The sequence below is a fragment of the Kribbella sp. NPDC004875 genome (genome assembly GCF_042873375.1).
Classification (GTDB): domain Bacteria; phylum Actinomycetota; class Actinomycetes; order Propionibacteriales; family Kribbellaceae; genus Kribbella.
This window is the reverse complement of sequence record NZ_JBIALI010000002.1, coordinates 886,268-942,921: the sequence shown is the minus strand read 5'-3', so window position 1 is coordinate 942,921 and position 56,654 is coordinate 886,268. Positions and strand designations below refer to the sequence as shown.

Sequence of the window (56,654 nt, the reverse complement as noted above, 5' to 3'; positions counted from 1 at the left end):
TGGACGTCGATCGATTTCCCGCTGCATTTCTGGAACAGCGTGTGGATCACGTCGGTGACGGTGATCGGTGTACTGATCTTCGCGACGCTCAGCGGGTACGCGTTCGCGAAACTGGATTTTCCGTTCCGGAACACGTTGTTCGTGCTGCTCCTGACCACGCTGATGATGCCGTCGACGGCGCTGATCATCCCGCTGTACCTCGAGCTCAAGTCGTTCGGTCTGCTCGACAGCCAGGCCGGACTGCTGGTGCTCTACATCTCCGGTTCGGCGCCGTTCGCGATGTTCCTGATGCGCGCGTTCTTCCAGACGCTGCCGGACGAGCTGATCGAGGCGGCCCGGGTCGACGGCGGCAGCGAGCTGACGATCTTCCGGCGCGTGATCCTGCCGCTCACCCGGCCGGGGATCGCGACCGTGGTGATCTTCCAGTTCCTCTCCACCTGGAACGAGTTCCTGATCGCCAACACGGTGCTGCGCAGCACCGACGCACTTCCCCTGCAGCCGGTGCTGTTCACGCTGATGGGTCAGTACTCCACGAACTGGCCGGCGCTGACCGCCGGTCTCACGCTGTCCGTCGTACCGGTCGTGATCGTCTACGTCCGGATGCAGCGGCAGTTCGTCGCCGGGATGATGCTCGGCGCGGTGAAGAACTAGCACGAAACTAGCCGAAAGAGGGCGTATGCCGATCAAGAACGTCGTGGTCAACTGCACGGATGTCCAGCGCTCGGTCGAGTTCTACACGCGGTCCCTCGAGCTCCAGGTGATCGGTACGGCGACCGCGGAGCGCGCCGTCCTCGACGCGGTGACCGCGACGGTCGAGTTACGGGCCGTGGGCAACGGCCGGGACCGGAGCACCTGGTCGCCGGACGACCTGCAGCGCGGGTTCCGGCACCTCGGTTTCAAGGTCGACCGGCTGGACGAGCGGGCCGGCGTACTGAAGGCCGCCGGTGTGGAGTTCAAGCTCGATCCGCTGGACGCCGAGGGGAAGGTCCGGATCTGTTTCTTCTACGACCCCGACGGCACGCTGCTCGAGATGATCCAGGGCGACCTGCAGTACGCCGAGATTCTCGACGCCGACGCAGTGGCGCGGGAGCGCGCTCTCGGCGTACCCGAGCGGCCGCGGTTCGACCACGTCGCGGTGACGATCGAGGACCGGCCCGCGACGACCGCGTTGTACGACCGGTACGGGTTCTCGTTCATCGGGACGATCGAGCAACCGCACGACGCCCGCGGATTCCACATCGGCTACCTCAAGGGCGGCGACACCGTGCTGGAGGTGTTCACCTACGACATGGACACCTCGGCGCGCGCACCGCAGCTCGACGTCGCCGGGTTCGGGTACGCCGAACTCGCCGGTGACGCACCGGATCTGCCGGCCGTCACCTCACCTGATGGGACGAAGGTGCACGTCGACCCCGACGGGTTTCCGTTCGCCGTAGGCTCCGGCGCATGATCAAGCGCACTCTCGGAAACACCGGCCTGACCGTCTCCCCCGTCTGCGCCGGCGGCAGCGGCCTCGGCAGCATGCCCGCGGTCTTCGGGTACGACGTACCGCGCGAGCAGGCCGTCGACGTCGTACTGCGTCTCTTCGACAGCCCGGTGTCCTGGATCGACACGTCCAACGGGTACAGCGACGGCGAGAGCGAGCGCCGGATCGGCCAGGCGATCCGCGAGTACGGCGGACTGCCCGACGGGTTCCTGGTCGCGACGAAGGTCGACGCGAAGGGCGGAGAGTACTCGGGCGCCCGGGTCCGCGCGAGTATCGCCGAGAGCAAGGAGCGACTCGGGCTCGACGACCTCCCGCTGGTCTACCTGCACGACCCGGAGGCGTGGGACTTCGAGTCGATGCGGGACGCGGTGGACACCCTGATGCAGCTGCGGGCCGACGGCGAGATCGGGCACGTCGGACTCGCCGGCGGCGACACCCGGGAGCTGTCCCGGTATCTCGACCTCGGCGGTTTCGAGGTCCTGCTCGTGCACAACCGCTGGAGCCTCGTCGATCGCTCGGCGGCGGGCATCTTCGAGCGCGCCCGGGCCGAGGGCATCGCGGTGGTGAACGCGGCGATCTACGGCGGCGGGATTCTGGCGAACCCTTCCGGCGCCACGAAGTACGCCTACCGCGAGGCGCCGGCGGCGCTGCTCGAGGCCGTCGCGGAGATGGACAAGGCCTGCCGGGAGTACGGCGTGGACCTCGCGACCGCCGCGCTGCGGTTCTCGGTCGACGACCCGGGCATCGCCGGGACGGTCGTCGGCTTCAGCAAGCCCGCCCGCATCGAGGCGCTCACGACGGCGTTGGAGGTGGACCTCCCGGGTGAATTGCTTAACCGGTTAGGTAGCCTGTTGCCGTCGCGGCAGTACTGGGTCGAGAAGGAGACGACGTGACGAACGGCTTCCCACGGGAGTTCATCTGGGGTGCGGCGACCGCGTCGTACCAGGTCGAGGGCGCGGTCGCGGCGGACGGGCGCGGCCCGAGCATCTGGGACACCTTCGCGCACACTCCGGGCCGGATCGCGGACGGCACCAACGGTGACGTGGCCGACGACCACTACCACCGGTTCGCCGAGGACATCCGGCTGCTGGCCGATCTCGGTCTTCAGGCGTACCGGTTCTCGATCGCGTGGCCGCGGATCGTTCCGGCCGGTTCGGGCGCGGTCAACCCGGCCGGCCTCGATTTCTACCGGCAGTTGGCCGAGGCGTGTCTGGCGAACGGCGTCACGCCGTACGCGACGCTCTATCACTGGGACCTGCCGCAGCCGCTCGAGGACGCCGGCGGGTGGCTGGTTCGCGACACCGCGGAGCGATTCCGTGACTACGCGGCGATCACGCACGACGGTCTGTCGGACGTGATCAAGCACTGGATGACGCTGAACGAACCGTGGTGCTCGGCGTTCCTCGGGTACGGCAACGGAGAGCACGCGCCCGGGCGGACCGAGGGCGCGGACGCGTTGAAGGCTGTGCACCACCTGCTGCTCGGCCACGGGCTCGCTCTCGACGCGATCCGCTCCGAGGGCGGGACGTACGGGATCGCGCTCAACCCCGCGCCGATCCACGCCGCGACCGACTCCCCCGCCGACCGCGACGCGGCGCGCCGGATCGACGGGCTGCGGAACCGGATGTTCCTCGACCCGCTGCTGTCCGGGCGGTACCCGGCGGACGTGCTGGAGGACACCGGGACCACCGAGTGGTTCGCCACGCAGGAGCGTGATCTCCCGTTGATCGCCGCGCCGCTGGACTTCATCGGCGTCAACTACTACTGCCCGACCACGGTCGCCGCGCCGGAAGGGCCGATCTCGTCGCCGGTGGCGTCCACCCAGCCGGGCAGCGAGAACGTCGTGACCGTCGACACCGGTCTGCCGAAGACCCAGATGGGCTGGCCGATCGAGGCGGCCGGACTGCGGGACATCCTGGTGACGATCAACAAGATGGCGCCGGACCTGCCGTTGTACGTGACCGAGAACGGGTCGGCGTACCCGGACGAACTCGTCGACGGCGCGGTCGAGGACGACGACCGCCTGGACTACCTGCGGCAGCACATCGCCGTCTGCGAGGACCTGGTCTCGGAGGGCTTTCCGCTCAAGGGGTACTTCGCCTGGTCCCTGCTCGACAACTACGAGTGGGCCTGGGGCTATAGCCGCCGCTTCGGCCTCGTGTACGTCGACTACGCCACGCAGCAGCGCACGCCCAAGAAGAGCGCCCAGTGGTTGCAGGCGTTCCTGGGCTAGCCCCCAGCAAGCGTTTGAGGGGTTCACCCATCAACTTGCCCCTTCACCCGCCGCATGCCGGGGGCGAAGGGGCAAGCGGAAGGGCGAACCCTCGAAATGGCTCGGGGCGGAGGCGAGGGTGACGTGGCTGGGTGACGGGTGACGGGGGCGCTGGTTAGGCGCGCGCGTTCTGGTGGGGTGTGAGCTGACTGTGCAGGACGAGTGAGGCGGCTCCCAGGGCTGCCGCGCTCGGGCCGAGCTTCGAGAGCTCGACGCGGGTCGGGTGCATGGCGCGGACGAAGGAGAGCCGGTTGAGCTCCTGCGCCGCGACCCGGACGTAGATGTCGCCGGCCTCGCTGAACCCGGGGCCGGCCAGGATGATCTGGTCGAGGTCGAGCAGATTGGTGATCGAGAGCAGGGCCTTCGCCAAGTACAGCGCGGACTCCTCGATCAGCTCGACGCACCGCGCGTCGCCGGCCGCGGCGAGCCGGGCGATCCGTGCGAAGTCCGACCGCACCGACGTCCGGCGGCCGCGCAGGCCGAGCTCGGTGGCGAGCGAGTCGTTCTGCTCCGCACGGGCCACGACCGCGGCGGGTGCGGCGAGCATCTCCAGGCAGCCCTGACCGCCGCACCAGCACATCGGCCCGTTCACGTCGAGCACCATGTGCCCGATCTCGCCGACGTTCGACGACGAACCGCGGTACACGTCGCCGTTCGTCATCAGTCCGAGGCCGAAGCCGGCCGCCATGTAGACGGTCGCGAAGTCGTTGGCGGACGGGATCCGGCCGGCCCAGAACTCCCCGATCGCCGCGCAGGTCGAGTCGTTCTCCACCACGATCGGGTGATCGATCGCGTCCTTCAGCGTGTCCCGCACGGCGAACGGCTCCCACGCGTACTTCTGGGAGTCCGTCCGCAGCAGCCGCGTCCCGCCGCGCCCCTGGCGGCCGGCCAGCGCGACCCCGACACCGGCCAGCGTCGACGGCTCGATCCCGGCGCGGACGATCAGATCCTCGAGCTCGGCGGTGATCCGCTGCACGGCGGTCGCCGGCGCGTCCTTCCCGATCCCGCGCGAGGACACCTGCTCGATCACCCGGCCACTCATGTCGGTCACGACGTACGTCGTGCTCGGGGTGTCGACCGCGATACCGACCGCGTGCCGGGCGCGCGGATTGAACTGGAGCAGCGTGGCGCGTTTCCCGCCGGTCGGGTCGCCGTACCCGGTCTCGATGATCAGGCCGTCGGCGAGCAGCCGCTTGACCACCCGGGAGATCGACGCGCCGGTCAGGCCGGACCGGTCGGCGAGGTCGACGCGGGTGACCGTGCCGCTGGAGCGGATCAGGTCCAGGATCGCGCTGTGCGTCTCCTGCGCGGTCGCACCTCTCAGAATCTTCGCCACGTCACCCTCCTCGGGCGCACTTTAGTACACAACGTAAGGAAGTGGCAGTGGTTGACCTCAATCATTGTTGAGGTTCTAGCGTTGCCGACTGTGAAAGCCATCAGACTGCACAGCTTCGGCCCGGCGGAGAACCTCGTCCTCGAGGACGTCGCCGTACCCTCCCCCACCGCCGGCACGGTCCTGATCGAGGTCGAGGCGGCCGGGGTGCATCTCGTCGACACGATGATCCGGGCCGGCTCCGCCGGCGGTAGCCCGATCCCGGTCCCGGACCTGCCGACCATCCCGGGCCGCGAGGTCGCCGGCCGGGTGTCCGCGGCCGGTCCGGACGCGGACCCGGCGTGGATCGGCAAGCGGGTCGTCGTCCATCTCGGCATGGTCCCAGGAGGGTACGCCGAACGCGCGGTGGCGAAGGCCGACTCGCTCTACGAACTCCCCGACCACGTCGACGCCGCCCAGGCCGTCGCCGCGATCGGCACCGGCCGCACGACCGCCGGGATCCTCCAGCAGGCCCGCCTCACCCTGGACGACGTCGTCCTGGTCACGGCCGCCGCGGGCGGGATCGGCAGCTACCTGATCCAGTCCGCCCGGAACGTCGGCGCGATCGCCATCGGCGTGGCCGGCGGGCCGGAGAAGGTCGAGCTCGTCCGCTCACTCGGCGCGCAGTACGCCGTCGACTATCGCGACCCTGAGTGGGCAGCCAAGCTGAAGGCCGAGCTGGGCGACCGTGAGATCACCGTCCTCCTCGACGGCGTCGGCGGCGCCAACGGCCGGCAGGCCTTCGACCTGCTCGGCACCGGCGGCCGGGTCTTCATGTTCGGCTGGTCCGGTGGTGGCCCCATCCAGTTCACCCACGAGGACCTGATGAACCGAGGCCTGACCGCGGGATGGGCCATCGGGGCGAAGCTCGCGCGCCAACTCCGCACGCTCGAAAGAGCGGCGCTGGAAGAGACGATCGAAGGTCGGTGGACGGCCCTGACCACCACGTTCCCACTGGCGGACGCAGCCGCCGCGCACCAGGCGCTGGAGACCCGGGCCACCACCGGCAAGGTCGTGCTACTTACCTAGGTGTCCGCGGGCGTGGACCGCGCGCTGATGGTCAGGAACTGCGCGGCGCGTACATGATCACGACGACGCCGACGAGGCAGATGGCGGCGCCGAGCAGGTCGTAGCGATCGGGTCTGAAGTGGTCGACGAGCATCCCCCAGGCGAGTGAGCCGGCCACGAAGATCCCGCCGTACGCGGCCAGGATGCGCCCGAAGTTGGGGTCCGGCTGGAACGTGGCGACGAACCCGTAGGCGCCGAGGGCAACGATCCCACCGGCGATCCAGAGCACTCCCCGGTGCTCCCGCCACCCCTGCCACACCAACCAAGCACCCCCGATCTCGGCCAGCGCCGCCACCGCGAACAAGCCGACCGACCGCAGGACCGTCACCGGCCGCGCCCGATCTCGGTGAACGGGAGCGGGCAGGCGGGGTCGCCCGCACAGGTCTCCAGGTCGTCGCAGCCGGCGGCGATCCCGGCGCGCAAGGTCTCGGCGATGACCGTCAGGTCCGCGATCTTGGCTTCCACGGCCACCAGTTTCTCCCGAGCCCTCGCCTGCAACCCGGCTCCCTCGCCGCGCCCATGCCGATGCCTGGCGGTATCGAGAAGATCCGACACCTCGGTGAGCGTGAAGCCGAGGCGTTGGGCCGCCTTGATCACGCGCAAGGTGGTGACTGTCTCCGGCGGGTACATCCGGTGACCGCCGAGGCTCCGGTCCGGCTCGTCGAGCAGTCCGCGCCGCTCGTAGTACCGCAGGGTCTGGAGGTTGACACCGGCCGCCGCCGCGACCTCGCTCGATCTCATCGCGGGAGGCGGTTGGTCAGGCCGTCGAGTACGGCGGTGTGGGTCGTCGGGACCGCGACTCGGAGGCGTAGGTCGCCGGTGTGCTCGCTGAGGGTGAAGGTGAAGAAGGAGCAGCATTCGGTTTCGCGGGCGGTCAGGTTGGCGACCGTCGCGCGGGAGTCGGGGCCGAGCGTGAGGTCGAGCGTCTGCGGGTCCACGCGCTCTGCGCGGCGCAGGTGGTCGGCGAACAGCCGGTCGAACTCGGCGACCCGGAACGGGCGGTCCGCGGTGGGTAAGGTGCACGCCTGCGGAGCCCAGATCTCGTCCATGTGTCGACGGTAAACCTGTACCCGGGTACCGGATGCAACTACTGCGGCTGATCCATCCACGTCAGGTTGAAGTCGACGGCGCCGAAGCTGACCCGGTCCCCGGGACGGACCCGAACGGTGGTGGTGATGCGCAGGTCGTTCACGCAGGTGCCGTTCATCGAACCCAGGTCGCGAAGCATCCAGCCGTCGCCGACGTGCCGGAGCTCGGCGTGGAAGCGCGACACCGAGATGTCGGGCAGCCGGAGCGTCGCCCCAGGGCCGCGACCGATCCGCACGGTGGGTGAACCCGGCGCCGGCAACCCGAGACTGGGCGTCGGCGGCACCGGCGTCCGCGGCGCTCCGGACAGCCGATCCACCAGCTTCCGCACCCGCGAGCGCACATCCCGGGTCCACCGGGCGACGCGGGATTCGGCGGGTGGAAGGTCCCGGACGGCGTCGGCGAGTTCGCCGCGGCTCTGCGCGCGCAGCACGAAGTTCATCCGCCGGATGAACGTGTCGTGCGACAGCCGCCCCGAGCCGGCACCGTCGCGCAGTACGGCGAGCGCACGGTCCCGCTCTGCGTCCGACGGACGCGTCTCGACCGGCACCGTGCTCATCCCAGCATTGTCCGTGGGAGGCCGGTTCACTGTCCACCACTCTGTCCACCACTGGTCTATGACAGTGCCGGTACGGGGCGGGCACGCCAGGTGACGATCCTGGTGACTGTCCCCGGCGTGGGACAGAATGACGGAATGCGACTGCCTGTCATGCCGCCGGTCAAGCCGATGCTCGCCAAGCCGGTGAAGGAGATCCCGCGCGGCACGATGAGCTACGAGCCGAAGTGGGACGGGTTCCGGTCGATCATCTTCCGCGACGGCGACGAGGTGGAGATCGGCAGCCGGAACGAGAAGCCGATGACCCGGTACTTCCCCGAACTGGTCGAGGCGGTGAAGGCGAATCTCCCGGCGCGCTGCGCGATCGACGGCGAGATCATCGTGATCGGCGAGTCCGGCGACCGTCTCGACTTCGAGGCCCTGCAGCAGCGGATCCACCCCGCGGCGAGCCGGGTGAACATGCTGTCCGAGAAGACGCCGGCGCGGTTCGTGGCGTTCGACCTGCTGGCACTCGGGGACGACGACTACACCGAGCGCCCGTTCGCCGAGCGCCGTACGGCGTTGCTGGACGCGCTCGCCGACGTCAAGGAGCCGATCCACGTCACGCCCGCGACCGCTGACCACGAGATCGCGGCACAGTGGTTCGAGCAGTTCGAGGGCGCCGGTCTCGACGGGCTGATCGCGAAGCCGCTGGACGGCCTGTACGTCCCGGACAAGCGGACGATGTTCAAGATCAAGCCGGAGCGTACGGCGGATTGCGTCGTCGCCGGGTACCGCCTGCACAAGAGCGGCCCGGACCGGATCGGCTCGCTGCTGCTCGGCCTCTACAACGGCGACGGCACGCTGGCGAGCGTCGGTGTGATCGGCGCGTTCCCGATGGAGCGCCGCAAGGAGCTGTTCGAGGAGCTGCAGCCGCTCGTCACCACCTTCGACGACCACCCGTGGGCGTGGGCGAAGCAGGAGGAAGGCGTCCGGACACCGCGCAACGCCGAGGGCAGCCGCTGGCAGGCCGGCAAGGATCTCTCGTTCACACCGCTGCGCCCGGAACTCGTCGTCGAGGTGCGGTACGACCACATGGAAGGCATCCGCTTCCGGCACACCGCGCAGTTCGTCCGCTGGCGTCCGGATCGTACGCCGGAGTCCTGCACGTACGAGCAACTGGAGGAACCGGTGAAGTTCGACCTGGCCGACGTCCTGTCCAGCGCCCAACGCTGATGCTGTATCCCCTCTACAACCGTCGCCTCCGACGTCAGCTCCGCGGACTGCCCAAGCCCGCCCACGTCGCGATCGCGATGGACGGCAACCGCCGCTGGGCGCGCGGCGAGGGGTACGACGACGTGCGCATCGGTCACCGTTTCGGCGCCAAGCACCTCGAACAGTTCCTGCAGTGGAACGCCGACGCCGGTGTCACCTGCGTGACGGCCTGGGTCGCGTCGGCCGACAACCTGCGCAAGCGGGACTCGTCCGAGGTCGACTACCTGATGGAGCTCACCGAGAGCGTCCTCGCGGACCACGTACGCCGGGACCACCGCTGGCGGTTGCACGTCGCGGGACAGCTGGACTTGTTGCCCGATTCAACGGCTCGCGCGCTCAAGGAAGCGGTCGACCTGAGCCGTGACCGGGACGCCGGCGACCTGACGCTGGCGATCGGCTACTCCGGACGACTCGAGGTCCTGGACGCCGTACGCGCGGTGCTGGACGAGGCGGCGGCGGACGGGCGGTCCCTCGAGGACATCGCGGACGAACTGGACGAGGAGACGATCAGCCGGCACCTGTACGTGCCCGGACTGCCCGACCCCGACCTGGTGATCCGGACCAGCGGCGAACTACGGATGTCGGACTTCCTGTTGTGGCAGGCAACCCGATCCGACATCGAGTTCTGCGACCTGTACTGGCCCGCGTTCCGGGAGGTCGACCTGCTCCGGGCGCTGCGCACCTACGGGCGCCGGAGACTGGAACGATCCAGGTGATTATTTCGGGTGCTTCCGGTGCACTATGGAGGCATACCGACTGGTAAGGAACCGGAGGTTGCGATGTACGACGTCGTACTGCTCGTCGAACAGGAACTGTCCGAGCCCGACGCGAAACGCGTCGTCGAACTCCACCACGACATGCCTGAGCCGGTCACGTACCACGTGCTGGTGCCCTGCCACAACGCCGAGGCCGGTGTCGAGGCCTCGATCAGCGCGCTCGGTACCGCGGATCTCTACGGGCCCGGGCTCGTCGGCCAGCGTGAGGACCTCGCCGAGGCGCAGAAGGCGATCGACAGTGAGGCCAAGGGCTGCAGCGGCCGCAGCGTGCAACGGCTGCGCGACCTCGGGCAGAACGCCGAGGGCGGCATCTCACACGAGCGGCCGATCGAGGCCCTGGTGGCGACCGTGCGGCACGTCCAGGGCCGGGAGGTCATCATCCTGACCAGGCCGCACATCGTGGCGGAGTTCTTCCACCTGGACTGGACCACTTCGGCCCGCCGGCACCTCGGCGTACCGATCCTGCACCTGCTGGAGCACGACCCGGAGAAGACCGCCGCCACCTAATGGGACAGTAGGGCGGCGTAGGTGATGCCGCCGGCCAGACTCGCGATCAGCAACGACAGCGTGGTCCTGATCGCGCGCTCGCCGGTCTCACCGTAGTGCCGACCGTCCTCGGAGTGGTACGCCGCCTTGAAGCCGGCGTACCCCGCCGCGAGAACGAGTCCCAGCTTGATCATCAGACACCTGCCGCTGTGCCGGACACGGCTCCCGATTCCGCGAACTGCGTGTGGTACAGATCAGCGTACTCGCCACCGGCGGCGAGCAACTGGTCGTGCGTGCCGCGCTCCACGATGTTGCCGTGGTCAACCACCAGGATCTGGTCGGCGTTCCGCACCGTCGACAACCGGTGTGCGATCACCAGCGACGTCCGGCCCTCCAGCGCGGTGTCGAGCGCTCGCTGGACCGCGGCCTCGGACTCCGAGTCCAGGTGCGCGGTCGCCTCGTCGAGTACGACGATCTTCGGCGCCTTCAGCAACAATCGCGCGATCGCGAGTCGTTGCCGCTCGCCACCGGACAGCCGGTGCCCGCGGTCCCCGACAACCGTGTCCAGCCCGTCCGGCAGCGCGGAGACCAGCGCCCAGATCTGCGCTGCCTCGAGTGCCGCGATCATCTCGTCCTCGGTCGCGCCGGGCTTGGCGTACAGCAGGTTCGCCCGGATCGTGTCGTGGAACATGTGCGCGTCCTGTGTCACGTACCCGATCGTGTCGTGCAACGACTGCAGCGTCACGTCGCGGACGTCCTCCCCGCCGACCCGGACCGCTCCTCCCGTGACGTCGTACAGCCGGGCGACGAGGTTGGTGATCGTCGTCTTGCCGGCGCCTGACGGACCGACCAGGGCAACCATCTGACCGGCCTGTACGGCGAAGCTCACGTCCTCGAGCACCTGCGCCGACACGCGCTTGTCCAGCACGGCGACCGACTCCAGACTCGCGAGCGACACCTGCTCGGCGGTCGGGTACGAGAACGCGACGTGCTCGAACTCGACGCTCGCCGCGTTCTCCGGCAGGTCGCGCGCATCCGGCTTGTCCTTGATCATCGGCTCCAGGTCGAGCACCTCGAAGACCCGCTCGAAGGACACCAGCGCGGTCATCACGTCGACGCGGACGTTGGACAGCGCGGTCAGTGGCCCGTACAGCCGCCCGAGGAGGGCGACCAGAGCGAGTAGCGTCCCGACCGTCAATGTCTCGCGGACGGCCAGGTTGCCGCCCACGCCGTACACGAGGGCTGTCGCCAGCGCGGCGACGAGGGTGAGCGCGGTGAAGAACACCCGGCCGAGCATCGCGATCCGGATGCCCAGGTCACGGACGCGGCCGGCCCGCTCGCCGAAGGTCTCGCTCTCCTGCGCGGGGTGCCCGAACAGGGTGACGAGCAGGGCGCCGCCGACGCTGAACCGCTCGGTCATCGCGGTCGACATCTCGGCGTTCAGGTTCATCTGCTCGCGGGTCATCGCGGCCAGCCGGCGGCCGAGCACGCGCGCCGGGATCAGGAAGATCGGCAGCATCAGGATCGCGACCACGGTCAGCTGCCAGCTCAATGCGAGCATCGCGCCGACCACCAGGATCAGGCTGATGATGTTCGAGACCACCCCCGACAGCGTGGAGGTGAAGGCCTGCTGCGCGCCGATCACATCGTTGTTCAGCCGTGAGACCAGCGCGCCGGTCTGCGTCCGGGTGAAGAACGCCACCGGCATCCGCTGGACGTGCGCGAACACCTTCGTTCGCAGGTCGAAGATCAGCCCTTCACCGATCCGCGCCGAGAACCAGCGCTGCACCAGGCCGAGGATCGCCTCGAAGACCGCGAGCAGCGCGACCACCAGCGCGAGCGCGGTGACCAGGCCGGCGTTCCCCTTGGAGATCCCGTCGTCGACGATCTTCTTGAACAGCAGCGGCGACGCGATCACCAGGAACGCGGACACGATCACCAGCAGCAGGAACGCCGTGATCTGCCAGCGGAACGGCCGCGCGAACCGGACGATCCGGCGCAGCGTGCCCTTGGCCAGTTTCTGGCCGACCACGGACGAGTCCTGGCGCCGCCAGGCCATCGCGCCCATCCCGCCGCGCATCATCGGTGAAGACATTCAGCTCCCTCTCGTTACCCCGATCTTCTCAACATTCCCGGGACCAGGACGCTTCCCGCAACTTTTGGTTGCACATCCCGCGGTCCTGGTCTACAGTCATGAGCAACCAAAGGTTGCGAAAGGATGAGGGTCATGAGCAGGAGCATCGAGCGGGAGATTCGGATCGAGGCCACCCCGGACGTGGTGTACCAGGTAGTCAGCTCGCCGGAGCACCTGCGCGAGTGGTGGCCGGACGACGCCGACCTCGACGCCGTACCCGGGGCGACCGGATCGATCACGTTCCGGCAGGACGAGGGGGCGACGGTCGTGCCGGTCACCGTGATCGAGGCCGAGCCGCCGCACCGGTTCGCCTTCCGCTGGGACTACGACGGCGAGACCGCGACCCCGCAGAACTCGGTGCTCGTGACCTTCGACCTGGTTCCGGTCGACGGCGGCACGCTGCTCCGGTTCGCCGAGACCGGGTACGACGAGGCCGCCAAGTCCGACGCCGTACTCGAGGACCACACCAGCGGCTGGGACTACTTCCTCCCCCGCATCGCGCCGTACGTCGACCGGCTGGTGCACCGGCCGTGATCGACGACGAGATCTGGTCGGCGATCGGCGATCCCACCCGGCGGCGGATGCTCGACCTGCTGCTGGCGAACGGCGGGGGCACCGCGACCAGTCTCAGCGACCAGTTGCCGGTCACCCGGCAGGCGGTCGCGAAACACCTCGGCGTTCTCGACCGGGCCGGACTCGTGCACTCCACACCGTCCGGACGCGAACGCCGGTACACCGTGGACGAGGACCAACTCGCCCACGCGATCGACCAGCTGGCCGCCGTCGGTCAGACCTGGGACCGGCGACTGCAGCGGATCAAGCGGATCGCCGAGTCAATCCAACGACAGCAAGACTCCTGAAAGGAAGCATCCTATGTACGACATCCTGCACCGCGTCGGCGTCATCGCCTCCCCCGCGGACGTCTACGCGGCACTCACCACGATCGACGGCCTGGCCGGCTGGTGGACCGAGAACACCACCGGCGACCCCGAGGTCGACGGCGTGACGAAGTACCGCTTCGCCGCCGCGAACGACGAGGGCTTCGACATGAAAGTCCTCGAGACCAAGCCCGGCGAACTGGTCCGGTGGGAGGTGATCGACGGGCCGCCGGAGTGGATCGGTACGCACATCAGCTTCGAGCTCTCGCAGACCGATCAGTGGGCGATCGTGCTGTTCAAGCACGAGGGCTGGAAGGAGCCGGTCGAGTTCATGCACCACTGCAGCACCAAGTGGGCGACCTTCCTGCTGAGCCTGAAGAAGTACGTCGAGACCGGCAAGGGTGACCCGTCACCGAACGACGTGGTGATCGACAACTGGCCGTAGACGCCGCGACGAGCGCAATGAGGCGTGCGGCGGACCCCCTCCCCGGTGTCCGCCGCACGCCGGCCGTCAGTTGTAGCAGGGCTTGGCAAAGTTGGCGTAGACCCCCACGTACGGGGAGTCGGCGGAATAGCTCAGCGGTGCGGGGGTGGTGTAGATCGTCCGGTGTTCCTCGTCCCGGAACACCGCGTGGAGACCGCTGGACTGGTTGTTGATCCAGGAACCGAAGATGTATGGGATCGCATACTCCCGGCACTTGGACATGTAATGCATCGTGCCGCTGTAGTTCTTACCGGTGAAGGTGCACAGGCTCAGGTAGGGGCAGCGGTAGTAGGTGCCCCCGGTCACCGTCAGATCGCGGACCCGCGCCTCGCCGGGCAACGGAAGGATTGTCCCGCCGCCGTCCCACGCGACCTTGTTGGCGGCCACCTGCCGGCCGCCAGTGGCCGCGATCTCGCGATCGACGGCGTCCTGCAGCGTGCGGGCCTGCGCCGCGGACAGCCCCGCGGTCCGCGCCTGGTCGGCGAACAGCCCCTCTGATCCAACCGCGTGGGCTGGGCCGCCCGCGGCGTACGCCAGGCCCACGACCCCCATCAGCGTCGCCATGATCATGCACAGTGTTCGCATAGTTGAAGTTCTCTCTCGTCGGAGAAATGACGATCCGATCCTCACCGGGCAACGGCCCGGCGGTCCGCGGCTGGCGAGAACTCGCCACCGCTGGACCTGCCGCACCTGGCCGGGCATGATGCACCTCGATGCGTGCAAGTGACGAGACAGGGGCGTCGCACGACGCGCTGATCGCTGCGCTGGCCGATGCCTTCGACCGATCGGCGCACTGCACGCGTGCCGGATCCGCGCCGCCCAGCAGGCTCGTCAGGGGCTCACGGAGCTTCCTGTGGGACACCATCAGCCGGCTGCGCGCCCAGGCCAGGCACGAGATCCTGAGCCTCGACGACACCGCGTACCTGATCGCCCGCGGCGTACCGGACTCCATTCAGCAACGCGGTCCGGCCACTCTGCGGGACGCGTTGGACCGCGGCGTCGACGTCCGGCAGGTGACGTCGCGGGCCGGCCTGCTCGCCGATCGCGAGCTCGGCGCCATCGTGTACCGGGCCGGCGGCAAGGCGCGGGTGGTGCCCCGGATACCGACCAAACTGTCGGTTCTGGACCGGCGGGTCGTCGTCCGCGCCATCGACTCCACGGTTCTCGCCGACGGATTCCAGATCATGTATGACCCCGCGCTGGTCGCCAGACTCGTCGGGATCCATCGCGAGCTGTGGCAGACGGGAACCGAGCCGGAGACGGACGCGGACGACCTACCGCCGCATCTCAGGGCCCTGTTGCCCGCGCTCGCGTCCGGGCAGCCGGACAGCATCGCCGCCCGCTACCTGGGCATCTCGGCGCGCAGCTACAGCCGACGCGTCGGCGAACTCCTCACGAACCTGGGCGTCCAGACCCGGTTCCAGGCAGGTGCCGAGGCCGCCCGGCGAGGCTGGCTGTAACTCCCCGTCATCCCTGACCGAAGGCGGCCAGGAGTTCTTTCAGGCGGCGCTCCTGGGCTTCGCGTTCGGCCTTGAGCTGGTCGTCGTACGAGCGGTCCGCGGCACCGAGGAGCAATGCCTTGGTCTCGCGGATCGCTCCCGGCAACGGGCCGAGCAGCGCGTCGGTCAGGTCCTTGACCGTCGCCTCCAACTCCGCCTCGGGTACGACGATGTTCGCGAGGCCGAGCTCCTTCGCCTCGGGGGCCTCCACCCAGCGGGTCGTCGTACAGATCTCCAGCGCCCGGGAGTAACCGATGAGCTCGACCAGCGGCTTCGTGCCGCCGAGGTCCGGGACCAAACCGAGGGACGGCTCGCGCATGCTGAAGCGGGCGTCCGGCGTGACGACCCGCAGGTCGCACGCCAGGGCGAGCTGGAAGCCGGCGCCGACCGCGTGACCCTGGACCGCCGCGACGCTCACGATCTCCGGCCGCCGCAGCCAGGAGAAGCCGGACTGGAAGTGTGCGATCAGCTCAAGGACCTCGTCGGTCGGCTTGGCGCCCAGATTGAGCAGCGGCTCCTCACCCAGGTCGTTCTCTCCCATGATGAGCCGCCGGTCGAGTCCGGCCGAGAAGGACGGCCCCTCCCCCGACACCACGACCACGCGGACGTCGGACGGCAACGACGTACCGAAGTCCGCCAAGGCGCTCCACATCGCGGGCGTCTGGGCGTTGCGCACCTCGGGCCGATCCAGCACCACCCGGGCCACGGGCCCGTCCACACTCAGTCGCAGACCAGTCATGGGACGGATATTACTCAGAAGTAATCAGGCGAGCGAGACCAGGTCGGCGTACTCGTTGGTCCAGAGGTCCTCGACGCCGTCTGGGAGCAGGACGACGCGCTCCGGCTCGAGTGCCTCGACCGCGCCCTCGTCGTGCGTGACCAGGACGATGGCGCCGGCGTACGAGCGGATCGCGTTCAGCACCTCGGCGCGGGACGCGGGGTCCAGGTTGTTGGTCGGCTCGTCGAGCAGCAGCACGTTCGCCGCGGACACCACGAGCGTCGCGAGCGCGAGCCGGGTCTTCTCACCGCCGGACAGCACCCGGGCCGGCTTGTCCGCGTCGTCACCGGTGAACAGGAACGAGCCGAGGACGCTGCGGGCCTGGGTCTCGTTCAGGTCCGGGGCGGCGGACTTCATGTTCTCCAGCACCGTCCGGTTCACGTCCAGAGTCTCGTGCTCCTGGGCGTAGTACCCGAGCTTGAGGCCATGACCGTCGATGATCTCGCCGGTGTCGGCCTTCTCGATCCCGCCGAGGATCCGCAGCAGCGTGGTCTTCCCGGCACCGTTCAGACCGAGGACGACGACCCGCGAGCCCTTGTCGATCGCCAGGTCCACGTCGGTGAAGATCTCCAGCGAGCCGTACGACTTCGACAGCTCGCGGGCCATCAGCGGCGTCTTGCCGCACGGCGCCGGCGTCGGGAACGCGATCTTCGCGACCCGGTCGGCCTGGCGGGTCTCCTCCAGCGACGACATCAGCTGCTCGGCGCGCCGCAGCATCTGCTGCGCGGCGGTCGCCTTCGTCGCCTTCGCGCGCATCTTGTTCGCCTGGTCGACCAGTTGGCTGGCCTTCTTCTCCGCGTTCGCCCGCTCGCGCTTGCGGCGGCGCTCGTCAGTCTCGCGCTGGGTCAGGTACGCCTTCCAGCCGACGTTGTAGATGTCGATCTCGGCCCGGTTCGCGTCCAGGTGGAAGACCCGGGTGACGGTCTCCTCGAGCAGGTTCACGTCGTGGCTGATCATGATCACGCCACCGGCGTACGACTTCAGGAAGTCGCGCAGCCAGATGATCGAGTCGGCGTCCAGGTGGTTGGTCGGCTCGTCGAGCAGCAGCGTTTCGGCCTGCGCGAAGAGGATCCGGGCCAGCTCGACCCGGCGGCGCTGACCACCCGACAGCGTCGCGAGGGGCTGACCGAGGACGCGGTCCGGGAGGCCGAGGTTGGCCGCGATCCGCGCCGCTTCCGACTCGGCGGCGTACCCGCCGGCGGCGTGCAGGTCCGCCTCGGCGCGCTCGTACCGCCGCATGCCCTTCGCGCGGGTCTTCTCGTCCGCGCTGGCCATCGACTTCTCCGCGCTGCGCAGGCGCCGTACGACGTCGTCGAGGCCGCGGGCGGACAGGATCCGGTCCCGGGCGAGTACGTCGAGGTCGCCGGTGCGCGGGTCCTGCGGGAGATAGCCGATCTCGCCCGACGTCGACACCGAGCCGCTGGCCGGCAGGCCCTCACCGGCAAGAATCTTGGTCAGCGTGGTCTTACCGGCACCGTTGCGGCCGACCAGCCCGACCTTGTCGCCCGGACCGACCCGGAACGACGCGGGCGCGAGCAGCTGACGGGCACCGACGCGAACCTCGAGATTGGAAACAGTGATCATCGGGGGTCGCAGGCGTCCTCACACTCGGAAACGGGCTGAACAGGCGGTGTCACGGCACGCCGGAATCCCCGCTCTCAGCGTCTAGTGTATGTGCCGTGAAATTCAACCCGGATGCGGATCTCGACACCAGCGGTATCGAGGACACCCGCGGCAGTGGCGGCGGACGCGGCGGCGGCCTGCCGGGCGGGATGATCCCGGTCGGCGGCGGCATCGGCGGCATCATCTTGCTGGTCGTGATCCTGCTGCTCTCGGGCGGGCTGCCAGGCGGAGGTGGCAGCGACGAGCCCGCGACGCAGAACACCGCGGCCGGCAACCTGGGCTCCTGCAAGAAGGGCACCGACCTGCAGTCGAACTCGAACTGCCGGTTCGTCTTCTACCAGAACTCGATCGAGGGCTTCTGGGCGGCCGAGCTCCCCCGGCGCGGGAAGAAGTACACCCGCGCGGCGATGCGGGTCTTCGACGGCTCGGTGAACACCGGCTGCGGCCCGGCGACCAGCGCGGTCGGCCCGTTCTACTGCCCGCCGGACATGCGGGTGTACCTGGAGCTCGGGTTCTTCGACACCCTGCAGACGGACCTCGGCGCCCGGGGCGGCGAGTTCGCCGAGGCATATGTCATCGCGCACGAGTACGGGCACCACATCCAGAACCTGTACGGCATCCTCGACCGGATCAAGACCCGCAACGGCCCGACGTCCGACTCGGTCCGCTCCGAACTCCAGGCGGACTGCCTGGCCGGTATCTGGACCAACCACGCCACCACGGTCCCGGGGAAGAACGGCAAACCACTCATCACCGAGCTCAGCGAAGACGACATCGCCCGCGGCCTCGACGCGGCCGCCGCCGTCGGCGACGACCGCATCCAGCAGAAGACCCAGGGCCAAGTCAACCCCGAGAGCTTCAGCCACGGCACCGCCGAGCAACGCATGCGCTGGTTCAAGCGCGGCATGGACTCGGGCGACATGACCGCCTGCGACACCTGGTCCGCCAACCCCCTCTAACGCGCCAGCCGCGCACCCGCAGCGTTGCCCCCTCACCCGCAGCGTTGCCCCCTCAGATTCTCAGGGGGCAACCCTCCGACTCAGCCGGCAACCCTTCAACCCCGGGGCGCAACCCTCCAACTCGAGGGGTGCCCCGTCACCTCCAGAGTTGCCCCCTCAGATTCTCAAGGGGCAACCCTCCAACTCAGCCGGCAACCCTTCAACCCCGGGGCGCAACCCTCCAACTCGAGGGATGCCCCCTCACTCGCAGGGTTGCCCCCTCAGATTCTCGAGGGGCAACCCTCCAGCTCGGGGGATGCCCCTTGAGTTGGAGGGTTGTCGGGTAGGGGGTCAGGCGACCTGGGCGGGGCGGTGGTAGCCGGGGAGGAGTTCGTCGACCAGGGCGTCGGTTTCGGACTCGGGGCCGCGGGGGCCGCCGTGCTTCGTGAGGGCGGCGTACATCTGGGTGGCCACGTTGGTGACGTCCGACGTGGTGCCGAAGTGGGACGCCAGGCGGAGGGTGGCTCGCCAGAGTTCCTCCGAGGCCGGCGAGAAGCTCAGGCCGGTCTGGAGGGCCGTGCGGGCCAGGTTGCCGTCATTGTGGCTGAGGGACGCCTCGGCGAGCCGCAGCGCGGCGTCGACGACGGCCTCCGCCATCCGGCGCTCGATGCCGGACGCGGCGAGCCACGAGTACCGGCCCCCAGGCAGGTTCGACCACGCGGGCCCGTGGACCAGGCTGAGCGCTGTCGACAGCGCGCCGCGCGGGTCCTCCATCATCGACGCCTGCTTGGCGAGCGTCCGGAACACGTCCCAGTCGACCCGGACGACGCTGCGGTTCAGCATCCAGCGGCCCGACTCGTCGGCGTACATCGCGTCGACGCCGACCCAGCGGCGGGTGTGCTCCAGCGCGGAGTCCCGCAGTTCCTCGCTGATGCCCCGCGGCCAGATCGCACCGGCGAGCACGTTCGGGTGTACGCCGTAGTCCTGGCTGGCGAGGAACGCGATGATCTCTGTCGACAGCGCCACCCGGCCCTCGTCGATCGCGCCACGCGCGTCCACCTCGACCGGACCGAGCAGGTCGACCTCGACCGGCGCGGGCTGACTCAGGTCCGTCGCCGAGAACTCGTACGCCGGCATGTCCTGCTCGGACCGCCGCTTGTCCCGCGCATCGGTCTCGGCCGCGTCGAACAGCGCGACCAGATCCGCGAACTGCTCGGGGTTGACGCTGTGCGCGTCGACCTCGAGACCGAGCAGCCGGCAGACCGCCTGGTTCTTCTCGTCCACGACGAACCGCCACGGCGAGTTCAGCACGTCGCCGACCACGACCACCGCGATGCTGCGCTTGGTGTCCGCGGCCAGCCGGTTCAGCTGGTCCTGCTCCTCCGGGGACGGCGGCGCGGACACGAAGATGATCTCCGCACCCCACAGCGCCGCATCCGGATGCGTCATCCGCGCCTCGGCCACCGAGCCGATGTTCCGCCGCTGGCAGGCCTGGACCTGCGCCTCGGTACGCCGGGCCACCTCGCCCATCGCGTCGTCCAGGCGGACCCAGTAGCTCAACCGCGTCGGCGCCAGCGACGACAGGTCGTCGCCGAACCCGACCATGCTGATGTGCGCACCCTCCGACCACAGGTTGGTCGCCAGCTCGACGGCCAGCGAACCGACCACATCGCGGGACGCGTTGCCGACGCCGCCGAACGCGACGATCCCGTTCGCGGTGTCGAGGTCGATCAGCACGGTCGCGCCGTCCGCGTTCTGCCCGACCGTCACCAGCGTCGGGTACGGCGCCGGCGCGTTCACCTCGCCACTCGGACCGTACGCGCGGCGCAGCGTCCAGCGGGTGCCTTCGGCAATCGCCTGCCACGGCCCGGGCGGGGCGGGCTGCGCCTCGTACGGGTCGAGGACCAGCGTCAGCGCCCGCTCGGTCACCAGCGCTGCGACGACCTTCGGCATAGGGCGCCGCAACTGCGTCATGTCAGCACCGAGCTTGCGGAGCGAGTTGTCGACGAACTGCGCGGTCGGCACGTCCGAGGCAAGCCGCAGGCCGACCTCGGTCTGCCGGTGACCAGCAGCCTTCGGGCCCGGGCCTTGCGCCCAGCCGCGGCGCCGCTTCAGCGCCAGCGCCAGACCTGCCGCGAGCAGCGTCGCACCGAACCCGTAGATGCCCGCGTCCTTCAGGCTGAAGCCGCCCTCGTCGACCGCGACCGGCACCGGATCCGGCAGCTGGGTGCCGCCACCGACAGGCTCGCCGTGCTCGTTCTGGCCGGTACCCGGCGCGTGCGGCTCGACCGTCACGCGCGGCTCCCCCGGCTTGACGTTCTTCGCGCCCGGGTCGTTCGTCGCGCTGCCGATGACGACCGACGAACCGCGCTCGATGCTCTTCTCGGAGTACCGCCCCGGAGCAGTCGGCTTCGCCGCGGTCTTCGTCTCGGTCGTGGTCTTCGTGGAGGGCCGCGCGACGGTCCGGTTCTCGACGGTCGTCTTCGGGGTGACCGTGGTCTTCGTGGTGTGGTCTTCGATGCTGACCCGCACCGTGTGCACACCCGGACCCTTGGCGTCCCCCGGCAGCCGAACCTGCCAGCCCGGCAGGATCAGGTCCGGGTTGGTCAGCCGGCGCCCGTCGGGCTGCAGCTTGTTCTTGTTGAGGTCGTAGATCTCCTTGTACCGCCGTCCTTCGCCCAGGTACCGCTCCGCGATGTCCCAGAGGCAGTCGTAGTTCCGGCCCTGCGGCGGACGGACCTCGGTGTACTTGACGACCTGACCCTTGTGGTCGTGGTTCGTCCGGACTCCGGTGGTCGTCTTGCCCTGACCCGTGAGCACCTTGCTTGCCGGCTCGGTCTGGCGGAACTGCGACGCGGAAGTCTGTTCGTTGCCGTCCCGCGTGGTCACGGCGGTCGGCGCGGCCGGACCGCTGGTGGTCACCGCGCTCGCGACCGGCAGGCTGACGCCCGCCCCGGCGGCGATCAGTACGACGGTGCCGATCAGGCGCCGCGCCAGCGCCTGCGAGCCGCCGCCGAGTGGCACCCGTGGGGACAGCCCGTGCCCCTTGATCTCGGCGACCGCCTCCGCGATCAGGCAGATCACGAAGTGCAGCCAGGCGACCCAGATGAAGAACGCGATGATGCCGAGGACGGTCTCGATGCTCAGCTCGCTGAACAGTACGTCGCGGCTCGGGATCTTGTCCGGCCACGGCGTACCGAAGAACCGCAGCAGCACGTACGGCACCCCGCCGACTATCGCGAGAATCGCGAGCAGCGCGACGAACCCCTTCAGCCGGTCCGCACCCGGCGACCCCGACCCCCGCTGCGGCAACCGCGCCGCCCGCACCGGCTCATTCGTCCTTACCATCGCTCCTCCATACCCCCACCGTCAGCCACACCCTCGACTGCTGCACCACTGATCAGGTCATCCACCGATGGCCTCGACTTCCTGCACCGGCAGCCGCTGGACCGCCGACACGTCCGCCGTGCCGATCGAATGCCAACCGTCGGCGTCCTTGCCGACCCAGTAGGACACGTCCCACGTGATCGTCAGTTTCACCGTGTACATGCCGTCCGGCTGGCTGGCGCTGGACCGCGTATACGTGTGTTTGCACGTGTTGATCTGGTGAAAGGGATCTTGTGACTCGTCGTACCCGTCGGGTTCGTCAACGGGCGTCATCCCTGTCTTACAGGTGAACGGCGGCGTACCGTCCCCGGGATCGATCTTCAACTCGACGACCATGCCGCGCATCGTCAGGTTGTGTCCCGGGCTGTAATAGCTGCTCTGCGTACCGTCGAGTTCGTACGCCATCGAACTCTCGGCGGTGAGCGAGAAGAACGCCGGAATGTTCACCCGCGGCGTGAAGGTCGGCTTCACCACCAGCGCCGGCGGCGGGTAGTTCGTCTGGAAGTAGTACCAGAACGGCTCCATGTAGTCCGGGAACGGGCACTGGTTCTCCTCGGCCGGTCCGACCGGCACGTAAGCGCGCTCCAGGTGTGCTTCAGGGCCACCGTTGTAGGTGTCGAGCTTGTAGCCGGTGATAGTCACCCGGAGCACCCACTTCTTGCCGTCCGGGGCCTTCGGCAACCGGATCCCCTTCGGGATCGGGAAGTCCCGGCAGGGCACGAACGGCCGGCCGGCCAGTCTCGCCCGCCAGGTGGGCGGCGGGTTGTTGCCACCCATGTAGGCCGCGCCGGAACTGCAGTACGAGCCGAACCCGACAGAGTTCACATACATGCTGCAGACGCTGTTGCCGGTCTGGATGGTGTCGGCCGAGGCTGTTGTCGCGGGGCCGATCGTGAGTAATGCGAGAACTGCGCTCAGGACGAGCAGTGTGCGGCCTACTCGGTTGTGCATCCTCACTCCCCAGACTCGTCTTCCCGCAGATTATCTTCGGCCAGGGGCATCATGCCCGTTGCCGAGTGCCTCGTCACCTCTTCGCAACCTGAAATCTCTCGTTCCGATCTAGGCCGGATAGTGCACGCTCGCACAGTTCACGCCGGCCGCCGAGGCCAGCCGGTACGGCAGCCAGCCGATGCCCGACATCACCATCTCGATCACCTCGGGCGAGCCCTTCGGCGTCACGACCGTCCACCTCTTGCCCTTCGGATCCCAGTACTGCGTGGTCTGTGAGCGGCACGTCCGCACCGCGACCGTGGTGTCGCTGGTCTTCTGCACGCCGACGACGACCACGCTGCCCGGCGGGCGCATGACCCAGCCGTTGCGCTTGGCGTCCTGGATGCCCTCGGCCACGTCGGCGTAGAAGAACGCCGGAAACCGCTTCTTCAGGATCGTGTCGTCGCGCGACACGAGCGCCTGGAAGTAGAGCGGATACATCGTCACGAGGCCTTGGACGGCGGGGTTGGAGGCGTAGTTCCCGGCTTTGACGATCACCTGGCCTTTGGGGGCCGTCGTGGGCTTGGCGGTGGTGGCGGGCACGGTCGGCGCGCTGGTGGTTTTCGGTGGCGTGGGCGGGGTGTCCGCCGAGGTCGTCGTACCGGAGCCGCCGCCGACTGGCTGCGGGAGGCCGCCGTCGTTGGAGTTCTTACCGCAGGCGCTCAGCAGAGCTACGCCGATCAGCACGAGGGCCGGGAGGGCAATCCTACGCACGAAAAACAGTCCTCCAGGGGTCTAGCGCGTGCTCGTCGGCGCGCTCGAGGTGGGGCCTGACGGGCTGTCCGTCGGCGTGGTGGGTGACGACGGGTCCGGGCTGGGGGTCACGTTCGGCTTGCAGGTACGGGGGAACGGGAACGGCGACAGGGTCCAGGTCGGGGTAGGTGAGCCGACCGTCCAGGTCGGGCACGGAAGGTCGATAGTCGGCGGGTTCGCGATGGAGGTCGGTGCGCCGGGGCCCTGCGGGGTCGAGTTCACGACGATCGGGGGGATCGTCGGGCTGTCGTCGGCCTTGTCGACACCTTGTTCGGCGTGGGCTTCGCCGGTGCCGACGGCTTTGAGGGAGTTCTTGCCGATCAGGCCGAGGAAGGTGGTCTTGTTGTTGATGTCGACCTGGATCGCGACCTCTTTGTCGGTCAGCGTGGTCGGGCCGCAGGACGTCACGGCCGGGTCGTTCGACTGCACCTGGCCGCAGAACGTGGAGATCGCGGCGGCGGCCTTAGTGGTGTCGATCTTCGCCTCGGCGACGTTGAGCTGGATCGCGGCGGCGCCGACGCGGGCGGCCTCCTGGGCGTAGCCGACCGCGCGGGAGCGGGCGCCGAGCTGGCGGCCGCCGTCGATCACCAGGCCGGCCAGGGTGAAGATCATCACCGCGAGGATCGCCACCGCCGGGCTCAACGCACCCCGGGCGAACAACCGGTGGTTGCCAGGCGCATCGATCCGCAAGAACTCCACAACCCGCGACCGCTGCCGCTCCGCGGCAGCTCCCGCGACGGTGGGATTGACGGGAGCCGCGGCGACGGAGTCGGCGGGGGCGGGTGGAGGGACGACAGATGCCACCGGCGCGGAAACCGCAGGCGCACCCGGGGCGGACTCCGCGGGGGCGGGTGGAGGGACGACAGATGCCACCGGCGCGGAAACCGCAGGCGCACCCGACGCGGACTCCGCGGGGGCGGGGTCAGGAGCCTTCACCGCGCACCCCCCGGTACGGGTCGAGGGAGGAGGTGAAGCGTTTGGTGATCTTCGTGTCGCCGCCGAGGCCGAGGAGGCCGAGGTCGCGGTAGTTGATCGTGCAGGTGACCTCGACCGACAGCGGCTGGCCGGCCACGAAGCCGGTGGTGATGGAGCCGGCCGCGGACTCCTTGCAGGACTTGACCCCCTGCGCCATCGTGCCGCTGACCGCCTGGTCGACGCGCGTCTGCGCCTCGGGCAACGAACGCGCCTGGCTGGCGCTCCGGGCACCGTCGCGGGCCGCGCTCTCCAGCAGCGACGAGGTCTGGAAGTACCGCCCGCAGGCGAGCAGGAACATGAACAGCGCGAGCAGCACCGGGGCAAGGATCACCATCTCCAGCGCCATCGTGCCGCACTGCTCACGGATCCCCAGCTTCCGCTTCATCCTCACACTCACTTGTCGGCTTGGAACTGTTCGATCGGGCCGGTGGCGGTCCGGGTCACCTTGAGCTTCAGGCCGGGCACCAGCGAGACGGTGTCACCGGTCACCGTGAACGAGACCATGCCTTCCGGGCTGTTGTACGACGGGAACGGGACGCTGGTGTTCTGCAGCGTCGTCCCGCCGAGCTGCTGCGCGTACGACTGGATGTCCGAACGGACCTTCTCCCCCACGGCCGTGGTGTAGACCGGCGGCTGCACGAGCCGCAGCCGGGACACGCCCTCCTGCGCCGCGTTCAGCGCGACGGAACGCCCGTACAGCCAGAGGGCGGTCTGGATGGAGACGAAGATCAACGCCAGGATCGCCGGGGCGAGGATCGCCAGCTCCAGCGTGCTGACTCCTCGCTCCGACCGTCTCCGCGCCGATCTTCGCGGCGTACGCCGCCGGGCCACGGTGGACGTCAGCCCTGGTCGATCTCGGCGGTGCGCTTGCTGATCACGCGCTTCACGACCACGCCGATCGCGAGAGCGGCGGCGACCAGGATCGCCGAGATGATCGCCCACTCGAGTGCGGAGGCGCCCAGGTCGGTCTGCCCCGCACGTGCACGGGCGCGCTGGGTCTGTGCCCGCGCCACCGCGTAGCCGGCCATGGCCCGCCAGAACATCAACTCCGAGATCATCCGCATGCCTTCCGAATCGTGAGGCCGAAGCAGGCCTCAGTATGCCGTGTCAGACGGACGATTCCGCCTTCTGGATCCCTTGCCCTGATCACCGTTCGGTCTAACTTCCCAGGATCGCCACACCGGCAGGGAAGGCCAGGAACAGAAAGAACGCCGCGATCATGACGAGCTGCGCGACCAGCATGGACTGAGAGCGCTCACCCGCCTTGCCTTCCACGTCGGCCAGCTCCTTGCGGCGCAGCGACGCCGCCCGGGCCAGCAGTGAGGCGCGGATCTTCGCGCCCTCGTCGCCCGCGAGCGCCAGCGCGGACGCCAGGTCGCGGAGTTCGTCGACGCCCAGGTCCTCGCCGAGCCGGGCCATCGCGTCCCACGGCGTGATGCCGATCAGCCGCGCGTTCGCCAGCGCCTGCCGGATCCGGGCCATCGCCCAGTGTTCACCGATGGTGGACGCGGTCATCAGGGCCTCTGGCAGACCGCGGCCGCCGGCCAGGTTCATCGCGACCAGGTCCAGGAACGACCCGACGACGTGGCGGAAGTCCCGCCGCCGCTTCTCGGCCTCCTGGCGCAGCGCAAGGTCCGGCAGGAAGAACGCCAGCGCCATGAACGCCAGCGTCACGATCGCCGGCGCCGCACCGGGCGCGGTGAGACCGATCGCGGAGAACAGGAACAGCACGATCGGGATGAAGATCAGCGCGCCGAGCGCGAAGAACACCTTGGTGGCGAGCATCGCGGCGAACGGCTGGTTCATCACCGCCAGGTCGCGGCGCAACTTGCCGAACGCCCAGCCGCGCGCGTTCGCCTCCATCTCGAGCCGCCGGCCCAGCGTCTCCCGGGCCCGGTCGACACCGCCCAGCACCCGTTCGCCCGCCGCGCTGGTCGTCGCGCCACCGGCGTACCCGCCGCGGCCCGCGTCGATGCGCGCGATCGTGGACAGCACGTTCGCCCGGGGCTTGATGAAGATCCGGACCGCGAAGTAGGCGCCGAGCCCGGCGATCCCACCGGTGAGGAAGGCCCACGTCATCCGCTCACCACCTCCATCCGCTCGTCGCCCGACCGGTTGACCCGCCGGTCGTGGTTGACGCCGATCAGGAATCGCTCCGGTACCTCGATCTTCGCGAGCCGCCGCAGCCAGAGCAGTCCGAGCGCGTACAGCCCGATCACGACCGCCAACACCACTTGCCCGATGAAGCTCGTGTACGGCTGCATGTACGTCGGGTTGAACAGCACCAGTCCCGCCGCCATCACCAGCGTGATCGCGACCACCACCTGCACACTGCGCCGGGTCGAGCGGCGTTCCGCGGCGACCTTCCGCCGTACGTCGAGTTCCTCGCGGGCCGAGTCGGCCAGCGCGCTGAGCACCTCGCGCAGACCCGGACCACGGAGCCGGGCGTTCAGCACCAGGGCCGCGACGATCAGGTCCGCGGAGGGGTCGTTCAGGTCGTCGGCGAACCGCATCAGGGCCGACGGCAACGGTTCACGGATCCGCAGCCGGTCGACCAGCAGGTTCAGGCCGGGCTTGATCGCCGGGGCCGCGTTCACCGCGGTCGCCGGGATCGCCTGCTCCAGACCGACCGCGCCGGCGATCGTGTCCCGCAGCGCCTCGGTCCAGGTGGCCAGCGCCTCCAGCCGGTCGATCGCGCGACGCTCCTCGCCGGTGCCCCCGAAGAAGCGGTCCGCCATCGCGGCCAGCAGGCCGAGCGCGACCGCCAGTACCAGCCAGCGGGTCACCACCAGCACGATCAGACCGACCGCGATCCCGACGCCGAGCCGGATCAGGTTCTTCCGGTTCTCGGCGCTGCGGTTGCGGAACAGTGACGGTGTCTCGTCCTTGCGCTCGGTGCCGCGGATCGCGACGATCAGCAGCAGTACCGCGCCGCCGACGACCGCGCCGCAGATCAGCGCCCCCAGAGTCCTGTCGTTCATCGCCTCACGCCCAGGTCCCGTGCACGAGCGGCTGGTACCCGAAGTGCTCGAGCTCGTCCATGCACGCGATCGGCGCGTGCGCCGCGGCATGCCCGTCCGGTCCGGGGGCGAACACCTCGCCGGACAGCACCCGGCCGTCCCATCCGGTGACCTCGCGGATGCTCTCGACGTACCGGCTGAGGCCGCCGCCGTGCTGGTAGTCGTTGTGCTTGCGGATGAACACGACGAAGTCGAGCGCACCCGCGATCAGCATCTGGGTGGCGTCCATCGGCAGCCGCTCCAACGACTGGATGGCATAGGTGCTGATCCGGTTGAACACCTCCATCGAGCTGTTCGAGTGGATCGTCGACAGCGAGCCGTCGTTGCCCTGGCTCATCGCGTTCAGCATCGTCACGATCTCGTCACCGAGTACCTCACCGACGATCACCCGGCTCGGGTTCATCCGGAGCGAGCGGCGGACCAGGTCGGCCATCGTGACCTCGCCGACGCCTTCGGAGTTCGGCAGCCGCTCCTCGAACGCGACCACGTTCGGGTGCAGGTCCTTGAACTCGCCGAGCCCCAGCTCCAGCGAGCGCTCGACCGTGATCAGCCGCTCGTGCGGCTGGATCTCGTTGGCCAGCGCCCGCAGCAGGGTGGTCTTCCCGGAGTTCGTCGCGCCCGCGATCATGATGTTCTTCCGGGCCGCGACCGCCGCCCGCAGGAACGAGCCGACGTCGTCGGAGATGGTGCCGTTGGCCACCAGGTCGCGGAGGAAGACCTTGCCCAATCGGGCACGCCGGATCGAGACCGCCGGCCGCGAGGTCACGCCCATCACCGCGGACAACCGCGAGCCGTCCGGCAGCCGCAGGTCGAGCTGCGGGTTGGCCGAGTCGAACGGGCGGCTGGTCAGACCGGCGTGCGCGGCCAGTACCTGGATCAGCTCGACGAGTTCGTCATCGCTCTCGGCGACCGGGCCGGGGGTCTCCTCGCGACCGTCGCCGTACTGCACGAAGACCTGGTCGCAGCCGTTGATGTCGATGTTCTCGACCTCGGGATCGTCGATCAGCGGCTGCAGCCGGCCGACACCGAACAGCGCCGAGTGGATCGCGCCGGCGATCTGCGCGTCGTCGTCCGGGGTCGGCGGCGTCCGGCCCTCGGCCAGCTCGTACCGCGCGTGGTCCTCGAGCACCTGCACGATCAGCGACCGCGCGTACTCCCGCTCGTCCTCCGCGCTCATCGGAGGTACGCCGTTCACCTGGTCGCGCCGGCGCTGCTCGTTCAGCCGCTCGGCGACCTGGACGCGCAGCTTGCGGACCAGCTCCTGGTCCGCGCTCACCGGTAATCACCTGGCGGGAACGCCGCGTTGGCCATGTCGAAGTCCTGCGGCGGCGGGCTGGCGACCAGGGACGCCATCTCCGCGGTGATGTCGGTCGCCGTCCGGATCAGCGGCGTCTTGTCGAGCCGGCCGTGACCACGCCCGTCGAAGAACGCCGCACCGGCCGGGTCGTAGGCCAGGTGCCACCGGTGCCGCACCGGCACGGACATCGCGTCCAGCACGGTCCACACCTGCTTGACGCCGTCCCGGCGCTTCGGGTCGGCCACCACGACCACACCGAGCTGCGCGTCGACGTGGTGCACCAGTGTGGACAGCCGCTCCCGCAGATGCGCGACGGACGAGCCGGTCGCCGTACACACGAGGACGACGAGGCGTGCGGACTGGATGACCGGCAGCTGCGGCGACGACGCACCGATGCGCCCGCAGTCGGCCAGTACGTCGCCGTTGTGCATCTGGTTGAACGAGATGCCGAGCGGATGCCACAGACCGCCCATGCCACCCACCTGCTCGGGCGAACGAACACCGAGCAGTACGTCGAGTCCGCCGTCCAACTGCTGACTGTGCGCGTGGATCACCTCGTCGCCGAGACCCTTGCGGCTCGCGGCGGCCAGACTGACCAGCCCGCGGTCGGAGTTGAGCGCCGCGCCACCCGGACCGGTCATCCGGATCGCGACATCGCTACCGGCCGGGTCGCACTCGGCCAGCAGCACCTGCCGCGGCCAGAGGGCACCGAACACGAGGCTGGCCGTCGTCACTCCCGGCGAGCCCTTCGCGCTCGCCAACGCCACCAGTGCCATCAACGCCCTCCGGAGTTCCGGGAGACCTCGGGCTTGGTGGCCGGGGACAGCTTCGCCAGCATCAGCGACTTGGACGCCGCGGCCGCACCGACCAGCGTGACCTTGTCGTCCGGGATCAGGATCGTCACGTTCAGCGAGCTGTTGGCGCTGGTCTTGGAGTCCGTGATCGCGCCCGCGCTCGAGGTCACCTCGGCCGCCGTGACCAGTGTCGACGCACCGCCCTCCTGGTTGGCGGTGGGGACCCGGATCACCGACACGATGTCCCCCACGTTCAGCCCGTCCGACGGCGCGCGACCGGCCTCCAGGCTGACACCCACCAGCGCACCGCCGGTCGGGACCGGCGGGTTGGAGTCGCTGGTGAAGTTCTTCGGGGTGACGAACTGGTCCTTGTAGAGCCAGGTCGTCGTGTAGTGACCGATGTACTTGTCGGCCTCCGACCACGGGATCAGACCACCGGTCGCCCCGGCGAGGTCGCCGCGGGACAGGTCTTTGCGCTCGAGCTTGTGCCCGGGTTCGAGGTCACCGGAGACCGCGACGAAGTCCGAGCGGCTGCCACTGTTCAGCGCGATCAGCGCGGAGCCGGCGGCGCCGAGGAGGATCAGGATCACTGCGAGCGCGGCGAGCGCGGGGCGCCGTTCCCGGCTGCTGGGGAGGCGGGCCTGGCCACCACCCGTCGATCGGCCCGCTGCCCGGGACCCTTGGGACGAAGTACGCGTGGAGGACGAGAGACTCACCCGCATACCGTAATGGCAGCGTAGGACCACACGTGGCGGCAGGCCGGTGCCGTTACCTGGCCGCGACCCGCTTGCGTTCCAGGGTGGTCAGCAGCTCGTTGAAGGCGCCCGGACCCCCGTACAACTGGTCTAGATAGGTGTACAGCGCACGGAGTGCGTAGCCGACCTGCTGCTGCCATCCGCTCTGTGCCTCCAGCCAGGTTGTCAGGGCCCGTCCGTCCACCAAAGTGACCGCCGCGTTCACCGGCTGGACCAGCCGCTCGCCGCGCGGATCGGGCACCGGCTGATTCCCCCGGACCTCACGTACGGCGTCCGCCAGCGCGGTCCGCTCGGCCCCGGTGAAGACGTAGTCGAACCCGATCCCGCCGTGGATCTGATCCAGATAGGTACAGAGCGCGAGGAACAGCTCCACACCGTCGTACTCCGGTCCGTCGTTCGCGACATGCCGTAACCGCGCGACCATGCTGCGCGCTTCGGAGACACTCCACTGTGAGGAACCGAGCCGGTCGACCATGGCGTCGATCCTAGGGGCCACTCGGGCGTAAATCGTTAACAGTTCGCGTGCTTCGAGTAGCTGGCGAGTAACCATTTGTTTGCTAGATTCCAGAATTAGTAGGACGTCCTGGTGACAACTGGTGATCACCTGGACACACGGGAGGGGGCTGAGTCGCTTGGTCACACCCACGTCGCCGCCCACCGCGGCCGACCGTGCCCGCTGGGCCGCCGGTGCCGCGTTGGGGATCTTGCACCCGCAGGCGATTCCGCTGCGGGACGGCCGGGTCTGGTTGAACCGGCACGACGACGTACTGGCGGCGCGGGTACTGCGCTCGCTCGAGGAGCTGCTCGCCCGCCGGGCCGCGGACCACGTGTCCAACGACCGGCTGCTCGCCGAGGCGGTCGGGGTCCTCGGGGCCGAGATCGCGCGGGCGCGCGACGAGTCACCGGCCCGGGGCGCGACCGACGCGCTCGACCGGTTCCTGCGCGGACCGGGACTGGACCAATCCCGCCGTACCGAGGGCGAAGCGATGCTGCGGGTCGCGCTCAGCGCCGGCGCGGCGGACGACCCCGAAGCAGCCGCCCGGCTGCAGCGCCTGGCCGGCGAGGATCGGCCGGTCCCACCGTCCGAGATCCTGACGGCGTCGGCGACGATCAGCCGGGACGCGCAGCTGGTCGGGCTGAGTCCACCGCCACCGCAGCGCGCCGGACGGCATCGACCTCAGGTCGGTAACAACCACCGGAGAGCGCGAGGGTACGGACGGAGGTTGTGGACCTCGCAGATCCGCGGCACGGGCCTGGTGACCGGTGCCGAGGGACGAACAGAGTCCTCTCCCCCGCTGGACGAGGCGCGCGCACTCCGCGGGTTGCTGGCGCTGAACCAGGTCGACCTGTCCGGGTCATTGACCGATGCGCCGGACGTCGACTTCCAGAACAACCAGGCGGTCCTGCGGACGACCGCGACCGCCGTACCGCAGCACGTCCAGGTCGAGATCGGCCAGACCACGCTCGGCGCGATGGGCCAGGGCATCATCCGGTCCGGTACGGCGTCCGACCCGCACATCCTGCGGATCTCCTCGCAGGTCGCGGACGCGCAGCTCCGGCACGTCTGGACGCATCAGCTGGCCCAGATGACACAGGAGATCGCGGCCGCCGAGGCGGGCCGCCCGCGCGGCATCCTCGGCAGGCTCCGCTCCGCGTTCGGACACGAGCGCCGCGACCGCCGGCTGCAGGCCGACCACGCTGCCTACCAGGTGCTGGTCCGGGACTGGCACGACGCCCGCACCGAGACCCTCGCCTTCGGCCGGCCGAGTGGCCCGCGCAGCGTCGCGGACCTCGAGCGCGACCTGACCGGCCTGGCCCGGACGATCCGCAGGCACGGCGGCTCCGAGCCGGCCCTCCCGTGGACCGCCGAGGCGATCGTCAGCCCGGAAGCGGCCGCGTTCGGTATCGCCGCCGCCCGCGCCGAGGCCGAGGCCAAGCCGGCCCGCGGGACCAACGCCCACCTGCGCGCCCAGGTCGTCGCCCAGATCGAGTCTCTCGAGTCCACGGTCGCGGAGCTCGAGGACCAGTCCGACACCAAGAACGACACGGCCGAAGACGCCAAGAAGCAGGCCGACAAGCTCGACGAGGCGGCCGATGCCGAGGAGCAGCAGCTCGACATCGGTGCCGCCGAGCGCGCCCGGGTGCTGCGCAAGACGGCCTCCGGGCTGCGGCACAAGGCCGAGCGGCACACCGAGATCCGCGACGGGTACGGCGTGGCGGCAGTCGAGGCCCAGCTGGCCCTGGAGAGCTACCGGTCGCTGCTGAGCGACATCGACGGCGGCGCCCCGCAGTCCCAGATCGTGGCGCAGGCAGCAGCGGCCGAGCACCAGGTCGGGCTGTTCCAGACCAGTCGCGACGCGGCGCTGCCGGCCAAGGACTTCCTGCGGACCGGCGTGCCCGAGGGCGAGCCGGTCAAGCTGCCGGTCGACCGGATCAACCAGGCGCTGGCCGCGCACCGGATCAAGGGCAAGCTGCCGACCCGCGGCCCCCAGCCACTGCCGAGCGCGGAGTACCGCCGGTTGCTGGCCGAGGACGGCATGGTGTTCTCGATCCCGGGCAGCCCGGACGACCCGCTGTCGAAGATGCCGCAGGTGCGGCTGCGGATGCGGCCGCGCAACATCCGCGAGCTCACCACCCGCGACTTCGAGCTGGCCGAGCAGATGTCCGGCACGCTCGGCGAGGGTGGCATGAGCATCGCCACCACGAACACCCACTCGACGAGTCAGACCGTCGGAGTGAACCTGGGGCCGGTCCTCGCACTGGCCGCTCCGGGTACGCCGGTGCACGCCGCCGCGCAGCTCATCTCGCCCAAGGTCGAGGTGACCCGCGGTCGCACGCTGGCCGAGACCGGTGGCGCCACGGCGCACTACCAGTCCGGCTGGGTCGACGTGATGCGCGGCGAGTCCCTGCTGTACGAGTGGGACGGCGTCCTCGAGATCGAGGTGCGCAGCTCCCCCACCGAGCCGTGGTCGCCGGTCGAGACCGTCGATCTCGAGCGGCAGCAGACCTGGGTGTCGAGCGCGTACACCGTGAAGCCCCCGGCGGAGACGGTCTCGCTGGCCGAGCTCGGGTACGGCGATCAGGTCACGGGAGTGTTCCCACGGCACACGGTCACCAGCTTCACCGGTCTGCAAGGCGTCACCGACCGCTTGGTCGCGCGCGCCCAGCAGCAGTACGGCGACCTGGACCAGGTCGCCTACGGGCATATCGCCGGCCTGATCGAGAACGACTCGCACCGGTTGCTCCGCGAAATGACCCAGCCGGGCGGCATCACCCGGCGGTTCACCAACGGCGACAACTCGGAGTACGAGCTCACCTGGGAACTCGAGCCCGTCTGGGGTACGGCGGAACTCGTCGGCGAGTCCAGCGCTGAGATGTGGCAGGAGGAGGTGCTCGTCGATTTCGGCGGCATCAACGCCGGCCAGATCTACGGCACCTCCCTGACCGGCAGCGGTTCGATCGGCTTCCCGGGCGTCCCGGACCCGGGGCACCTCGCAGCCGGTGCGAATGCGCTGAACGACGTCGCCGGGTCAGGTGTGAACCTCGGGCCGCGGGTGTCCGCCGGGCGCAACGTGTCCCGCCAGGGCGGCCAGACCACCAGCATGACCACGATCGTCCCGAGCGTGCAGCGCAACGAGGGCCCGACCCAGGGTGTGCTGCTCGGCTTCCGGGCGAAGGCGACGTTGCACAAGGTCGGCGACAAGCGGCCGCCGATCGTCGAGCGGGACCTGGTCCAGGGCCTGCTGCGGATCCCGGAGAACGACCTGCTCCGGGCCGGTGGCCGCGCGGACAAGAACGCCGTACAGCGGGAATCCGACGGCAGCGTCAAGCTGCACAAGGGCCGGGTACTGCTGCGTGGCGACCCGGAACCGTCAACGGTTCCGCACCACGCACCGCCGTGGATGGGCAACGGCAAGTACCAGCTGCGCGGCACCGGCCGGGGAATGCCGCAGAACCTGCAGGGTGCCGAGGAGACCCGCGACCAGGCGTTGGCCGGGCTGCGTGAACTCGGCCTGGTTCCGCGCCCCGGCGAGCGCAGTACGCCGTGGCAGCGGGCCAACTGGGAGCGCATCCAGCAGCAGATCAACGCACCACGGATGGAGGCCGGCTTCAACCAGGCCGCGCAGGGCGGTCTGATCGTCGTCCTGGAGGACCGTGGGCTCGCCGGTGCGCCGCGCTGGCGGCCGTTCCGGTTGTCGGCCACGCCGGACTACGACGAGCGGTCCGAGTCGTACGACGTCGAGGATCTCGGGACGAGTACGAGCGAGAGCGCCGTACTGCTGGGGATCAGCTCGCGGGCCACCCAGCGCACCATCGGACGGTCCAAGTCGCTTCCCCTCTCGGCCGGTGTCGAGGCCAAGCACGGCCCGGAGAAGGGCGTCCGGGGCTGGATGGCGAAGGTCGCCGTGAAGTTCAGCCGGAACGCCGCCGGCCGGAGTACGACGTACACCGCCGGAGAGCGGCTCAACCGGGTCGGCCTGGGTGAGAGCACCGAGCCGATCCACCACCTCCGGAAGAAGGTCCGGTTCACGTTCGCGGAGATCACCAACCGCGGCGACGGCCCGCTGCTGGCGGACGTCCGCGGCAGCGTCGACGTCGGGTACCCGAGCTCGCTGACCACAGCCGCGGCGCCGGTGTTCGAGAAGAACCCGAAGCCGCCGCACCCGTCGGCCGTCGAGCAGGCGGTGCCGTTCGCGGTCGACGCCGGGAACGCGGCGGACGAGCTCTGTGCCGCGATCCCCGCGATCCGTGCGGACTCGACCGCGGCGCTGCACGAGGCGCTGTCGCCGAACAGCCTGATGGCGAACCGCGAGTGGATGAACGGGAGCTACCGGCTGCCGTTCACCGTGGTCCAGGCGCCGGGCAACCCGCTGCACGCGCTCACCGACGGCACGATCCTCCCGCAGGAGTACGAGATCGTGATCCGCGGCGAGCCGATCAGCCTGACGCACGTCGCGATGACGCAGGACAACACCGTCGACATCAACTTCACGATGACCGACGTGGGCTACACCTCCGGGACGTCGAAGTCCGGCGGTTTCAGCGTGGAGGCGGGCGGCGGATCGGTCGCTGCCGACGGTGCCACGCAGTCCGGTGGCCTCTCGGGCGGCCGGACCGGCGGTACGTCGCAGTCGACCACGGTCAGCGAGACGTCCGGCGAAGAGCGGCTGCTGATCAACCCCGGCACGCACCACGAGTTCCTCGAACGGTACCGGATGTACGCCGACATCGTGCACAACGGGAAGGTCGTCAGGACCGTCGCGCTGCCCGAGGCGATGGCCGAGAAGTCGATGGCCGAGCGGCGGGCTCTGGAGCTCTACGCGAGCGGGAAGCTGGACCTGCCGCTCTGGGTCACCACAGACGTCGCCGAGCGGTACCTGAACGACCGGACGACGATGGACGCGGACGTCGCGCTCGGTTTCGTGCACCGGTACCGGCAGGACAAAGCCGGTGTCGACACCGGCCTCGCGGCCACTCACACGCCGGAGCGGTTCGCGGCCAAGCTGAACGAGCAGACCGGTGCCCAGCCTGCGCCGGGCCTGGGGGCGGACGAACAACTGACGGCGGCCATGCAGGCGGCCGACGTACTCGCCCAGCAGGCCCGCGTGATGCACACCTCCCCGGTGTACGACGGGAGCCTCGGCGCCGGCGAGGTCGAGTCGGTGCGGCTCGAGAGCGACCCGGACCAGCTGGTCGACCTCACCGTGCTGGCCGGGCCGCAGATCGACGAGATCGCCCCCGGCCTGCGTGACGCCAGCAAGCAGCTCCAGCACGCGCTGGAAACCCGCCTCACCAAGGACAGCTACCAAGGCCACCTCGAGGACATGCTCAGCCCGGCCGGCGCCGAGCTCGCGATCGAGGTACCGCTGCCGGGGCAGCAGCGGCCCGACGTGCTGTTCGTCAAGGTGTGGGCACGCTTCGAGGGCGACATCACGGTCAAGTCCGTCCCGACCGACGAGCACGGCAACATCCTCAAGGACGCCGACGGCAAGGAGCGGATCCCGACGGTGAAGGCCGTCGGCGCCAAGCAGGACTACGACTACGAGCAGATCGACCAGACCGCCAACCGCACCGTGGCGATCACCGGCGGCGTCAGCGGCGGTACGCCGACCGCGCTAGGCGACGGCTCGGGTGGACTGTCGACGGACCTGACCACGACGAACACCTCCGCCGACAGTACGCAGAACACGAACATCCGGCGGCTGGTCCACGGCAAGAAGACCATGGCCGAGCGGACGATCGTGTTCACCACCGAGGTGGTGCGTGTCCACAAAGCCGGCGCGGCGGCGATGGCCAGCGCCCGCTGGCAGCTCGGCCGGATCGACCCCGCCGACATCACCAGCAGGTCGTCGCGCCGCGAGGTGCGCGCGGTGCTCCGGACGACGATCCCGACCGACGAACTGAAGGACGGTCCGCGACCCGCGGAGAAGGCGCAGGCGCTCGAGGAGCGGGCCGAGCACCGCGGGATCCAGCTGCCCGAGGGCGCGAGCGTCCTGCGGTACGTGTCGCACGGCCAGGGTGCGAAGCGGCAGGACGAGCTGTACGACAACCTGACCGCGTACCTGCGGCGGCCCGACGTGCTCGGCCGGGCCGGAATGGCGGAGTACCGGCACGTCGTCCGGCCGATGCTGAAGGCGAGCGCGGTGAAGGCCAAGGTCGGGCGGCTGCTCGACGGCGGCATCGACCTCCCCCCGCTGGCCAAACCCGGCAACGGGAAGACCATGATCAGCGTCAACGTCACCGCCAGACCGGTCGGCTGGGAGCTGACCGGTGATCAGATGGAGGGCCAGCAGGGACACGTCTGGCGGCGCCAGAAGGTGCCCCGCACCGGCTCGACCAGGAACCGGCGTACCCCGCTCACGGTGGACGGCGGGATCGCCGCGGTCAGCGGTTCGATGGGTGAGCAGGTCAAGGAGGGCGTCAGCGAAGGCAAGGGCACCCGGTTCGAGCTCAGCCGGTTCGCCGACGGCCAGCTGGTGACCGTCCGGATCCCGATCCAGTACGACGCCACGATCCGGACCACCACCGACAACGGTCGTGGCGAACCGGTCACCAGGAAGACCGACCACGTGCAGGGCCTCGCCTCCGGCCAGCTGTACGTCCGGATGCTGCGGCACCAGTTCCTCGAGGGTCTGCGGCAGATGGAGGCCGGCGCCTCGCTCGACAGCGTGCTCGCGAGCACCCGGCTGCAGGCCGTGCCGGAGAAGCTCGGCCGGCCGGACATCACCACGACCGAGTACCGGCAGGGGCAGTCCGGGCGCGTCTACCAGCCGTACCGTCCGCTCCTGGACGCGATCGACCGGGCGCGGACCACCGGGAAGCCGGTCGTGCTGAAGGTCCGGGAGGACGACGGCACGGAGCGCCTGTACCAGGCGCTTCCGGGTGATCGCAGCAAGGGCACGCCGCCGATGTTGCTCGGGGTGAACGACGGTGGATTCGCGTCCGCGTTCGCGACGCTGCACCCGACCGTGGTGCAGATGGCCGAGGGGCGCGTCGACCTGCGGCGGCTCTACAACACGTCGGCGCCCGAAGGCAGTTTCAACGCCAAGGTGTCCGCCGAGCTCGAGCAGGCCGGCGTACCCCGGGACGTGCTGAAGGCGCTGGACTACACGACGGCCGCGCGGACCCTGGCGCCGCCGCCCGAGCACCGCGCCAGACCGTCGACCGGTGGCGCGGGCCGGACGATTACACCGAGCAGCCACGGCCCGACGCTGGCCGGGCCGTGAGCGCGATGACGAACCGAGGAAGGCGAGAGGGGCGGTATGGCATTCGCGGTGGCGCGGACCCGGGACGAGGCACAGCTGTACCTCGAGCTGCATCCCTGCCCGGATTGCGGGGAGACCGACGCGCCGTGGGAGCAGGCGCTGGTCGAGATCGAGGGTGAGCTCGCCAGCAGCTGGTTCGCCGTCTGCCCTGGTTGCGCCGCGGAGCGCGAGTACCTGTTCGGCCTGCCGGCCCGCGAGACACCGGCACAGGGCTGGCCGACGTTCGGGGGCCCGGAGCCGTCGGAGGTGCTGGACGCCGGGCAGTGGCTCGACGTGGCCGACCGCGCCTCCGCCGACGTCCCGACGGATCCCGCCGAGGCGGGTAAGGTGCTGGCCGTCGCGCAGGCCGCCGTCACCGAGGTGATCAAGTTCGTGCCGGCCGGTGCGGACGCCGTACCGGCCGACGAGTTCTGGACGCCGGAGGGGCTGGCGGTCCGCGAGGTGGATCCGGGACGGTTCCGGCTCGAGCGGTTGCTGATCGCCCGGGACCTGTACGGCCGGCTGGGTCGTGAGATCTAGCGGGATATCTAGGGACACAGGAGCGAGACAAAGCATGCTGACCGCGAGGACCCTGACCGAGGCACAGGTGTACGTGAGTCTGGTGACCGCAGCGGACCCGAACGTGCCCTCGGTGCCCCCGGCGGGCCCCCAGCCGGGGGTCAACGTGGCCGAAGGCCCGGAAGCCTGGGTGTACACGACGCCGGCCGGGGACATCAGCATCCCGTACGCCTCTGAGCGCTCGGCGACCCTGATCGGTGCGCGGTTCGGCCTCGGCCGCTCGCAGCTGATCGACGCGGCGCAGTGGGCGATGGTCGCGCGCTCGTTCGCCCGGAAGGCGCTGGAGGCCGACATGGCCTACACCGGCGCGGCCGACCAGGACCGCACCGCGGTCGAGCTGAACTGGGAGTTCGCCGCCGACGCGATCTCCGAGGCGATCAAGTTCCTGCCCGACGACGCCGACGAGGTGCCGGACACCGAGATCTGGTCCGAGTACGGCGCTCAGGCGAAGGCGAACGACCCGCATCTGGTGCACCGCGCCAAGCTGCAGGACGACCTTGAGTACTACCGCGGCACGCTCGAGGACTTCCGCGCGTTGTACAGCGATTCATGATGTGACAAAGCCCACCGGCAATTGTTAACTCCTTCGGTGGGATATCTATCTACCAATTGAACAGAAGGTTGCTAATCTCCCGATCCAGAGCATCCGGTGACAGACGGTGAGTCCCGGCGTCCGGAACGGGGAGATCTGCGGTGACGTCTGCGGTGAGCACGGAGGGCAGCCCGCAGTCCCGCGCGCGCCGCGCCCTCGGGCTCGCGTTCGGCGTCGTGGCTCCCGATGCGCTCGCTCTCCGGGACGGCACCGTCCGGCTGCGGGACTCGCGCGAGCGACTGGCGCGGAAGGCTTTGCGTCGGCTCGAACGGCGGCTGGCCCGGCGGGCCGCCGATGTCAGCGACGACCGGTTGCTGGCCGAGGCGGTGGCGTTCGTCGGCGCCGAGCTCGACAGGAACCGCGGTGGGGCGCCGGCCGATGGTGCGACCGCAGCGCTCGACTCGTTGCTCGATCTGCCGGGTCTGCCCGCGGAGCAGGAGTCCGAGGCTCGGGCGCTGTTGCAGGACGTGCTGGACGGCAACCGGCTGGACACCGAGGCCGATCTCCGGCGACTGGCCACCGCACGCGCTCCCCAGGACGGGCTCGGCCGGCCCTTCGCAGCAGATCTCGTCCGCTCCGCAACCTCCCTGAACCGCGACATCGAGCAACTCTCGCGGACCACACCGCCAACGCTCCGCCCAACCGACCGCCCCCGACGCCCGGTCGGCGACCTCCACCGACCCGCCGGCCCCGGTACCAACACCCCAAAGGTCGAAGGGTCGAGTCGTGGGTTCTTCGGGTGGGTTCGGGCGTTGGTCAGCGACACTCGGGCGGCGGCGGGGCGGTATCGCGCGGAGCGGGATCGGCGGGCGGAAGCGCAGTACGAGGAGTTTCGGCAGCTGAGTGCCGAGTGGCGTGAGACGCAGGCGGGTGCCGGCGTACGGCCGCGTGGCGACATCGAGCGGGACCTGACGAACCTGTCGCAGACGATCCGCAGCGGTGGGCACCCGGCGCCGAGCGTCCCGTGGGACGGGGTGCAGGTCGTCGCACCGGATCGCACGCAGGAATCGGCGATCACGCCCGCGGAACGCTTCCAGGCACGGGTACGCCGTCAGGTCCGCGATCTCGAGACGGCAGCCGCTGACCACGAGCACCGCGCCGAGGTGCGGACAGCGAGCGCCGAGGCGGCGCGTCGGCAAGCTGCCGCGTTGTACGCACAGGCCGACGAGCAGGCCGAGGCCAAGGACGCCTCCTCCGGCGAGCGCGCCCGCCGGCTCCGGGTCCGCGCCGTCGCCCGGCTCCGAGTCGCCGACCGGCACGTCCAGATCGCCACTTCCTGCACGGCCGCTGCCGAGCAGGCCCGCACCGCCGCCGACGCGAACCGAGCCCTGCTCGCAGCCACGACGGCCGCAGGCACGACGCCCGAGGGCACCGCGATCGCAGCCGAGGCTGTGGAGGAGGTGCGGGCGTACGAGCGGGCGAGTGCGGCGACGTTGCCGGCTGTGGATGTGCAGCACAATGGCCTGCCCTCCGGTCGGCTCCCCCACCTGACCAAGCTCAGCGAGGAGCTGAACGCGGCGCTCGCCGAGCGCGGCTCGACGTACCGCTTCACGCCGGACTTTCTGCACCGCACCCTGCGCGGCGAAAGCCGTCGGGTGCTCTCACCCGACGGCATGGTGCTGACGATCGGCAACGACCCGCGCGCCGACGCCGGCCGCCTCGTCCAGATCCACCTGCGGCTCGATCCCGGCGAACTGCAGGAGGTGCTCGACAGCCCGATCGTCTTCGACGAGGCCCAGGTCGGTCAGGTGGTCCAGGCCGGCCACAGCGTCACCACCGCCGCGATGCAGAACAGCGGTACGACGGTCGGTGCCGGCCTCCGCACCGTGACCCAGATGCTGCCGCCCACGAGCAAGCTGAAAGCCGTCGCCGCCCTCGTCTCCCCCGGCGTCGAGGTCAGCACCGGCCGCGGCCACACGGACAGCGGAGGCGCGACCGAGACCGCCCAGACCGGTGCGGTCGAGGCGCTCCGCGGCGAGTTCCTGCGGTATCGCTCGACGCGACCGCGCTGGAACTGGCAGATCCGCGAGTCGGCAGCCGCCGAGTGGTCACCAGTGCACGTCGTCGACTCGGGCACCGACCGCGACGCGGCCACGCTCGACCTCGGTTTCATCCACACCTACACCGTCCCGCCGCCGACCGAGACGACCGATCTGCAGACGCTCGGGCTGGCCTCGGAACGCAGTACGGCGATGCCCGAGCACATGGCCACGCGGGTCGACGGGCTCAACGACCTCTGCGACCGGACGATGCGCGAGCTGCAGCAGCGCCTCGGTCCGCTCGACCGCGTCGGTCACGACCGGCTGCGCAGTCTGATCGCCGAGGACGGGATGATCCGGCTCGACGAGACGACGCAGCCCGGAGGTGTCTGGCGGCTGATCACGAACGGCGGCAAGCCGGTGGCCTGGGCCCAGCTCGAGACCGTCGCGGACCTGGAGTCCGCCGAGCTGGTCAGTGACAGCTCGCCGGACCACAAGCTGGAGGTCTGGCGGGTCGGCAACTCCGGCTCCTCCGGAGCCCAGGCCGTCAACTCCACGCGCACGCTGGGCGCGACGGTCAGCACGGCGCTGTCCGACATCGGCTCGAGTACGGCGGACCTCGGCCCCGGGCTGCGTGCCGGGCGGAACACCACAGTCGAGGACACGGCGTCGACCGCCGACCTGGGCAGTCGTTGGAGTACCCAACGGATCGCGCCGACGGTCGGCGTCAAGATGCGGCTGCGGCACAAGGTGACCGTGCACCGCCTCGACCGCGGCGGTTCGTTCTCGACCGACGGCGAGGGCGTCGCCTGCCTGCGGATGGCCGAGCGCGACGCGTTCCGCTACGGCCTCCCGGTGCCGGCGGACGCTCTGGTCCGCGATGCCGACGGTGCTCCGCAGCGCGGTCCCGATGGCCGGCTGCTGCTGCGCGGAGACCCGCATCCGACCGACCTGCCGCTGGAGCTCCCGCCCTGGCTCGGCAACGGCCCGGGCCAGTTGCGCGGTGCCGGACCGGCGATGATCCGCGAGCTCACCGGCGCCGACGAGGCGCTGCGCGGTTTCCTCGCCCATCTGCAGAACGAGGACCTGCTCCCGCCGCTCGACGAGAACGGTCATCCGTTGCCGGCCGAACTCGCCGGTCTCGACCCGGCCCTCCAGCTGAGCCGGACCGAGAACTGGGAACGTGCCCGTCAGCAGATCGCGAAGCACCGGCTGGAGACCGGCTACGACCACGCGGCGCAGGACCGGCTGACGTTCCAGCTCACCGAGCACCGGACCGGGCATCCGCCGCGGGTCCGGTCGTTCCAGATCTCGATCGAGCAGCACTTCGACCGCGCGACGCCGATCGGTCTGGCCGACAACGACATGGTCGTCAACGTCGACATCGGCGTGAGTACGTCGGGGCGCTCCACCACCCGGACGCGCAGCCTGCCGTGGTCCGCCCGGCTGGGTCTGACGAACGCGCCCGCCGACGGCCGGTCCGGCGCGACGCCGAAGTTGGGTGTGTCGCTCGGCCGCTCCTCGCGCGGTCGCTCCCTCGGCGGGTCGACGACCCGGAGCGCGTACCGGATGACGGTGGCCGAGTCGGGCTCGCGGGTCGCGGTGTTCGACGTACCGCACACGATCCGGATCAGCGAGATCCTCAGTGACGGGTCGACCGTTCCGGTGGCCGAGTCCGAGGGCAGCGCGCGGGTCTGGCTCGACAGCGAGTTCTGTGGTCCGGCCGAGCCGGCCGAGCTCTCGGTCCCGGGCCGGGTCGATCCCGGACTGTTGCAGACGGCAACGATCCAGCACGCCGACGCCCGTAACCCGATCAAGCGGCTGACGGACGCCGTACCCAGTCTCGGCCGGGGTGACAGCGCGGCGCTGCACCACCTCAGCGGCTTCCTCGCGCCGCGGAACCTGATCTCGCGACCGGAGCTGCTCACCACGGAGTACCGCACCGCCTTGGTGGTCACTCCGGCGCCGTCGACCCCGCTCGAGGCTGTGCGGCAGCGCGGTCTCACACCACAGCGAAGCACCCTGACCGTCAGCACGCGCGTCGAGAATCTCCGGTACGTCGGCAGCGGGTCGCCGATCCTCGCCGAGCTGAACCTGACGATCGCGACCACGAGCAGTTCGTCAGGCGTCTCGACCGGCGCGACGGCCGGTGTCAACGCGGGCACCGGCTCGGTGTCGGCCGACGGGCAGTCGCACGGCGGCGCGCTCGGGCTGACCCGATCGACCACCGTCTCGTCGAGCGCGTCCCAGTCGGCCACCACCGGCGTCGAGCGGACGCTGATGCGCGACGGGCAGCACTACCAGTTCACCGGCGACCTCGTCATGGAGGCGCAGCTCCGCGCCGGCGGCGCCAAGCCGCGCGCGATCCCGCTGGAGACCGGCGCCGTCGTCCTCACGCTCCCGGAGCGCGACGCGCTGCGGCTGTACGGGCGGGGCGAGCTGGACCTCCCACCACGCCAGGTCGCCGACGCCGTCGAACGGCTGCTGAACGGCAATCTCGAACTCCCCCGGCGGACGACGATCGCAGTGGTACGGCGCTACAAAGGCGTGCGCGAGGACGCGGGCCCGCTCGCTGCCGAACACACCAACGAGCGGTTGATGGCCAAGCTCCTGACGGAGAAGCACCCGGTCGACGAGCGACTGGACGCCGTACTGAACTCCGCCGAGAAGTTGGCCCGGCTGTCGCGCGAGCCGAACGTCCCGCCGCACTACCGGCAGTCGATGGCCGCCGCGCAGGTCGTGCGAGCGACCCTGAACGACAAGGACGGCAACCCGACCGACATCTTCCGGGAAGTGTCCGCGGCGGTCGAGGAGCACTCCCCGCAGGCGATGGACGACCCGGTCCTGATCAGCGCTCTGCGCGGCGACTTCGCCGGGACCCGCTGGCGCAACGAGCTCGACGACATGCTCGACCCGCGCGGCTTCGTCCGTGAGCTCCCGGTCCGCGACGGTACGTCGACCCGCAACGTCCGCGTCCGGGTACGGCTCCGGTTCACCGGCCCGATGTCGCGGGAGCGGGACGGCAACGACGGCGAGAGCGGCAACGGCTTCAACCTGAGCCAGCACTGGGCACTACGTGAACAGAACCGCAGCGTCACCGAGAGCACGTCGTACGGCGGAACTCTCGAGGTCTCCGGCTCCGACGGGATGTCGGGGTCGGCCGGGGCCGGCGCGGACCTCGGGACGTCGACGACCGCGTCGACCAGCGAGATGAACACCCGGATCAGCACCGGTCTGGCGATCGCGACCGGCCGGGTCAAGCGGGACTACCAGGTGATCGTCGAGGTCGAGGACTCGGCGGCCCCGGGGGGTCCGGCGACGCGCCCCGCGACCCGCCGGGAAGCGACCGGCAAGATGCGGATCTCCGTGCCGACCCCCGTGTTCGACTCGGTGCCGCCGAGCCACGGCCCGGAGGTCTCCGATCATCGGTCCGTCGTCCTGCCGGGCAACTACCTGGTCGAGACGACCCAGCCGTACCGGACCGGCGAGGCCGCCGAGAACGCCCTGTTCGACGCGGCGTACGAACGCCTCGGTCGACCGGACATGCTGGGCACCGCCGGCGTGCAGGCGCACAGCGCGACGCTGGAGTCGGCGCTCGGCGGCGGCAGCCGGCTGGTCGCGTTCCAGGAGATGGCCGGTACGTCGGGCTACGAACTCGTCCCGCTCGCCATCCCCGGGCAGACCGCCCGGGTGGTCTCCGTCCGGGTCCGCGCGGAGGTCTCCGGCCTCGAGCTCGTGTCGAGGCCGGCCAAAGGGGCGACCACCCAGCTGGGTGAGAACACTCGTGAGCTGCGGGTCGCCCAACTCACTGCCCGCAGCAACCATGTGCTCCCCGGCTCCGGGACGATCGGCGGCACTACGCCAGGCGGTGAGCTCACCGCGAGCGCCAGCACGAGCCGGAGGGTCAGCGAGCAGGACACCGGCACGGTCGGCGCCCGGCACGAGACCGGCGCGTACGAGTCCGGGCAGGTCGTCACGGTCAAGGTGTCCGTCGACTACCACCTCGACGTCCAGCGGCTCCGGCTCGGCCGGCGCAGTCAGCCTCGCGTCGAACGCTCCGATACCGTGCACCGCGCGGCATCCGGCGAGGCGTACCTGACGATGTTCCGGCACGAGTACGACGCGATGCGGGCCCGGATGGAGGCCGGCCAGGAACAAACGACTCCGGCGCGCCGCGTCCGGACCGTCCAGGTGACGGCGACGGCCGACGAGCAGCACCCGTACCAGCCGCTGGTCGGCGCGCTCGAGCAGGCGCGTCGCGACGACGTCAAGATCCGGCTGACGCTCCGCACCGAGGACGGCCGACGGACCGTGTACGTCGCGCACCCGAACGGCACGATGACGAGCAGGACCGACAGTGCGTTCGCCAAGGCGTTCGCGACCCTGCACCCGCGACTCGCGCTGCTCGCCGAAGGCCGCGTCGACCTGCGCGACCTGTACACGCCCGACGCTCCCCCACGACAGTTCACCAGCGCGGTCGTCGACGCGCTGCAGCAACGCGGTATCCCGGCCGCCGTGCTCGCCGAGACCGACTCACACCTGCGCCACGACACGGACGAGAAGACGAGCGCTCCGGCACGCCGGGGCCACACGGCCAACCCCGCGACCGGGATGACGATCCAATGACCGGCTACGACCCGCGGTACGCGATCGCCCGGACGCCGACCGAGGTGATGCTGTACCTCGACCTCACGCCGTGCCCGGACTGCGGCTCACACGAGGCCGCCTGGGCGGACCGCCGTACGGAAGTCGACGGCGAACCGGTGATCAGGTACGCCGGTGCCTGTGCCGGCTGCGGCGCGCAGCGGGAGTACCTGTTCTCCCCGCCGTCGAACGAATCCGCGGCCTTCGGTGGATCGGAGCCGTCCGAGCTGATCGACGCCGGTCAGTGGTTGGCGGTCGCCGACCGGATCGCCGGTGAGGTCGCGGTCGGCGATCGGTCAGCGGCGGCGCGCAGGGTGATGGCACTTGCCCGCCAAGCGGTCGAGGAGGTCGTGAAGTTCGTCCCGGCGGACCTGGACGCGGTCCCGGACGACGCGTTCTGGACCGCCGACGGGCGCGCCACGCGGGCGCTCGATCCCGGACGCTTCCGGCTGGAGCGGCTGCTGGTGATCCGGGACAGCTACACCGACTCGGTCTGATCGATCTCGATCCGGATCGCCTGCGCGTCCACGCCGGCCTGCTCGAGCACCTTCTGCTTCGGATCCGGAACGCCGAGGAACGGCGACCGCACCAGACCGGCGAGCTCCTTCAGCCGGGGATCCTCGAGCACGGTGTCGACCGCCCGCCGGTCTCCCCCGCACACCAGCACGTCCAGCCTCGCCGGCGCAAGGATCCGGACGGCCACCTCGGTCGCGGCCGCGAACGCCTCCCGGGCCTGGTTGTCCCGCCGTCGCGCGTACCGCTGCTGCGACCAGCCACCGGCCTTCGTCGTCCCCTGCACGTGCCGTGAACCGACCTTGGAATCCAGCAGCTTGCCCCCGGCAAACACCCCGGCGCCGTAGCCACCGCGCCGGACCAGCAGGACGCCGAGCCGGCGGTCGGCCAGGACATGCGCGACGAGCCCCTCGCGGGTCAGTTCCGCGAGGGGCTCGAAGGGCACGGTGATGACGGCCGTCGAGCCGTCCTCAGCAGTCAACGTGACAGTTGCGGGCGTCACGTCGTACCGCACCGTGCCGTGGCGCTCACCGAAGCCGTCCAGCCACCTGTCCAGTCGGCCCGGCGCCACCGAAACAGTGCGCGTTCGAGGGTTCGTCACACGTTGAAGCCGAGCGCCCGCAGCTGGTCGCGACCGTCGTCGGTGATCTTCTCCGGGCCCCACGGCGGCATCCAGACCCAGTTGATCCGGAAGTCGTTGACGAGACCGTCGAGCGCCATCCGGGTCTGGTCCTCGATCACGTCGGTCAGCGGGCAGGCCGCCGACGTCAGCGTCATGTCGATGATCGCCGTGCTGGTGTCGTCCACGGTGATGCCGTAGATCAGCCCCAGGTCGACCACGTTGATCCCGAGCTCGGGGTCGACGACGTCCTTGAGCGCCTCGGTCACGTCCTCGACCTTGGCCGGCGACGTCCCGGTCCCGGCCTGCGCCGCCTGTGCAGCCTCCAGGTCGACCTCGGGCAGCTCGATCTTCTCGTCCGTCTGGTCAGCCATTGCTCACTCCATCTCTCGCGGCCAGCGCCTGGGCCGTGGCGTCCCGCCATGCGGACCAGCCCAGCAGTGCACACTTCACCCGGGCCGGGAACTGCGCGACGCCGGCGAACGCGACGCCGTCCTCCAGCACCTCTTCGTCCGGTTCGACGTTCCCCCGGCCCTGCATCAGTTCGAGGAACTTCTCGTACGTCGCCATCCCCTCGGCGACCGGCTTGCCGATCACCAGGTCCGACATCACCGACGTCGCGGCCTGGCTGATCGAGCACCCGACGCTCGAGTGCGTGACACCCTTCACGGTGTCACCGTCGAGCTCGACCCGGAGCGTGACCTCGTCCCCGCAGGACGGGTTCACGTGGTGCACCTCCACGTCGTACGGGTCCGCGAGCCCGGAGTGGTGCGGGCTGCGGTAGTGATCCAGGATGATCTCCTGGTAGAGGCTGTCGAGCTGCATGTATCAGTCCACCTTGAAGAAGCTTCGGACGAACCCGAGGCCGTCGACGAGCGCGTCGATCTCCTCGGGAGTCGTGTACAGGTAGAAAGACGCCCTGGTCGACGATTGCATTCCGAACCGCTCGTGCACCGGCCGCGCGCAGTGATGCCCGGCGCGGACCGCGATGCCGCGGGTGTCCAGCACGGTCGACACGTCGTGCGGGTGGACGCCGTCCAGCTCGAAGCTGATCGCGCCGCCGTGGTCCTTGGCGTCGGTCGGGCCGAGCAGCTTGAGGCCCGGGACCGTCTTCAGCCCCTCCAGCGCGTACTCGACGATCGCGTGCTCGTGGGCCGCGATCTTGTCCATCCCGATCCCGGACAGGTAGTCCAGGGCCGCACCGAGCCCGACCGCCTGCGCGATCGGCGGCGTACCGGCCTCGAACCGGGCCGGCGGCGGGGCGTACGTCGACCCGGTCATCCGCACCACCTCGATCATCTCGCCACCACCGAGGAACGGCGGCAGCGAGGCGAGCAGGTCGTAGCGTCCCCAGAGCACACCGATGCCGGTCGGGCCGACCGCCTTGTGCCCGGTGAAGACCAGGAGGTCGGCGCCGAGCGTGGAGACATCGACCGGGAACTGCGGAACCGCCTGCGACGCGTCCACGACCACGGTCGCGCCGACCGCGTGCGCCTTGGCGGCGATGTCGCTGATCGGGTTGATCGTGCCGAGCGCGTTCGACACCCAGGTCAGGGCGACGACCTTGGTGTTCTCGGTCAGCAGCTCCTCGATGTTGCTGGTGTCGAGCCGGCCGTCCTCGGTGACGCCGAACCACTTCAGCGTCGCGCCGGTCCGCTCACACGCGAGCTGCCACGGGACGATGTTGCTGTGGTGCTCCATCTCGGAGATCACCACGACATCGCCCGGCTTCAGCGACGCGCCCAGCGTGTGCGCGGCCAGGTTGAGCGCCTCGGAGGCGTTCTTGGTGAAGACGATCTCGTCCCGCGACGGCGCCCCGAGGAACGCCGCCACCTTGTCCCGGCCACCCTCGTACGCCGCGGTCGCCTCGGCACCGAGCTGGTGCATGGCCCGGGCGACGTTCGCGTTGTGCTTGAGGTAGTGGTCCTCGATCGCCTGGACGACCTGGCGCGGCTTCTGTGAGGAGTTCGCCGAGTCCAGGTAGACCAGCGGGAACCCGCCCGCGAGCTCGCGGGACAGGATCGGGAAGTCCGCCCGGACCGACTGCAGGTCCAAGGGACTGCTGAACGTCCGGGCGTTGGTCACTTGGACGCGCCTGCCTTCAGGAACCGCTCGTAGCCGTTGGCCTCGAGCTCCTCGGCCAGCTCCGGGCCACCCTCTTCGGCGACGCGGCCGTCGACGAAGACGTGCACGAAGTCCGGCTTGATGTAGCGCAGGATCCGCGTGTAGTGGGTGATCAGCAGGATGCCCTTGTCGCCCTGGCCGGCGAACCGGTTGACGCCCTCGGAGACGATCTTCAGCGCGTCGATGTCGAGGCCGGAGTCGGTCTCGTCGAGGATCGCGATCTTCGGGTTCAGCAGCTCCAGCTGGACGATCTCGTGGCGCTTCTTCTCACCACCGGAGAAGCCCTCGTTGACGTTGCGCTGCGCGAACTCGGGGTCCATCTGCAGGTCGCCGAGCGCGGTGTTGACGTCCTTCACCCAGGTCCGCAGCTTCGGCGCCTCGCCGTCGATCGCGGTCTTCGCGGTCCGCAGGAAGTTCGCCACCGACACCCCCGGCACCTCGACCGGGTACTGCATCGCCAGGAACAGACCGGCCCGGGCGCGCTCGTCGACGGACATGTCCAGCACGTCCTCGCCGTCCAGCGTCACGCTGCCGCCGGTGATGTTGTACTTCGGGTGCCCGGCGATCGAGTACGCCAGCGTCGACTTGCCGGAACCGTTCGGGCCCATGATCGCGTGCGTCTGACCACCGGCGATGGTCAGGTCGACGCCGCGCAGGATCTGCTTCGGGCCGGCCTCGGTGTCGACCGACACCTGCAGGTCGCGAATCTCGAGTGTCGCCATGAGTATCTCTATCTCCGTCGGATTTACAGGGAAGCTTGGTTGATGGGGTTCTTCACGTCCACGAGGACGTCGTCGCCGTAGAGGCGGACCGGGTAGATCGGCACCGGGTCGTACGCCGGCAGGCTGGTCGGCTCACCGGTGCGCAGGTCGAAGCGCGACCCGTGCAGCCAGCACTCGATCTCGCACTCGCCGACGTCACCCTCGGACAGCTGGATCTGCGCGTGCGAGCACTCGTCCCGCACCGCGAAGTACTGTCCCTCGCTCTTCACGACCGCGACCTCGACACCGCCGACCTCGACCGGGATCACTCCCTCGTCGGGGACGTCGGCGGCAGCGCAGGCGCGCTCGAACGTGTCGCTCACTTGCCGACGACCGCCTCTTCGCCCGACAGGCGCAGCGCGGACTCGCTCAGCTCCGCGGCCCGGGCGAGCTTCTCCTCGATCACGTCGTGCAGGTGGTCGGAGACCTCGCCGACGCCGATCTTGCCGATGATGTCGTTGAAGAAGCCGGCCACCACGAGCCGCCGCGCGGCGTCCTCGGGGATACCGCGGGCCTGCAGGTAGAACAGCTGCTCGTCGTCGAACCGGCCGGTCGCGGACGCGTGTCCCGCGCCCTCGATCTCACCGGTCTCGATCTCCAGGTTCGGCACCGAGTCGGCGCGGGCGCCGTCGGTGAGCACCAGGTTCCGGTTCAGCTCGAAAGTGTCGGTGCCTTCGGCCGCGGCCCGGATCAGCACGTCGCCGATCCACACCGAGCGGGCGTTGTCGCCGGCCAGCGCACCCTTGTAGAGCACGTTGCTCTTGCAGTGCGTGGCCTCGTGGTCGACGAACAGCCGGTGCTCGTGGTGCTGGCCGGACTCGGCGAAGTACACGCCGACGAGTTCGGCGTCGCCACCCGGTCCGGCGTACCGGACGTTGGTGCCGATCCGGACGATCTTGCCGCCGAGCGTGACCGCGACGTGGTGCAGTCGCGCGTCCCGGCCGACCAGCGCGTCGTGCTGAGCCAGGTGGATCGACTCGTGGTCGCCCTGCTGGATCGAGACGACCCGCAGGTCCGCACCGTCGCCGACCGAGATCTCGACGTTGCCGCTGAGCTCACCGGCGCCGGTGTGGTCGATGATCACGATCGACTTGCTGTGCCGGCCGGCCTCGACGATCAGGTGACTGAAGCCGCGACCGCCGAGGCTCGCGACGTTCACGTGCACCGGCTCGGTCAGCTCGGCCTCGACCGGGATCCGGACCGCGAGCGCCTCGGGCGCCTGGTTCCAGGCGACCGCGGCGGACCGGTCCTGCGGCGTACCGACCTTCAGCGCGTCGGCGGCGACCGTCTCGATCACCACGCCCTCCGGACCGGAGGCGTCGATCTTCGGGGTCTCGGTGCCGGCCGCGTCCTCGAACAGGGCCTTCAACTGCTTGACCGGGGTGAAGCGCCACTCCTCCTCGCGCCCGTTCGGGACCGCGAAGTCGGCCACGTCGTACGACGTCGGCCGCTCGCTCCGCGCCTGGAGCGGGACCGGGGAACCCGGCCCGTGCGAATGCGCCTTGTTGCCGGTAGCAACAAGCGTTTCAGCGGACGACATCAGCCGACGGCCCCTTCCATCTGCAGCTCGATCAAACGGTTCAGTTCCAGCGCGTACTCCATCGGGAGCTCGCGGGCGATCGGCTCGATGAAGCCGCGGACGATCATCGCCATCGCCTCGTCCTCGGCCATGCCCCGGCTCATCAGGTAGAAGAGCTGGTCGTCGCTGACCTTGGACACGGTCGCCTCGTGCCCCATCGCCACGTCGTCCTCGCGGACGTCGACGTACGGGTAGGTGTCCGAACGGCTGATGGTGTCGACCAGCAGCGCGTCACAGCGCACCGTGGACTTGCTGTGGTGCGAACCCGGCGCCACCTCGACCAGACCGCGGTACGACGTCCGGCCGCCACCGCGGGCCACCGACTTCGACACGATCGAGCTGGAGGTGTACGGCGCGTTGTGCACCATCTTGGAGCCGGCGTCCTGGTGCTGGCCCTCGCCCGCGAACGCGACCGACAGTGTCTCGCCCTTCGCGTGCTCGCCCATCAGGTACACGGCCGGGTACTTCATCGTCACCTTGGAGCCGATGTTGCCGTCGATCCACTCCATCGTCGCGCCCTCCTCGCAGGTGGCGCGCTTGGTGACCAGGTTGTAGACGTTGTTCGACCAGTTCTGGATCGTCGTGTAGCGGCAGCGGGCGCCCTTCTTCACGATGATCTCGACGACCGCGGAGTGCAGCGAGTCCGACTTGTAGATCGGCGCCGTGCAGCCCTCGACGTAGTGCACGTAGGCACCCTCGTCGACGATGATCAGCGTCCGCTCGAACTGGCCCATGTTCTCGGTGTTGATCCGGAAGTAGGCCTGCAGCGGGATGTCCACCTTGACGCCCTTGGGGACGTAGATGAACGAGCCGCCGGACCAGACCGCGGTGTTCAGCGAGGCGAACTTGTTGTCGCCGACCGGGATCACGGAGCCGAAGTACTCCTTGAAGAGCTCCGGGTGCTCCTTCAGGCCGGTGTCGGTGTCCAGGAAGATGACGCCCTGCTCCTCCAGGTCCTCACGGATCTGGTGGTAGACGACCTCCGACTCGTACTGCGCGGCGACACCGGCGACCAGGCGCTGCTTCTCCGCCTCCGGGATGCCGAGCTTGTCGTAGGTGTTCTTGATGTCCGGCGGCAGGTCCTCCCAGCTGGTGGCCTGCTTCTCGGTGGACCGGACGAAGTACTTGATGTTGTCGAAGTCGATCCCCGACAGGTCGGCGCCCCAGGACGGCATCGGCTTGCGGCCGAAGAGCTTCAGGCCCTTGAGTCGCAGCTCGAGCATCCACTCCGGCTCGTTCTTGAGGGTGGAGATGCCCCTCACCACGTCCTCGCTCAAGCCACGCTGGGCGACCGCGCCGGCGGCGTCGGAGTCGGACCAGCCGTACTGGTAGTTGCCGAGGCCTTCCAGTTCGGGGTGAGCGGTTTGCGTCATCGTGCAGTCCTCGCAGATTCGCCGTCGGTTACAGGGGTCACAGGGGTAGGACCCGGGATGTGCGTCGTACAGACACCGTCGCCGTGGGCGATGGTGGCCAGTCGCTGTACGTGCTTGCCGAGGAGTCTCGAGAACACCTCGGTCTCGGCCTCGCACAGCTGGGGGAACTGCTCGGCCACGTGCGCGACCGGGCAGTGGTGCTGGCAGAGCTGGGCGCCGTGGCCCGCCTCCGCCGTCGAAGCCGCGTACCCGTCGGCCGTCAGGGCCTGGGCGAGCGCTTGCGCCTTCTTGCCCTCGGGAGCCTGCGCCAGCTGCTCCCGGTACCGCTCCTCCACCTCGGCGACCCGGCGCCGGGCGAACTCCGCCACCGCGTCGTCACCGCCGGCCTCGGCGATGAAGCGCATCGCGGTCGTCGCGAGGTCGTCGTACGCCTGGTGGAAGGCGTGCCGGCCGGTGTCGGTCAGCACGAACACCTTCGCCGGGCGGCCACGGCCCCGCGGACCGTAGACCCGCTCCTCGCGGGACTCCACCAGACCCTCGTCGAGCAGGTGGTCGAGGTGCCGGCGAACCGCCGCCGGGGTCAGCTCCAGCCGCTCCGCCAGCACCGCGGCGCTGGACGGACCATTGGTCAGGATCGAGCGGGCGACCCGGTCCCGGGTGGACTCGTCCCGCGCACTGCCGGTGCCGTGGGACACGGCTCCGCTGCTCGCAGGATTTTTCACAACATCAGTGTCGCGTAAATACCGGGACCCTTCAAATAAGGGTCCCCTTAGCGGTTCCCGCGCTCACGCTGGACTCCGGGGGGAGGCGTGAGCGAGGTCACTTCCCCCCTCCCAACCCCGAGCGGAGCGAGGGTTCGTTCTTCCGGTTCTCTATGCTGCGGTTGTGCCAGTCGCGGTGGAGATCGACAACCTCGTCGTGCGGTACGGCGAGAAGACCGCGGTCGACGGTTTGAGTCTCACCGTAGCCGTCGGCGCGGTGACGGCCGTGCTCGGCCCGAACGGCGCCGGCAAGACCACGACCGTGGAGAGCTGTGAGGGGTTCCGGCGACCGGACTCCGGACGCGTCCGGGTGCTCGGGCTGGACCCGATCGCCGACCACGACGCGCTGATGCCGCGGATCGGCGTGATGCTCCAGGAGGGCGGTGCCTGGTCCGGTGTTCGCGCCGTCGAGATGCTCCGGTACGTCGCGACGCTGCACACCCACCCGCTCGACATCCCGGCGCTGGTCGAGCGCCTCGACCTCGGCAGCTGCGGCCGGACGCCGTACCGGCGGCTCTCGGGCGGGCAGAAGCAGCGGCTGTCGTTCGCGCTGGCGATCGTCGGCCGGCCGGAGATCGCGTTCCTCGACGAGCCGACCACGGGCCTCGACCCGCACGGGCGCCGGGAGATCTGGCAGTTGATCCGCGACCTGCGCGACGACGGCGTCACCGTCGTACTGACGACGCATGCGATGGACGAGGCCGAGCAGCTGTCCGACCAGGTGCACGTCGTGTCGGCCGGCAAGGTGATCGCCTCCGGCACCCCAGACTCGCTGACCGACCACCACACAAAGTCGCTCGAGGACGTGTACCTCGAGCTGACCGCGCCGAAGCGGGAGTCCTGATGAGCGCCGCCGCGACGTACGCCCCACAGCCCGGCAGTGCGCCCTGGCCACGGAAGGTGCTCGCACACACCCGGATGGAGTTCAAGCTGCTCGTCCGCAACGGTGAGCAACTGCTGCTGGCGCTGGTGATCCCGCTCGGCCTCCTGCTGCTGCTCGGCGGCACCGGCCTCGGCGAGCGCCTTCCGCTCGGTAGCGGCCACCCGATCGACGAAGCGGTCCCGCGGGTGCTCGCGCTCGCCGTCCTCTCGACGTCCTTCACCTCGCTCGCCATCGCCACCGGCTTCGAGCGCCGGTACGGCGTGATCAAGCGGCTCGGCGCCTCGCCGCTGTCCCGCACGGGTCTGCTGGCCGGGAAGATCGGCGCCGTCCTGATCGTCCAGGTGATCCAGCTCGCGGTGCTGATCGGGACCGGGTTCGCGCTCGGCTGGAAGCCCGTCGGCGGGTTCAACGCGGTCTTCGGGGTGATCCTCACGGTGCTCTGCGGCACCGCCGCGTTCGCGTCGCTAGGGCTGCTGATGGCCGGCGTACTGCGGGCCGAGGCGACGCTGGCCGCGGCCAACCTGCTCTACCTCCTGCTGCTCGTCGGCGGCGCGATCATGACGCCCGTGGACGAGTACCCGTCCGGCATGCAGGGCATCGTCCGGCTGCTGCCCAGCGCCGCGCTGGCGAACGGGATCGCGAACTCGACCGTCGAGGGCGTGATCCCGTGGGCCGCCGCGCTGTCGCTCGCGCTGTGGGCGGGTGTGCTGGGCTACCTGGTCTCCCGGACCTTCCGGTGGGACTGACCTTTAGAGTGTCCCGGTGATGACGACGGAGACCCCGCCTCGAGAAACCGAATCGGTCAGCCGCTTCTGGCGACTGGTGCCCGAGCCGAGCCTGGACGTCGTACGGCGCTGGGGCTGGGGCTCGGTGGTGGCGAACATCGGCATCGTGGTGACCGGTGGTCTGGTCCGGTTGACCGGGTCGGGGCTCGGCTGCCCGACGTGGCCGTCGTGCACCGACGAGTCCTACGTGCCGCATGCCGCGCTCGGCATCCACGGGGCGATCGAGTTCAGCAACCGGATGCTCGGGTTCGTGGTCGCGGTGATCGCGATCTGTACCTGGCTGGTCGTGATGCGGTACCGCCCGGTCCGGCACGACCTGCGCCGGCTGGCCACGGCCGCTGCGCTCGGGGTGCCGCTGCAGGCCGTGATCGGCGGCATCAGCGTGCTCACTGGGCTGAATCCGTGGATCGTGTCGGCGCACTTCCTGGTCTCGCCGATCATCATCACGCTGACGGTCTCGATGATGCGCCGCTCCCGCACCAGCCCGTACCCGCACACTCCCCCGGTCGTCCGCGCGCTGGCCACCGCGTCCGTGGTGGCGGTCTGGCTGACCGTTGCCCTCGGCACCATCGTGACCGGCGCCGGCCCCCACTCGGGCGACCCGGAGACCGGCCGCAACGGCTTCAACCCCGAGCTGGTCGCTCAGCTGCACGCGGACGTCGTGTTCGGTCTGCTCGGCATCACCATCGCGCTGGTGATCGCGACCCGCGTCACCGCCACCTCCCGAACACTCCGCAAACTCGCCGCGTGGCTCCTCGCGATCGAACTCCTGCAGGGCGTGGTCGGCTTCACCCAGTACTTCACCGGCCTCCCGTGGCCCGTAGTACTGGTCCACATGTTCCTGGCCGGCCTCCTGATCGCCCTGGTCACCGCCGTCTACGCCGAACGCGGCACACCCGCCACCTAGCCCCCTCCCCGCTCCCGCAACCCCCCCGGGGGGGGGGGGGCCCCCCCCAACCCCCCCCCCCCCCCCCCCAAAAAACAAATAAACACACAACAAAAAGGCGCCGCCCCCCCACAAACCCAACCCGCGGGGGGGGGCGCGGGGGGGAGAGG

General features: G+C 69.9%; 53 protein-coding genes (1 of these 53 cut by a window edge). 21 read left to right on the top strand and 32 right to left on the bottom strand.

Features of this window, described 5'->3' with window-relative positions:
- The 4 genes in view from ACFYRH_RS15535 to ACFYRH_RS15520 are tightly spaced (at most 25 nt apart) and all read left to right on the top strand, a layout consistent with a single transcriptional unit that may run on beyond the window.
- Positions 1-651, top strand: partial view of a carbohydrate ABC transporter permease gene (locus ACFYRH_RS15535; protein WP_387774267.1) — the 3' portion only. It extends 174 nt beyond the left edge of the window; the window shows 651 of its 825 coding nt (coding positions 175-825); its start codon lies beyond the left edge, outside the window; the stop codon is at positions 649-651.
- A 25-nt stretch (positions 652-676) separates the two neighbouring features.
- Entirely contained in the window at positions 677-1,450 is a 774-nt protein-coding gene (locus ACFYRH_RS15530; RefSeq protein WP_387774264.1) for a VOC family protein, read from the top strand.
- Positions 1,447-2,379, top strand: coding sequence for an aldo/keto reductase (locus ACFYRH_RS15525; protein WP_387774261.1), 933 nt, complete (start codon positions 1,447-1,449; stop codon positions 2,377-2,379). The genes ACFYRH_RS15530 and ACFYRH_RS15525 overlap by 4 nt, the downstream gene beginning before the upstream one ends.
- Positions 2,376-3,719 (top strand): GH1 family beta-glucosidase, encoded by a 1,344-nt coding sequence (locus ACFYRH_RS15520; protein ID WP_387774258.1) that lies wholly within the window; start codon positions 2,376-2,378, stop codon positions 3,717-3,719. Before ACFYRH_RS15525 ends, ACFYRH_RS15520 begins: the two co-directional genes overlap by 4 nt.
- 154 nt (positions 3,720-3,873) lie before the next feature.
- Here ACFYRH_RS15520 and ACFYRH_RS15515 read toward each other — a convergent pair whose 3' ends face one another.
- Positions 3,874-5,094 carry an ROK family protein gene (locus tag ACFYRH_RS15515; protein WP_387774255.1) on the bottom strand — a complete coding sequence of 407 codons (1,221 nt, stop codon included), beginning with the start codon at positions 5,092-5,094 and terminating at the stop codon, positions 3,874-3,876.
- A gap of 90 nt (positions 5,095-5,184) precedes the next feature.
- On the opposite strand from ACFYRH_RS15515, the gene ACFYRH_RS15510 reads away from it, so the two are divergent.
- Positions 5,185-6,159, top strand: a complete 975-nt coding sequence (locus ACFYRH_RS15510; protein WP_387774252.1) for a zinc-binding dehydrogenase — start codon at positions 5,185-5,187, stop codon at positions 6,157-6,159.
- Positions 6,160-6,190: 31 nt separating this feature from the next.
- Here ACFYRH_RS15510 and ACFYRH_RS15505 read toward each other — a convergent pair whose 3' ends face one another.
- Genes ACFYRH_RS15505 through ACFYRH_RS15490 form a run of 4 tightly spaced genes read right to left on the bottom strand, consistent with a single transcriptional unit; the run spans position 6,191 to position 7,843 of the window.
- A complete protein-coding gene (locus tag ACFYRH_RS15505; protein ID WP_387774249.1) occupies positions 6,191-6,526 on the bottom strand; it encodes a YnfA family protein in 336 nt (111 codons plus the stop codon).
- Complete coding sequence (locus ACFYRH_RS15500; protein ID WP_387774246.1) at positions 6,523-6,939, bottom strand: MerR family transcriptional regulator; 417 nt, start codon at positions 6,937-6,939, stop codon at positions 6,523-6,525. The genes ACFYRH_RS15505 and ACFYRH_RS15500 overlap by 4 nt, the downstream gene beginning before the upstream one ends.
- Positions 6,936-7,247 carry a hypothetical protein gene (locus ACFYRH_RS15495; protein WP_387774243.1) on the bottom strand — a complete coding sequence of 104 codons (312 nt, stop codon included), beginning with the start codon at positions 7,245-7,247 and terminating at the stop codon, positions 6,936-6,938. The genes ACFYRH_RS15500 and ACFYRH_RS15495 overlap by 4 nt, the downstream gene beginning before the upstream one ends.
- A 38-nt stretch (positions 7,248-7,285) precedes the next feature.
- A complete protein-coding gene (locus ACFYRH_RS15490; RefSeq protein ID WP_387774240.1) occupies positions 7,286-7,843 on the bottom strand; it encodes an FHA domain-containing protein in 558 nt (185 codons plus the stop codon).
- A gap of 135 nt (positions 7,844-7,978) precedes the next feature.
- Between ACFYRH_RS15490 and ACFYRH_RS15485 the strand changes: the two genes are divergently transcribed.
- From ACFYRH_RS15485 to ACFYRH_RS15475, 3 genes are all read left to right on the top strand, one after another.
- Positions 7,979-9,055 (top strand): ATP-dependent DNA ligase, encoded by a 1,077-nt coding sequence (locus ACFYRH_RS15485; protein WP_387774237.1) that lies wholly within the window; start codon positions 7,979-7,981, stop codon positions 9,053-9,055.
- Positions 9,055-9,810, top strand: a complete 756-nt coding sequence (gene uppS / locus ACFYRH_RS15480) for a polyprenyl diphosphate synthase (protein WP_387774234.1) — start codon at positions 9,055-9,057, stop codon at positions 9,808-9,810. The genes ACFYRH_RS15485 and uppS overlap by 1 nt, the downstream gene beginning before the upstream one ends.
- A 63-nt stretch (positions 9,811-9,873) precedes the next feature.
- A complete protein-coding gene (locus ACFYRH_RS15475) occupies positions 9,874-10,377 on the top strand; it encodes a hypothetical protein (protein WP_387774231.1) in 504 nt (167 codons plus the stop codon).
- On the opposite strand, the gene ACFYRH_RS15470 is transcribed toward ACFYRH_RS15475, so the two are convergent.
- Positions 10,374-10,550, bottom strand: a complete 177-nt coding sequence (locus ACFYRH_RS15470; protein WP_387774228.1) for a hypothetical protein — start codon at positions 10,548-10,550, stop codon at positions 10,374-10,376. The two genes, ACFYRH_RS15475 and ACFYRH_RS15470, sit on opposite strands and share 4 nt — an antisense overlap.
- On the bottom strand, positions 10,550-12,451 hold the full coding sequence (locus tag ACFYRH_RS15465) for an ABC transporter ATP-binding protein (RefSeq protein ID WP_387774225.1): 1,902 nt from the start codon (positions 12,449-12,451) through the stop codon (positions 10,550-10,552). Before ACFYRH_RS15465 ends, ACFYRH_RS15470 begins: the two co-directional genes overlap by 1 nt.
- A 132-nt stretch (positions 12,452-12,583) precedes the next feature.
- Here ACFYRH_RS15465 and ACFYRH_RS15460 point away from each other — a divergent pair, with 132 nt between their 5' ends.
- From ACFYRH_RS15460 to ACFYRH_RS15450, 3 genes are read left to right on the top strand one after another with little or no spacing between them, the layout of a single operon-like run.
- Entirely contained in the window at positions 12,584-13,024 is a 441-nt protein-coding gene (locus ACFYRH_RS15460; protein WP_387774222.1) for an SRPBCC family protein, read from the top strand.
- The gene (locus ACFYRH_RS15455; RefSeq protein WP_387774219.1) at positions 13,021-13,350 is read left to right on the top strand and encodes an ArsR/SmtB family transcription factor; all 330 of its coding nucleotides are present in this window, start codon (positions 13,021-13,023) and stop codon (positions 13,348-13,350) included. The genes ACFYRH_RS15460 and ACFYRH_RS15455 overlap by 4 nt, the downstream gene beginning before the upstream one ends.
- Positions 13,351-13,363: 13 nt before the next feature.
- A complete protein-coding gene (locus tag ACFYRH_RS15450) occupies positions 13,364-13,813 on the top strand; it encodes an SRPBCC domain-containing protein (RefSeq protein WP_387774216.1) in 450 nt (149 codons plus the stop codon).
- A 66-nt stretch (positions 13,814-13,879) separates the two neighbouring features.
- Here the strand turns inward: ACFYRH_RS15450 and ACFYRH_RS15445 are convergent, their stop codons facing one another.
- Positions 13,880-14,416, bottom strand: coding sequence for a hypothetical protein (locus ACFYRH_RS15445; RefSeq protein ID WP_387774213.1), 537 nt, complete (start codon positions 14,414-14,416; stop codon positions 13,880-13,882).
- 149 nt (positions 14,417-14,565) lie between these two features.
- On the opposite strand from ACFYRH_RS15445, the gene ACFYRH_RS15440 reads away from it, so the two are divergent.
- Positions 14,566-15,312: a hypothetical protein gene (locus ACFYRH_RS15440; protein WP_387774210.1), complete on the top strand. Its 747-nt coding sequence runs from the start codon at positions 14,566-14,568 to the stop codon at positions 15,310-15,312.
- A gap of 7 nt (positions 15,313-15,319) precedes the next feature.
- On the opposite strand, the gene ACFYRH_RS15435 is transcribed toward ACFYRH_RS15440, so the two are convergent.
- Positions 15,320-16,090: an enoyl-CoA hydratase/isomerase family protein gene (locus tag ACFYRH_RS15435; protein ID WP_387774207.1), complete on the bottom strand. Its 771-nt coding sequence runs from the start codon at positions 16,088-16,090 to the stop codon at positions 15,320-15,322.
- A 24-nt stretch (positions 16,091-16,114) separates the two neighbouring features.
- Positions 16,115-17,713, bottom strand: coding sequence for an ABC-F family ATP-binding cassette domain-containing protein (locus ACFYRH_RS15430; protein ID WP_387774204.1), 1,599 nt, complete (start codon positions 17,711-17,713; stop codon positions 16,115-16,117).
- A gap of 95 nt (positions 17,714-17,808) precedes the next feature.
- Here ACFYRH_RS15430 and ACFYRH_RS15425 point away from each other — a divergent pair, with 95 nt between their 5' ends.
- Positions 17,809-18,711: a neutral zinc metallopeptidase gene (locus tag ACFYRH_RS15425; protein WP_387774201.1), complete on the top strand. Its 903-nt coding sequence runs from the start codon at positions 17,809-17,811 to the stop codon at positions 18,709-18,711.
- Between the two features lie 330 nt (positions 18,712-19,041).
- Here ACFYRH_RS15425 and ACFYRH_RS15420 read toward each other — a convergent pair whose 3' ends face one another.
- The 13 genes from ACFYRH_RS15420 to ACFYRH_RS15360 form a co-directional block, all read right to left on the bottom strand.
- Complete coding sequence (locus tag ACFYRH_RS15420) at positions 19,042-22,038, bottom strand: hypothetical protein (protein WP_387774198.1); 2,997 nt, start codon at positions 22,036-22,038, stop codon at positions 19,042-19,044.
- A gap of 57 nt (positions 22,039-22,095) precedes the next feature.
- Positions 22,096-23,028 (bottom strand): hypothetical protein, encoded by a 933-nt coding sequence (locus ACFYRH_RS15415; protein ID WP_387774196.1) that lies wholly within the window; start codon positions 23,026-23,028, stop codon positions 22,096-22,098.
- Positions 23,029-23,136: 108 nt separating this feature from the next.
- Complete coding sequence (locus ACFYRH_RS15410; protein ID WP_387774193.1) at positions 23,137-23,781, bottom strand: hypothetical protein; 645 nt, start codon at positions 23,779-23,781, stop codon at positions 23,137-23,139.
- Positions 23,782-23,802: 21 nt separating this feature from the next.
- On the bottom strand, positions 23,803-24,519 hold the full coding sequence (locus ACFYRH_RS15405; protein ID WP_387774190.1) for a pilus assembly protein TadG-related protein: 717 nt from the start codon (positions 24,517-24,519) through the stop codon (positions 23,803-23,805).
- 223 nt (positions 24,520-24,742) lie between these two features.
- A complete protein-coding gene (locus ACFYRH_RS15400) occupies positions 24,743-25,180 on the bottom strand; it encodes a TadE/TadG family type IV pilus assembly protein (protein WP_387774187.1) in 438 nt (145 codons plus the stop codon).
- A gap of 8 nt (positions 25,181-25,188) precedes the next feature.
- A complete protein-coding gene (locus tag ACFYRH_RS15395; protein ID WP_387774184.1) occupies positions 25,189-25,626 on the bottom strand; it encodes a TadE/TadG family type IV pilus assembly protein in 438 nt (145 codons plus the stop codon).
- Positions 25,627-25,634: 8 nt separating this feature from the next.
- Positions 25,635-25,859 (bottom strand): hypothetical protein, encoded by a 225-nt coding sequence (locus ACFYRH_RS15390; RefSeq protein WP_387774181.1) that lies wholly within the window; start codon positions 25,857-25,859, stop codon positions 25,635-25,637.
- Positions 25,860-25,953: 94 nt separating this feature from the next.
- Positions 25,954-26,874 carry a type II secretion system F family protein gene (locus tag ACFYRH_RS15385; protein WP_387774178.1) on the bottom strand — a complete coding sequence of 307 codons (921 nt, stop codon included), beginning with the start codon at positions 26,872-26,874 and terminating at the stop codon, positions 25,954-25,956.
- Positions 26,871-27,776: a type II secretion system F family protein gene (locus ACFYRH_RS15380; protein WP_387774175.1), complete on the bottom strand. Its 906-nt coding sequence runs from the start codon at positions 27,774-27,776 to the stop codon at positions 26,871-26,873. Before ACFYRH_RS15380 ends, ACFYRH_RS15385 begins: the two co-directional genes overlap by 4 nt.
- A 4-nt stretch (positions 27,777-27,780) precedes the next feature.
- Entirely contained in the window at positions 27,781-29,091 is a 1,311-nt protein-coding gene (locus ACFYRH_RS15375; RefSeq protein WP_387774172.1) for a CpaF family protein, read from the bottom strand.
- Positions 29,088-29,888, bottom strand: coding sequence for a hypothetical protein (locus ACFYRH_RS15370; RefSeq protein WP_387774169.1), 801 nt, complete (start codon positions 29,886-29,888; stop codon positions 29,088-29,090). The genes ACFYRH_RS15375 and ACFYRH_RS15370 overlap by 4 nt, the downstream gene beginning before the upstream one ends.
- Positions 29,888-30,628 carry a hypothetical protein gene (locus ACFYRH_RS15365; protein ID WP_387774166.1) on the bottom strand — a complete coding sequence of 247 codons (741 nt, stop codon included), beginning with the start codon at positions 30,626-30,628 and terminating at the stop codon, positions 29,888-29,890. Before ACFYRH_RS15365 ends, ACFYRH_RS15370 begins: the two co-directional genes overlap by 1 nt.
- Before the next feature lie 46 nt (positions 30,629-30,674).
- Positions 30,675-31,136, bottom strand: coding sequence for a hypothetical protein (locus ACFYRH_RS15360; RefSeq protein ID WP_387774163.1), 462 nt, complete (start codon positions 31,134-31,136; stop codon positions 30,675-30,677).
- 157 nt (positions 31,137-31,293) lie between these two features.
- Between ACFYRH_RS15360 and ACFYRH_RS15355 the strand changes: the two genes are divergently transcribed.
- The 5 genes from ACFYRH_RS15355 (at position 31,294) to ACFYRH_RS15335 (ending at position 46,697) form a co-directional block, all read left to right on the top strand.
- Complete coding sequence (locus ACFYRH_RS15355; RefSeq protein WP_387774160.1) at positions 31,294-38,388, top strand: hypothetical protein; 7,095 nt, start codon at positions 31,294-31,296, stop codon at positions 38,386-38,388.
- 36 nt (positions 38,389-38,424) lie between these two features.
- Positions 38,425-38,946: a hypothetical protein gene (locus ACFYRH_RS15350; protein ID WP_387774157.1), complete on the top strand. Its 522-nt coding sequence runs from the start codon at positions 38,425-38,427 to the stop codon at positions 38,944-38,946.
- A gap of 34 nt (positions 38,947-38,980) precedes the next feature.
- Positions 38,981-39,538 carry a hypothetical protein gene (locus ACFYRH_RS15345; RefSeq protein ID WP_387774154.1) on the top strand — a complete coding sequence of 186 codons (558 nt, stop codon included), beginning with the start codon at positions 38,981-38,983 and terminating at the stop codon, positions 39,536-39,538.
- Positions 39,539-39,678: 140 nt separating this feature from the next.
- On the top strand, positions 39,679-46,182 hold the full coding sequence (locus tag ACFYRH_RS15340) for a hypothetical protein (protein WP_387774151.1): 6,504 nt from the start codon (positions 39,679-39,681) through the stop codon (positions 46,180-46,182).
- The gene (locus ACFYRH_RS15335; protein WP_387774148.1) at positions 46,179-46,697 is read left to right on the top strand and encodes a hypothetical protein; all 519 of its coding nucleotides are present in this window, start codon (positions 46,179-46,181) and stop codon (positions 46,695-46,697) included. Before ACFYRH_RS15340 ends, ACFYRH_RS15335 begins: the two co-directional genes overlap by 4 nt.
- Here the strand turns inward: ACFYRH_RS15335 and ACFYRH_RS15330 are convergent.
- The 9 genes from ACFYRH_RS15330 to ACFYRH_RS15290 are packed head-to-tail and all read right to left on the bottom strand — an operon-like array spanning position 46,679 to position 53,891.
- Positions 46,679-47,284 carry an acVLRF1 family peptidyl-tRNA hydrolase gene (locus tag ACFYRH_RS15330; RefSeq protein ID WP_387774145.1) on the bottom strand — a complete coding sequence of 202 codons (606 nt, stop codon included), beginning with the start codon at positions 47,282-47,284 and terminating at the stop codon, positions 46,679-46,681. The two genes, ACFYRH_RS15335 and ACFYRH_RS15330, sit on opposite strands and share 19 nt — an antisense overlap.
- 26 nt (positions 47,285-47,310) lie before the next feature.
- Complete coding sequence (locus ACFYRH_RS15325) at positions 47,311-47,706, bottom strand: metal-sulfur cluster assembly factor (RefSeq protein WP_387774142.1); 396 nt, start codon at positions 47,704-47,706, stop codon at positions 47,311-47,313.
- A complete protein-coding gene (gene sufU / locus ACFYRH_RS15320; RefSeq protein WP_387774139.1) occupies positions 47,699-48,157 on the bottom strand; it encodes a Fe-S cluster assembly sulfur transfer protein SufU in 459 nt (152 codons plus the stop codon). Before sufU ends, ACFYRH_RS15325 begins: the two co-directional genes overlap by 8 nt.
- A gap of 3 nt (positions 48,158-48,160) precedes the next feature.
- Positions 48,161-49,417, bottom strand: coding sequence for a cysteine desulfurase (locus ACFYRH_RS15315; RefSeq protein ID WP_387774136.1), 1,257 nt, complete (start codon positions 49,415-49,417; stop codon positions 48,161-48,163).
- On the bottom strand, positions 49,414-50,178 hold the full coding sequence (gene sufC / locus ACFYRH_RS15310; protein WP_387774134.1) for a Fe-S cluster assembly ATPase SufC: 765 nt from the start codon (positions 50,176-50,178) through the stop codon (positions 49,414-49,416). The genes ACFYRH_RS15315 and sufC overlap by 4 nt, the downstream gene beginning before the upstream one ends.
- Before the next feature lie 23 nt (positions 50,179-50,201).
- Positions 50,202-50,540, bottom strand: a complete 339-nt coding sequence (locus tag ACFYRH_RS15305) for a non-heme iron oxygenase ferredoxin subunit (protein WP_387774131.1) — start codon at positions 50,538-50,540, stop codon at positions 50,202-50,204.
- On the bottom strand, positions 50,537-51,757 hold the full coding sequence (gene sufD / locus ACFYRH_RS15300; protein ID WP_387774129.1) for a Fe-S cluster assembly protein SufD: 1,221 nt from the start codon (positions 51,755-51,757) through the stop codon (positions 50,537-50,539). Before sufD ends, ACFYRH_RS15305 begins: the two co-directional genes overlap by 4 nt.
- On the bottom strand, positions 51,757-53,169 hold the full coding sequence (sufB, locus tag ACFYRH_RS15295; RefSeq protein ID WP_387774126.1) for a Fe-S cluster assembly protein SufB: 1,413 nt from the start codon (positions 53,167-53,169) through the stop codon (positions 51,757-51,759). The genes sufD and sufB overlap by 1 nt, the downstream gene beginning before the upstream one ends.
- Positions 53,166-53,891, bottom strand: coding sequence for a helix-turn-helix transcriptional regulator (locus ACFYRH_RS15290; protein ID WP_387774123.1), 726 nt, complete (start codon positions 53,889-53,891; stop codon positions 53,166-53,168). Before ACFYRH_RS15290 ends, sufB begins: the two co-directional genes overlap by 4 nt.
- A 163-nt stretch (positions 53,892-54,054) precedes the next feature.
- Between ACFYRH_RS15290 and ACFYRH_RS15285 the strand changes: the two genes are divergently transcribed.
- Genes ACFYRH_RS15285 through ACFYRH_RS15275 form a run of 3 tightly spaced genes read left to right on the top strand, consistent with a single transcriptional unit; the run spans position 54,055 to position 56,505 of the window.
- The gene (locus ACFYRH_RS15285; RefSeq protein WP_387774120.1) at positions 54,055-54,774 is read left to right on the top strand and encodes an ABC transporter ATP-binding protein; all 720 of its coding nucleotides are present in this window, start codon (positions 54,055-54,057) and stop codon (positions 54,772-54,774) included.
- Positions 54,774-55,559: an ABC transporter permease gene (locus ACFYRH_RS15280; protein ID WP_387774117.1), complete on the top strand. Its 786-nt coding sequence runs from the start codon at positions 54,774-54,776 to the stop codon at positions 55,557-55,559. The genes ACFYRH_RS15285 and ACFYRH_RS15280 overlap by 1 nt, the downstream gene beginning before the upstream one ends.
- A gap of 19 nt (positions 55,560-55,578) precedes the next feature.
- Positions 55,579-56,505, top strand: a complete 927-nt coding sequence (locus tag ACFYRH_RS15275) for a heme A synthase (protein ID WP_387775300.1) — start codon at positions 55,579-55,581, stop codon at positions 56,503-56,505.
- Positions 56,506-56,654 lie beyond the last annotated feature (149 nt).

Excerpts from the sequence above, each read along its gene's own strand:
- ACFYRH_RS15530 (WP_387774264.1), top strand. The coding sequence starts at position 677 with ATGCCGATCAAGAACGTCGTGGTCAACTGCACGGATGTCCAGCGCTCG.
- ACFYRH_RS15525 (WP_387774261.1), top strand. The coding sequence starts at position 1,447 with ATGATCAAGCGCACTCTCGGAAACACCGGCCTGACCGTCTCCCCCGTC.
- ACFYRH_RS15500 (WP_387774246.1), bottom strand. The coding sequence starts at position 6,939 with ATGAGATCGAGCGAGGTCGCGGCGGCGGCCGGTGTCAACCTCCAGACC.
- ACFYRH_RS15495 (WP_387774243.1), bottom strand. The coding sequence starts at position 7,247 with ATGGACGAGATCTGGGCTCCGCAGGCGTGCACCTTACCCACCGCGGAC.
- ACFYRH_RS15490 (WP_387774240.1), bottom strand. The coding sequence starts at position 7,843 with ATGAGCACGGTGCCGGTCGAGACGCGTCCGTCGGACGCAGAGCGGGAC.
- ACFYRH_RS15485 (WP_387774237.1), top strand. The coding sequence starts at position 7,979 with ATGCGACTGCCTGTCATGCCGCCGGTCAAGCCGATGCTCGCCAAGCCG.
- uppS (WP_387774234.1), top strand. The coding sequence starts at position 9,055 with ATGCTGTATCCCCTCTACAACCGTCGCCTCCGACGTCAGCTCCGCGGA.
- ACFYRH_RS15475 (WP_387774231.1), top strand. The coding sequence starts at position 9,874 with ATGTACGACGTCGTACTGCTCGTCGAACAGGAACTGTCCGAGCCCGAC.
- ACFYRH_RS15470 (WP_387774228.1), bottom strand. The coding sequence starts at position 10,550 with ATGATCAAGCTGGGACTCGTTCTCGCGGCGGGGTACGCCGGCTTCAAG.
- ACFYRH_RS15465 (WP_387774225.1), bottom strand. The coding sequence starts at position 12,451 with ATGTCTTCACCGATGATGCGCGGCGGGATGGGCGCGATGGCCTGGCGG.
- ACFYRH_RS15460 (WP_387774222.1), top strand. The coding sequence starts at position 12,584 with ATGAGCAGGAGCATCGAGCGGGAGATTCGGATCGAGGCCACCCCGGAC.
- ACFYRH_RS15450 (WP_387774216.1), top strand. The coding sequence starts at position 13,364 with ATGTACGACATCCTGCACCGCGTCGGCGTCATCGCCTCCCCCGCGGAC.
- ACFYRH_RS15445 (WP_387774213.1), bottom strand. The coding sequence starts at position 14,416 with ATGGCGACGCTGATGGGGGTCGTGGGCCTGGCGTACGCCGCGGGCGGC.
- ACFYRH_RS15440 (WP_387774210.1), top strand. The coding sequence starts at position 14,566 with ATGCGTGCAAGTGACGAGACAGGGGCGTCGCACGACGCGCTGATCGCT.
- ACFYRH_RS15435 (WP_387774207.1), bottom strand. The coding sequence starts at position 16,090 with ATGACTGGTCTGCGACTGAGTGTGGACGGGCCCGTGGCCCGGGTGGTG.
- ACFYRH_RS15430 (WP_387774204.1), bottom strand. The coding sequence starts at position 17,713 with ATGATCACTGTTTCCAATCTCGAGGTTCGCGTCGGTGCCCGTCAGCTG.
- ACFYRH_RS15420 (WP_387774198.1), bottom strand. The coding sequence starts at position 22,038 with ATGGTAAGGACGAATGAGCCGGTGCGGGCGGCGCGGTTGCCGCAGCGG.
- ACFYRH_RS15415 (WP_387774196.1), bottom strand. The coding sequence starts at position 23,028 with ATGCACAACCGAGTAGGCCGCACACTGCTCGTCCTGAGCGCAGTTCTC.
- ACFYRH_RS15400 (WP_387774187.1), bottom strand. The coding sequence starts at position 25,180 with ATGAAGCGGAAGCTGGGGATCCGTGAGCAGTGCGGCACGATGGCGCTG.
- ACFYRH_RS15390 (WP_387774181.1), bottom strand. The coding sequence starts at position 25,859 with ATGCGGATGATCTCGGAGTTGATGTTCTGGCGGGCCATGGCCGGCTAC.
- ACFYRH_RS15385 (WP_387774178.1), bottom strand. The coding sequence starts at position 26,874 with ATGACGTGGGCCTTCCTCACCGGTGGGATCGCCGGGCTCGGCGCCTAC.
- ACFYRH_RS15380 (WP_387774175.1), bottom strand. The coding sequence starts at position 27,776 with ATGAACGACAGGACTCTGGGGGCGCTGATCTGCGGCGCGGTCGTCGGC.
- ACFYRH_RS15370 (WP_387774169.1), bottom strand. The coding sequence starts at position 29,888 with ATGGCACTGGTGGCGTTGGCGAGCGCGAAGGGCTCGCCGGGAGTGACG.
- ACFYRH_RS15365 (WP_387774166.1), bottom strand. The coding sequence starts at position 30,628 with ATGCGGGTGAGTCTCTCGTCCTCCACGCGTACTTCGTCCCAAGGGTCC.
- ACFYRH_RS15360 (WP_387774163.1), bottom strand. The coding sequence starts at position 31,136 with ATGGTCGACCGGCTCGGTTCCTCACAGTGGAGTGTCTCCGAAGCGCGC.
- ACFYRH_RS15350 (WP_387774157.1), top strand. The coding sequence starts at position 38,425 with ATGGCATTCGCGGTGGCGCGGACCCGGGACGAGGCACAGCTGTACCTC.
- ACFYRH_RS15345 (WP_387774154.1), top strand. The coding sequence starts at position 38,981 with ATGCTGACCGCGAGGACCCTGACCGAGGCACAGGTGTACGTGAGTCTG.
- ACFYRH_RS15335 (WP_387774148.1), top strand. The coding sequence starts at position 46,179 with ATGACCGGCTACGACCCGCGGTACGCGATCGCCCGGACGCCGACCGAG.
- ACFYRH_RS15325 (WP_387774142.1), bottom strand. The coding sequence starts at position 47,706 with ATGGCTGACCAGACGGACGAGAAGATCGAGCTGCCCGAGGTCGACCTG.
- sufU (WP_387774139.1), bottom strand. The coding sequence starts at position 48,157 with ATGCAGCTCGACAGCCTCTACCAGGAGATCATCCTGGATCACTACCGC.
- sufC (WP_387774134.1), bottom strand. The coding sequence starts at position 50,178 with ATGGCGACACTCGAGATTCGCGACCTGCAGGTGTCGGTCGACACCGAG.
- sufD (WP_387774129.1), bottom strand. The coding sequence starts at position 51,757 with ATGTCGTCCGCTGAAACGCTTGTTGCTACCGGCAACAAGGCGCATTCG.
- sufB (WP_387774126.1), bottom strand. The coding sequence starts at position 53,169 with ATGACGCAAACCGCTCACCCCGAACTGGAAGGCCTCGGCAACTACCAG.
- ACFYRH_RS15280 (WP_387774117.1), top strand. The coding sequence starts at position 54,774 with ATGAGCGCCGCCGCGACGTACGCCCCACAGCCCGGCAGTGCGCCCTGG.
- ACFYRH_RS15275 (WP_387775300.1), top strand. The coding sequence starts at position 55,579 with ATGACGACGGAGACCCCGCCTCGAGAAACCGAATCGGTCAGCCGCTTC.